The organism is Stenotrophomonas sp. YJH_SMC_135 (assembly GCF_059372355.1).
On sequence record NZ_JCAFVN010000006.1, the window covers coordinates 169,318 to 223,248 of the forward strand.

Here is a 53,931-nt window from a genome sequence, read left to right on the forward strand (position 1 = left end):
GTCGATACGCAGACCGGCGTGCGTAGCGAGGGCATCGTTGGCAACAACTTCTCGTCCTACGTGCGCGACTACGACTTCAGCGTCGTGCTGCCGGCCAGCAACGAGGGCAAGGACACCTTCGGCATTCCGGAGGGCTTTGGCGACCTGCACGGCAAGCTGTTCCAGCACTTCCTGCGCTCGGACGCCTACCGCGCCAACTTCAGCAAGGGGCCGGTGATCTGCATCAGTGTTTCCAGCAGCAGGACCTACCACCGCACCGAGAACCATCACCCGATCCTGGGCGTGGAATACCGCCAGGGTGAGTTCTCCCCCACCGACCAGTACTTCGACAAGATGGGCCTGCAGGTGCGCTATTTCATGCCACCGGGCAGCGTCGCGCCGCTGGCGTTCTACTTCCAGGGCGACCTGCTGGGCGATTACTCGAACCTGGAACTGATCGGCACCATCAGCACCATGGAAGCCTTCCAGAAGATCTACCGCCCGGAGATCTACAACGCCAATTCCGTGGCCGGCAAGGTCTACCAGCCCAGCCTGAAGCACCAGGACTACTCCTCCACCCGCATCGTCTACGACCGCGAAGAGCGCAGCCAGCTGGCGGTCAAGCAGGGCAGGTTCACCGAAGAGCACTTCATCAAGCCGTACCGCGCCGTGCTTGAGCAGTGGGCCGCCCGCTGATCCATCGATTTACCAACCGCCCCAGGACACACGACACAATGCCGACGAAGACGCTGCTCCCCACCTCCACCGCAGGCAGCCTGCCCAAACCCTCCTGGCTGGCAGAGCCCGAAACACTCTGGTCACCCTGGAAGCTGCAGGACGAAGCCCTGCTTGAAGGCAAGCAGGACGCCCTTCGTCTGTCCCTGCAGGAACAGCAGCACGCCGGCATTGATATCGTCAGCGACGGCGAGCAGACCCGGCAGCATTTCGTCACCACCTTCATCGAGCATCTCAGCGGCGTCGACTTCGAGAAGCGCGAAACCGTGCGCATCCGCAACCGCTACGACGCCAGCGTGCCGACCGTGGTTGGCGCGGTGAGCCGCCCGAAGCCGGTGTTCGTGGAGGATGCGAAGTTCCTGCGCCGCCAGACCACGCAGCCGATCAAGTGGGCGCTGCCGGGCCCGATGACGATGATCGACACGCTGTACGACGCGCACTACAGGAGCCGCGAGAAGCTGGCCTGGGAGTTCGCGAAGATCCTCAATGAGGAAGCGAAGGAACTGGAGGCCGCCGGCGTTGACATCATCCAGTTCGATGAGCCGGCCTTCAATGTGTTCTTCGACGAGGTGAACGACTGGGGCGTGGCCGCCCTGGAGCGTGCGATCGAAGGGCTGAAGTGCGAGACGGCGGTGCACATCTGCTACGGCTACGGCATCAAGGCCAACACCGACTGGAAGCAGACGCTGGGTTCGGAATGGCGCCAGTACGAGGAGTCGTTCCCGAAGCTGCAGACCTCCAGCCTCGACATCATCTCGCTGGAATGCCACAACTCCCATGTGCCGATCGACCTGATCGAGCTGGTGCGCGGCAAGAAGGTGATGGTCGGTGCCATCGACGTGGCCTCCACCACGGTGGAAACCCCGGAGGACGTGGCCAACACCCTGCGCAGGGCGCTGCAGTTCGTGGACGCCGACAAGCTCTACCCGAGCACCAACTGTGGCATGGCGCCACTGGCGCGCGACGTGGCCAGGGGCAAGCTGCGCGCACTCAGCGCGGGGGCGAGGATCGTGCGCGAAGAACTCTCGGCATAACCCTGGCTGGGGAGGAATTGCCGTTCGAATGTCGGTTTGACGGAGCCTGGCCGGGTATCGACCAGGCTCCACCCCGCCCCTGCACTTCCGGTCGGGTCTTCATCGCGGGCTGTCGCGGCGCCAGTGCCTGCTTGATCCGTACCACCTCCCCCGCCCCGGCCTCGGCCAGGCGGCGGGCCTGCTGCCGTTGTTCCCGCGAAAGCGCGGGCGACGGCGCAGCGCCTGCTTCCGGCGCTACGTCCACCAGGCGTGCCACTGCCTCGCGCAGCCGCAGCTGTGGGCAGAGCCGCGCAGCACACCAGCGCTCGGCGTAGCGCCTGGCCTGCCGCACATTCGTGGCGGCCACCACCTTGGTCTGGGACATCCTGCGTGCATCCAGGTAGACCCGGAAGCCAAGTTCGGCATGCGGCACGATGTTGGCCACCGAGCGCCCGTTCCACCACAGGTCCCAGCGCTCGCCGCTCCGCACCCAGCCGGAGGGCCGGGTGACCGTCATGAACTCTGGAAGATCGAAGGGAGAACTCATGCCGGGAAGGATACGAGCGCCCGTCGCACTGGCTGAGATCCGCACCGTGCGCTTGTTCGAGACCATGAATCGTTAAGGCGCGCTTGCTTCCGCTACGCCTGCTCCGCACCGTCGGGCTACGGGAACAAGAACTAAAGTGACGCGTCACGCTCGATGATGCTTTCGATCCAGTCGATGTAGCGGGACACGCGCACGTTGTAGACCACCTGCCCATAGAAACCCGCTTCCAGCGCATGCTCGGGTACGGCGGTGATCCAGGAACCGAGGCCCACCAGCTGCCAGGCCCCATCTTTCTCGATCACCAGCGGGCCGCCGCTGTCGCCGTTGCCGAGCACGCCTTCAAGGGGAAGGCCCTGCGGAGGCGGATCAAACCGGTACCAGAGATAGCGCGTGTTGCCGCCGGTGATCGCGTTGCAGGCCCGCCGCAGCGTCGTACGATGCGGCCCGCCGGGCACCAGGCCAGTCGCACCATTGCCGGTGGCGCCTCTCCCTATCAGGGCGGCGACCTGCGTGACCTCGTCGGCGCCCCGGTAGAGTGCGACCGGCGGCACATCGCTCACCGGTGCGGCAAGTCTGATCAACGCAATGTCATCCGATGCTGCCAGGAACGCGTGGATTTTCGACGCGCTCCCGGTTGCCATCGCTTCCTTGCCCAGCGCTTCGGGCATCCTCCGGTAGCCGGGGTGCAGGAAGACACGCTCGACGCCGTAGACGTTCCCATTGATGGTGATGGTGGCGCCCCTCCCTTCCATCGGCGCGGCATGCGCGGCGGTCAGCACCCAGCGCGGCGCGATCAGGACGCCGTGCCCCTCGCCCGGCATGTCTGCCAGTGCCGGGAACACCGATGCGTCGATCTGGTAACTGGCATCGTCAACATCATCGCGGATGACCACGGCGCCGGCGGCGAACGGGAGCGTGGCCAATGCCAGGAAAATCCAGCGGTTCATGGTTGCTTGCATCCCAGCAGTTCAATCCCAACAGCCTAGGGCATGGCCCTGCCATACGGGGAGATCGTGCGACCAATCCCCGGCGATGGCCGACGAACGCGGGGAAACGGGAGTTGAAGCCAGGCGGGCCATGCCCTACCTGCGGCCCCGATAGGGTTCGCAGCCCACGCCATCATTGTCGCGATCGAGGTGCGGGCCATAGCCCGGATCACCACGCCGTACCGGCGCCGCCCCGGCGGCGCGGGCCTCCGCGCAGTTGGCAAACACCCGGGAACTGCCCGCGGGCGCGGGGGCGAAACTGCTGCGCGGAGTGTCGACGTATCGAGGTGCCGCTGGAGCGCCTCGATGACGGTGATACTCACCCGTTTTCCGGTTGGTGTGGCACCCCTGCTTGTCGAGCCCGCCCGGATGCGCGAGCGCATTGGCGGACAGTGCCAGTGCGAGCATGCCGGATGCAGTCAATACGCTGGAAACGCGGCGTCGTGTGTCCATGCCTTCCCCCGGCACTCCTGCCAAGGAGAAAGCTAGCATGGTGTCTCGACCGCCAGGTTTGACGCTGCAGCGGCTGCCACTCAACGCAGGTAGTGCTTCAGGAACAGCCAGGTGATCAGCGTCGGCAAGATCAACAAGAAGAAGCTGCGCGTGCTGCACGACCCGGAGGCAGGCGCCGGCAGTCGCTGATCCCTGGGCGGCCACGGGCTGTGCGCCAATGCGGGGAAATCAATGCACCCGCGCTCCTGTTCCGTCGGTTCCGCCGCATACATCGTGGCTGGCGCCGATCCTCCCTCGCCCCTCGCTCCTACAGTGGATTCGCGGCGACGCACGGCCTGCACCCCCGATGGCAACGCCGCCGCCCCCACTTTTCGAGCCCACAGGAGCGAGACATGGCATGCCTTTCCCGGACTATCGCTGGCACAGCGGCAATGCGCCCAGCCCCCTCCACGCAGGTTGAACGGGGGGGTGCACCATGAACCAGGTCTACGTCGCAGTCTGGGATGGAGCCCACTATCTGGTCGTCCGCAAACGGGTGCTCAACAGCTGGTGGGGCAGCAATTCCGTGGTCGTACTTTCTGCCGAGGCGATGGCCGCTGTGCTGGCCATCCGCAACGCGTCCGGCGGTGGCACAGAGCAGGACTGGGATCTGGTGAAGAAGCTGCTTTCCGGCGCCTGGCGCGCCGCAGGGTCAGTCGCCTACCGCGGCGAACGCACGCTGCCCCGCACCATGGACGCACTGGACCGGGCGCTTGAAAGCGCCGAACGCACGCATCCGCAAACCGATGACATCGCCATGGAGACGCTGGCCGCTCTGCAGAGCCTGTTCCGCGAGGACGCAAGAACCCCTCCCACGTTCAGCGCTGCGCGTGCAACCTTGCGGGAGCTCTCCATCGCGTTGCCGCCGCCCACCCGGGGTGCGCCGAACTGGGCCGCTGCGTTGATACTGGCACAACGCCTGGTGGCGGAAGTCGGAGCGTGGTCGGATGGCCTGCCCCCGGCGCTGGTGAACCAGGCGGGGCAATGGGCCCTGCCCGGCGGCGGCCGCCTGAACAACGAACGCAAGGAGCGCGCCGCGCGCCGCGAGTTCGAGGAGGAGCTCGGCATCTGGCTTGGGCAGGGACGCGCCGCATGCGATCTGCGTGCCCGGCTGTTTCCGGATGGGGGAGGCAGCTTCTCCCTGGTTCGCTTCTGCACCACGGCCGAGGAGCTTCTGCGGATGGCGCAGGAGGCCGAGAACAACGTCCAGGCCAGTGCCAGCAGCCCTGCGCGCCCCCAGTCCTGCCTGGTGACCGACTGGGAGGTGGCGAGCATCGGACGGGTGCCGGTGACCGAACTGCGCAACATCCTGGGAGCAAGGGTGGAGGTTCCGGGCGCAGGAACACCGGAGGTTGACGAGGCCCTGGCCGGCGCCAGGCCCGGTAGCCAGGAGATCGGCTGGTACCGGGAGATCGCCGCCCTGCTGTCACCCGCCTGAGCGTCCAGCGCGAACCCATGTGATCCCCTGCAAGCCCAGCGAGGCCCACCATGAAAGAGAGCACGCCCGAGCGCGAGGCCCGGCGCCACATCAGCAAGCAGCTCACCGCGCAGATCAACAACGCGCAGGCGTATCCCGACGTCCGTTCGGTCGTGGTGAAGGCCCTGTCGGACATCAAGGACCAGCTGCGCAGCCTGTCCAGCAAGGTACGGCGCGACTACAGCCTGAAGCCTGACGAGCCGCTGATGTTCTTCTACGTCAAGGGCGGCAACGCACTGGACGCACTGCTTGAACGCCCGGCCCAGCCGCCACCGACGCTGTTCGATTTCGGCCGGTCCGACTGGGATACGCAGGTGGTGATCAATCCCTGGATTCCGATCCCGGCCCAGGACGCCCTGCACGGCGGCGTGGAGGACATCGTGATCGAGGTGATGCTCGGCGCCGGCCTCAACATCGCATTGGAGATCAGCGTCTTCCCACCCAACCAGAATCCGCTGGCCGGCCAAGTGGTGGATCTTGCACCGGTGGACATCCATGTGCCGCCCGGCCAGCAGTGCCTGGTGACCTGTGACACTCCGCAGACGTTCCGGAAGGTCTACCAGCGTGACCGCGCGGGCCTGCATCTGTTCACCAGTGAGCCATTGAAGGGCATCGGCGCGCCCGCGCCGGTGACAAGCCCGTCCGTGCTGCCCCCGCCGCAGCCGCCACTGCCCGTGCAGCCGCCACCTACCCCTCCGCCGCCACCCGGCATCATCCTCAACGACGGCATCAAGCCGTTCGTGCTGTACCGCATGGGCTACACCTGGCACGCGCGATGGGTGAAGGATCCGAAGGCGCCTGCCGGCGACGACCCGGTGACGCCGCGGCCGATCCTGATGGAACTGATCGATGTGACCACGCCGCGCCGCGATACCGTGGAGGCCGTGACAGTGTGGTCGGACATCATCCGCAACCATCTGGTGATTGCCGAGGATGCCGGCGCGGAAGAGCGCTGGCGGCTGCCCCTGCCCAGCATGGAGTACCACCTGTGGGAAGGCCTGACCATGCTGTGCGAGATCGCCGCCTATCCCGGCTGGCCGGGTGCGGACAAGCTGGAGAAGCGTCGTCGCAATGTGCAGCGCATCCACGACTGGTACCGCGACCAGCAGGGCGACCTGGCGACGTTCGGCAGGGTGATCGATGGCATCTCGGCGGCGCCGGTGTTCGCCGATGACAGGGACTGCATGCAGCAGGTCGATGCCTGCATGCGTGAGGTCAAAATGCGTATGCAGGCGTCATCTTCGGGATTCGATCACGGCGCCCTGTCGGCCACCCACACGCATCGCCTGCGGCAGGGGCGGCAGTGGGTCGCGCAGCGGGTCGCAACGCTGCTGCAACGCCTGCAGACATCTGCCGCATCCTGTGGCTACAGCGACGATCTGGCGTTGATCGGGACGCTGGCACAGAATCCCTACCTGGATGTCACCCAGGTACCGATCTCCGACGTCGACTGCGCGATGATCATCCGCACCGACCCTGCAACGCTGCGCAGGGCGACGGCGGCCAACTGCTTGAATGCGCTTGCCGAGGATCTCGGCGCGCACATGACCATCGAGGATTCCCTGCACTCGACCGTACGTGCGACGGGTATCAGTTACGAGCGAACGCTGGTGATCTTCGATGCGCCGCGTTCGCCGTCGGCGCGCGTGGCCAAGGCGATCCTGACATTCACCACGGCTGGCCCGGTCGGTTGCCCGTTCCGGGACAGCCCCGACGGTTCCGGGCAGGCCATCGCACCGTTGCTGGACATGGACAACCAGCGCAAGGTAGCAGCCTCGATCGTCCAGGGTTTCGTGCAACGGGCGAATCTGTCCGGGCAGCACGAGATGATCCGGGTGCTGTTGCCACAGGGGGAATGATCCTCCATCAGCGCAGCGCGGGCGGCGGGTTCCGATCAGGTCCGATCAGTCCCTGCCCTCCAGGATCCATGCCTCCAGCGCCTGCGTGTCCCGCATGTCCCCCGCGTAGCGGCGATCCGGCACGTAGGGCTCGTTCGAACCGCGCCCGCGACCGCGGTAGACCTTCATGGGTACCGAAATCCGGCTCAGCCCACTGGGCAATGGCTGAGGCCTGATATCCATGTAGACACTGTCGGCGGACGTCTCGACCCCCACCTGCAGAGCGCCCAGCCGCTTCCATAGATCCAGTGCATCCAGGCAGGCTGAGCCGCAGGAGGCGTCCGCCACGATCACCACCCTGCCGCTGCGATCCGGAACGGCTGCAGCGGGCGGACGCATCGGCCCAACCGGCGCGTCCGCCGGTTCGCGCCACAGCGCCTCACCGTTCGCACCGGCACGGGCCATCCCTGCGGTGACCGTTTCCAGCATGTGCAGCAGTTCGGGCGACGCGTCGTGTGCTGCCTTCAGCTTCTGCAGGAAGCCGCGCAGCTGCGCGATGTTGGCCTCCGACGTCCGCCATTCCGCCCAACTCTCGTCACGCAATGCATCCACCGCTGCAGGCCCCCAGATCAAACGGGCCAGCGCGATGCTCCAGTGCGACGCACCTCCGGTATTGCCGCGCACGTCCAGCACCACCCGCGGTGCCTGCTGCAGTGCGTCGGCCACCGGGGTGAGTTGCTGCAAAAGCTCGGTCAGCTGCTGGGCATTGCGCGTGGCTGGATCGGCATTGAAGCTGCTGGTGGTGATCCAGTAGCCGCCACCGGCCAATGTGTGCCAGCCATTGGCTGGGCGGAAGCTGCGACGGGTATCGGCCAGTCGCGCTTCGCGTGTTGCCGTATCAATCGGAAGCCATTGCAGCGTGTAGGCGCTCTGGCGCCCATCCACCCAGAAGACGCAGCTGTGCAACGTCGGCACGAACGGGTTGCCCTGTTCAAGCAGCACCTCGCCGCCCGCGTGGATACGGCTCGCCTGCAGGTTCCAGCGCCCGTTGAAGTCGCCCACGCGCCACTCAGCCAGTGCCTGTGCATCGACGCCATCACAGGACAGCAATCGCGCGCCCATGGGCGGCCGACCGGGGCGTCCATCCACGACCATCACCACCTGCGCGTCACCTTCGAAGCCCGTCAGGAACCCGGGCCATCGGGCCGGCAGCATGGGGCGCCCGCCAATGGATTGAGACTCACGTGGCCATCGTTGAACGTGGCCGCATAGCCCTTCATCGCCCACCAGTAGCCGGCGAAACTGTCGACCTGGCGCGCGCGCGACCGTGCAAGTGACAGGGCGCCGTCCATCTGGGAGACGAAGCCGGGATTGTGCGGGTCAACCACCCCGGGATGGCTGTCGCGCAGGGCGGCGTCAGCAGCCTCCAGATCCATCAACAGCGTGCTCGGCCAATCTGTGGCAGAGCCTTGGGTGCCTGCTGCCAGTACCGCGCCGACCAGCAACGATGCGAGCGCCATCGATTGACCTCTCGACTGGATTGCGCTCCAGTCTGGCAGCTTTCAGGTCTGTCGTGCCGCGCCCGCCGCAACGGGCGCGGCGCCACGTCAATGCAGGGGCACCTTCAGCACCGAAGGCGCGTTGGCCGGTGAGCTGAAGGTCACCGCACCGCCCAGCTGGCTGATGCCCGCATAGCGCAGGTCCACGGTATCGACCACCAGGGTCAGGCGGCTGCCGGCCGGGAGGTTCCAGCTGCTGGCTTCCAGGCGGAGATCGATTGTTTTCGGCTGGCCGGGCGTGGCCCCGCGCAGGGTGTAGGGCTTGTGGCTGACCAGCTGGCCGTTGCCCAGCACGTCTTCGGCATACAGGTAGGCATACAGCGTGGTATTGGCGCGGCTGGGCGTCACCGTCACCCGCACTTCCGGTGCGCCATCCAGGCGACGTGCGCTCCAGTAGATCGGGCCCTGCCAGACGCCGGCGGCGTTGCGGCCGACGAACGGTACATAGGCGCCGGGCGGCAGGTTGATCATCTGCAGTGCACCGGAGGCCATCACCACGCCGGAATTGGCAGCCGTCAGCAGCCCGCTGCCGATGCGGTAGCTCCAGCCGGTAGCGCCACCGTTCTCCGCCAGGCCGCCGGTGGGCAGCAGCAAACCGGAGGGTGCGGTCAGGCCGTAGCTGACGGCGCCCGCATTGGTGGCCTGCCAGTCCGGATAGCGGCTCCAGCTGCCCTTCTGCGACTTCAGCTGCACCGCTGCCTGGCGATCGATGCCATTGTCCACGCGCTTCAGGTAGTGGTCGAACCAGTCGCCTACGGCGACATAGACCTCATTGGGAATGCCGAACGCACCGAAGGCCTCGTTGAGGGCATGGTCGCCGTGGCGCAACTGCAGCTGCTTGGGCCCCTTCAGGCGGTTGAAGAAATCGACCAGTTGGCCCGGCGGGAACAGGCTGTCATTGAAGGCATTGGCGAGGAATACCGCCGGCTGGTTGGCGTTGATCTCTTCAAGGCTGCTGGCCGGGCTGCGCTGTGCGGCCACCGGCAGCAGCGAGTCCACCGCCCCCTGGTAATTGCCGACCAGCACATTGCGGTTGATGGTGGCCAGCTCCGCGCCGGGGCGGCCGGTGGCCAGGCCCGCCGCCACCAGCAGGGCGATGCCCTGGGCGCTGGGTGTGTCATGGCTGTACAGCGACGCCTGCAGGTCGGCCCAGCCACTGAGTGCGGCAACGGCCTTGATGCGGGGGTCGCGCGCCGCCGCCAACAGGCTGGTGCCGGCGCCATAGGAGATGCCCGAGACCCCGATCCTGGCCGGATCGGCGCGGGTGTTGTCCAGCGCCCAGTCGATCAGCGCGCTGACATCCTCGACCGTGGCGGGCCCGGCGATGTCGATGCTGCCACCCGACTCCCAGAAGCCGCGCGAGCTGTAGCTGATGACCACATAGCCGCGCTGCGCCAACGACTGTGCCACGCCCACGTACTCCACGCTGGGCACCGCCCAGCTGCTGGGCATGACCAGCAGCGGATAGCGCCCGCTGCCGGCATCCTGCGGCTCGATGACGAAGGCCCCGAGAGGCGTGCCATCCCAGCTGGGAATGGTGCGATGGGTGGTCTTGACCGTGGCGGCCCAGGCGGTGGGCGCCAGGCCGGTCAGCAGGATCAACAGCAGCAAAAGCTTGCGCATCGTCGTTTCTCCCCGTCGGTGGTGGTGCAACGGGTCGGACCGTACCAGTGCGAATGGTGGCTGGCACCTTGCGACGCAGCATGGCGCAAAGCGCACCTTGGTATGCTTCGCGGCACTGCGGTCCTCCGCAGGCTCCCATCAATGCAAGGATGCCCCCCCGATGCGCAGGACGCTCTTCGTCGGCACGCTCTTGAGCGTGGCCAGTCTGTTCGCCCCTTCAGCCGTGGCGGCCCGGGACCCCGACGTCACGGATGACTGCAGCGAAATCGCGCAGTTGATGTCCAACGACGACTTTCCGGCACTGGACGCGATGGCCGCGCGCCTCCGCACGGGCGAGCTCAACGCCGCCGGCGAATCCCGGCTGGGCCGTTTCTACCTCTGCATGTCGCGTGCAATCGGCACGGCGCGGCAGGAGGTGGAGGCCTGGAACCGCTGGTCGGCCTGGGCGGCGCGCTGGGTTCAGCATGCGCCGAAGTCGCCGGCAGCCCACCTGATGACTGCACGGATTCCGCTCAACCTGGCCTGGAGCTACCGCGGAAATGGTTACGCCAACACCGTCAATGCCGAAGACTGGGCTCAGTTCCATGAGTACAACGCGGCTTCGCAGGCCTACCTGCAATCGCATGAGGGCGTTGCCGGCGGCGACCCGTTCTGGCACGAGATGAGCGTGCTGATCGCGCTGCGCGAGGGCGCGGATGACGAAGAACTACTGAGGCTCGTCGACCGTGCAGCGAAGGCCTTCCCCGACTACGAGCCGCTGCACTTCATTGCCCTGCAGCACTTCACGCCGGCCTGGGGCGGCAGCGCACAGAAGATGGAAGCCTTCGCACGGCGCTCGATGGCCAGTATCGCGAAGAAAAAGCGGGCCATGCGCTACGCACGGCTGTACTGGTCAGCCACCGCGTATTCGGCCGATCACTTCCGCGCGGCGACACCCGATTGGCCGCTGATGCGCCAGGGGCTGGACGAAATCGCACAGCGCTACCCGACCATCGACAATCTGGAGACCATTACGCGCTACGCCTGTTGGGCGCGTGACGGCGATGCCCTGGATCGGTGGAATCGCCTGTACTTGAGCCGAAGTGGTTTCAGCGAGGCGGTCATTGCGGACTCGAGCGAGCAAAGCAGGGCCGCCTGCCTGGCGCCGGATGCTGGGCAAGAGGCTTCCTTGTAGAGCCAATCGGTGCGGAACCGGGCCGCGGAGGATGCGCGGTCCAGCATGCACTTCACACCTGCAGGGTGCTTAGCACGTACGTATGTCAGCCACGGACCGCGTGATCTGACACATCACCAGTGCTTGCACCCGGTCACAGCTTCGCGTTCTCGTCGTTGACCAAAAGACGACAGCTTGTGACGCTTGCGACACCGCGCGGCCCTCCGGGCCTCCTCATCGCGGCCTCGCTCTACTGCACTCCGCATCACCCGTATCCGCAACGCCTTCACATGACACAGGCCCGGCCTGGTCGTGGCGGGCAGCTGCGTCCTGAACTCTTTGCTGGAGAATCGCAATGCGCCTTGCAAGCTTCGTCTTTGCCTTCGTCCTCAGCGCCTTTGCCGGCGCAGCCCAGGCCCAGGTAGTCACCCTCAACAAGGGCGGCTTCGTGCTCACCTACGACTGCGGCATCCACAGCGCCACCCGTTACGAGTACACGCTCACCGCCGATACCGGTTCGGCCGCACGGCCGTCCAGCTTCTACAAGGACCCGGACCTGCCGGCCGGTTGCCTGGGCCAGACCAGCACCGCGTCCTACGCCAGCATCAAATCCGGCTATGACCGTGGCCATCTGGTGACGTCCAACCACATGGATTACGACGCGACCTACATCCGTCGCGCCAACTACATGACCAACATCGTGCCGCAGGTGTCCAGCTTCAACCAGGGCATCTGGGTGAAGGCCGAGAACGTGGCCGAGTGCTACCGCGACATCGCGCCGGTGGACGTCTACGGTGGCGTGGTCTACGGCGATGCCGCCAACGATTATTTCCTGGCCAGCCATGGCATTCCGACGCCGGAGTTCTTCTGGAAGACGATCATCACCCGCGACCCGAACACCGGAACCGCCAAGGCGATCAGCTGGATCATCCCCAACGAGGCCAACCTGGGCAGCCTGGACAACTACCTGGTGACGATTGCGGATCTGGAGGAACTGCTGGGCGCCAGCTACGTGGCGATCAACGCGCCGGCCTCGCTGAAAAACATGCTGCCGGCCACCACCTGGCCGCAGCCGGCCGGGTGTGACCTGGGCTGATCGGGGGGCAGAGGAACGTCACGATGCCTGTGCGCGCAGCCATCGTGACGCCAGCACTCTGGCCAGCAGGAACTGCACTGCGGCGCCGACGGCGGTGGCAACGACAAGCCCGCGACCTGTCGTCGGCGCCCCAGCGGACAGCGCTCGCAGAAGATAAGCCATGCTGGCCAGGATGATCAGCAGCGCCGTGGCAAGCAGGATCAGCGACACCACCATCGTGCGCGCCGTCGATGCGGGTTCCGGCGACGGCGCGCCGGCCCATAGGCCGGCAAACGTGGCCAGCGCGCAGGCCACCAGCAGGATCAGGCTCGCAATCTGCAGCTGCGCGGCGCCGTCGGCAACGGGCATGATGAACTCGCCGGGCGAGAATCCCACCGGCAGCTGCGCCACCAGGATGGGAAGCAGGCAGCTGCCGGCCACCAGCGTCACCGCGCCGGCGATGCTGGCACTGATGAGGTGATGGTGCCCGCCCTCGGCAGGGATGCGCCGCTGCATCAGCAGCGCCGGCACCAAGGCCAGCAGCGTGAGGACCAGTGCATGCGCAAGCGGCATCAGACTGATGGCTGCGACGCTGTAGACTGGAAACGGCAACTGCGCCATCGGAATGCGCATGGCGCGATCAAGCACGATCAGCAACCCGAAAAAGGCGACCGAAGCGATCACCGGATGCCGGATCCGCAGCGCGCCGCGACGCCCGAACAGCAGCATCGACACCAGTACCGCCGCTCCGGCGAAGAGACTCAGCCTGAAACCGAGCTCAGCCAGCGCGTAGCCGATTTCACGTGAGGCCTCGGGCGGGCCCAGACGGCGCCCGAATTCGACCAGGCGGAGGGCTACGGGCAGATACAGGCAGAGCACGTAAAGCTTGGCGGCCATCGCGAACTTGATGGGGTACGCACTGAAGAATGATCGCAATCGGTTCAAGGCGTATTCCCGTGCAGGCGCTGGGCGGGCTGACCTGGCAGTCTAGCGTTCCTGTGGCCCGCGTGCCCCGCTCGACCCGCTATGGGAAAATGGCGGGCACGTCGCCCCTTTGGCTGTTCCCGGAGTAGTAGATGTCCCGTTTCCCCTTCGATGCCGTGCTGTTCGACTGCGACGGCGTACTGGTCGATTCCGAGCCGCTGGTGGCCCGTGTGCTCTCGGAAATGCTGACCGCACGCGGCTGGCCGCTGACCCCGGCGCAGGCGGGCGAGGTCTTCCTCGGCCAATCCGTGGCTCATCTGGCCGGGCTGATCGCAGAGCGCACCGGCAAGCCGTTCACCGAGCAATGGCTGGAGGAATTCCGCCAGCAGCGCAACCGTGCGCTGGAGCAGGACCTAGAGGCGATCCAGGGGGCGCCCGAGGCCGTGCGTGCGATTGCCGCGGCCACCGGCGGGCGGATTGCCTGCGCCTCCGGTGCCGACCTGTTCAAGGTGAAGCTGCAGCTGGGCAAGGTCGGCATCCTTGATGCCTTCGGTGCCCATGTGTTCAGTGGCCAGGACATGCCGAACACCAAGCCTCACCCGGATGTCTATCTGGCCGCCGCCGCAGCGCTGGGCGTGGACCCGAAGCGCTGCGCGGTGATCGAAGACACCGTGACCGGCGCCACCGCCGGCGTCGCGGCAGGTGCGGCCGTGTTTGGTTTCAGCGAGGGCGGCCCGCACCACAGCACGCCGGAGGCCCTGCGCGCTGCGGGCGCGAAGGTGATCTTCCAGCGCATGGAGCAGCTGCCGGCAGTGCTGGCGGCCTACGCCGCCGACGCAGCCGCCTGAGGCGGCCTCAGCCCGCAGCGCCCAGCGCGGCGCCGCGGCGTTTCCCGGCGTAATGCAGCACGAACAGGTACAGGCCGGTGAACAGCTGCAGGAACAGTGGCGGCAGCGGCGAATAGGTGATCCACGCTGCAGGCTCGCCCTGCCCCAACCCGCGGACGACGAAGTTGGCGATCACCGCCAGGGTGAAGACGATCGAGGTCCAGCGATGTACGGGCCGCGCCCAGCCACCGCGGCTCATTGACGGTGCCTCGCTTCGGAGCGCGCTTCGATCATCTTCCAGCCATTGCCGGACGGGTCGCGGAACCCCGCATCGATGGCGCCGTAGCGTTCGACCGGCTCCTGGGTGAACTCCACGCCCTGCGCCAGCCATTGCGTGTAGCGCGCCTGGCAGTCATCCACGGCCAGCACCAGCGGCGGCATTGCGCCCTTGGCCACCAGCTGCTGCAGCGCCTGCGCGGTGGCCGCATCGTGGGTGGGCGGACCGGGCACGAACAGGCCCAGCTGGAATCCGTCCTGGCCGGGGCTGCGCACCGTCAGCCAGCGGTAGCTGCCATTGCGCACGTCGGTATGCACTTCGAAGCCGAGCGTGCCGACGTAGAACGCGAGCGCCTCATCCTGGTCGCGCACATACAGGCCGACCGTGTTCACAGTGTTTGTCATGGGACCTCCCTCAGGTGGGATCCACGTTAGCAACCGCCTCGCGGCGGCGCTTCTCCAAAACTGCGATGTTCAGGTCCGGTCGCTGCGCGGCACGTGCGTGGCATTCCGGCACGCTGGCCGGCGTCGCCTCGCCGGCGCGCTCGCGCTGGCGCACATTGCCCGGGCTGTCGCCGGTGATGTCACGAAAGATGCGCCCGAAGGTGCCCAGGCTGCTCCAGCCGGTCTGCGCGGCGATCTCGGTGACCGGCAGCTCGGTGTCACGCAGCATCGCCACGGCCCGTTCGATGCGGCGGCTGAGCAGGTAGCGGTGCGGCGGCAGGCCGAATGCCTGCTTGAACGAACGCGCGAAATGCGCAGGCGATACCGCACTGACCTCGGCCAGGCGGGCCACCGGCCAGTCCTCGTGACTGGCGTGGTCCATCCGGTCCTTGGCACGCAGCAGGCGCCGCAACAGTTCCGGGCTCTGGTTCATGGCGTCACCGCGTGTGCCAGATGATGTCGCGACGCACGCCTGGCCTGCGCGGCCTGCTCGCCCAGCCAGTCACCGAATGCGATGACCTTGGCGCTGCGGCTGCGCGCCGTCGGTGCCACGAACCAGAAACCACGCCCGTCGCTGGCCACACCGGGATGTGCCTGCACCAGGCGCCCACTGTCCAGTTCGGCCTGGAACAGGATCGGCGAGCCGATGGCGATGCCCTGCCCGGCAATGGCAGCACCGACATCCAGATGCTCCATCGCAAAGGGGGTGACGAAGCTCTCCGGGTCCGGTGGCCGAACAGCACCATGTGCGGAAAACCACAGCGCCCACCAGTCAGGCCTGCCGAGCAGTGGAACCTCCAACGCCCGCCGACCGAGCCCGTCTGCCGCCGGCAGCAGCGCTGGCGCGCACAGCGGAGTGAAAATGCTGGGGAACAGGGGCGTGGCCTGCAGCCCGGGCCACGCACCATGCCCGTTGCGGATGGCGGCATCGAAACGCCCGGCGGCCAGGTCCTGCGGCTCTGCCGACAGGTCCAGTTCCAGCACGATGCTTCGATGGCGCGCGCGGAAACTGCCCAGGCGCGGCGTCAACCAGCTGGTGCCCAGCGTCGGCAGAACGGACAGGCGCAGTCGTGCCGCATCCATGTCAGCGGCGCGCATGAAACTGGCGCGCAGCGCGTCGAAGGCCCGGGTGGCCTCCACTGCGACGCTCGCACCGGCGGCGGTCAATTCCACATGCTGGGCGTGGCGCAGGAACAGGCAGGTCCCGGTCTGGGCCTCCAGCCGGCGCACGTGGTAACTCACCGATGCCGCACTGGTATCGAGCTCCTCGGCGGCGCGGGCGAAACTGCCCAGCCGTGCCGCCGCCTCGAAGGCGCGGATGGCGACAAGCGATGGCAGCTGACGTTGGGTCACCATAAGTGTGGCTTAGCCTGAGCCCCGATTTCCGCGTGGTCAATCCCCCTCGCACGCGCAACGATGGAGGCACCTCCGGCAAGGGATCACGCACATGGATCGACGGCAGTTCCTGGCCACCCTGGCCGCCACGGCAGCGTCCACCGCCCTGCCCTCCGGGTGGGCCCTGGCCAGCCCCAGCGCAGACTGGAAATGGTTGCAGGGCAACTGGCAGGTCCGGCACCAACGCCTGAAGGAGCGCCTGGTGGGCGATACCCGCTGGGACGCCTTCACCGGCGCCAGTGCGGTCTGGCTCACCCTGGGCGGGCTCGGCACCATCGATGACAACGTCATGGCACTGCCTTCGGGCCCCTACAGGGGCCTGGGCGTGCGTGCCTTCGATCCGGTGTCTTCCACCTGGTCGATCTGGTGGATCGATGGGCGCACCCCTGCCCATATCGAAGCGCCCGTGCGCGGCGCCTTCGCAGGCGATGGCGGCAGCTTCCGTGGTCGCGATGACTTCGAGGGACGCCCCATCGAGGTCTGGTTCCGCTGGCATGACATCCACGGCGATGAGCCGTGGTGGGAGCAGGCGTTCTCCGACGATGCCGGTGCCCATTGGGAAGTGAACTGGCGCAACTGGTTCCGCCGCACTGCTGCGATCCCCACTCCGCTTCCGAAGCTGCCGGATGCACCGGGCGATTTTGATTTCCTGGTGGGCCATTGGAACGTGCGCCATCGCCGCCTGCGGGCTCGGCTGGCAGGCAGCGATGCGTGGGACGCGTTCAACGGCACCCTGCACAACTGGCCGGTACTGGGCGGATTCGGCAACGTGGGCGACAACCTGATGGACGTGCCTGGAGCACCGCTGCGCGGCATGGGCATCCGCGCCTGGAATGCGGCCGAGCGGCACTGGCTGAGCTGGTGGCTGGATGGCCGCGCGCCGACCCGGATCGGCGCGCCACTGCGTGGGGGATTCGAGGCCGGTGTCGGCCGCTTCTTCGGCGAGGACCAGCACGAGGGACGGGCGATCCAGACGCGGGTGATCTGGTCACGCATCACCCCGCGTTCGGCGCGCTGGGAACAGGCGGCCTCCGCCGATGGTGGACGCAGTTGGGAAACCAACTGGGTCAGCGACTTCGAGCGACAGGCATGAAGGCGCTTCTGGCCGTGATGCTGCTGGCATCGGCATTGCCCGTGCCCTCCCCGCCCGTGGTGCTGCGGATCATCGGCCCCGCCGAGCGGTTCGCCCCCGGCATTGCCTCCACACAGCATGACGAGATCCGGCTGACCCTGAGTCCGGACGGCAATACCGCCCTGTGGTTCAGCCGCAACCGGCCGGGGGGGGCTGGGGGCTACGACATCTGGATCTCGCACCGCGAAGGTGACCGCTGGCGGCCGGCCACGCCAGTGCCGTTCAACACGCCGGGGCGCGACTTCGATCCCGCATTTTCCGCAGATGGGCGCGTGGTGTATTTCTGCTCGGACCGCGCAGGCGGCCGGGGCGGTGACGATCTGTATCGGGTCAGCATGGGGAGCGACGGTCGATTCGGGGAGCCAGTCAATCTTGGCCCCGCAGTGAACAGCGCGGCCGATGAGTTCGCGCCGATGCTCTCGCCCGACGGTCGTACGCTGTTGTTCTCCAGCGATCGTGCGGGCGGTGCTGGCGGCCATGACCTCTACAGCGCGGCGATGATCGGCGGCGTCGCGCAGCCGGCACGGCCGCTGGCGGGAGACCTCAATACCGCAGCGCAGGAGTTCGATGCCACCTTCCTGGGCGACGGCCGAACGGTGGTATTTGCCCGCGCCCAGGACTTCGGCAGTGCACCGGTGCGCCAGTTCATTGCCTACGAACGTGGAGGCCGCTATGACGCAGGCCATGCTTTGCCATCGCCCGTGAACGCGCCCAGCGGCGACAGCTACGGCGCGATGCTGGATGGCTCGCGCCGCGACACGCTGACCTACTCGGCGCGACGCGCCGGTGGTGAGGGACTGGACCTGTACCGCGTCCGCTACCGGATGATGCCGCCCTGAAGGCAGTGGGTGTCGATTTCCCACGCGCCCGTTCGTCGAGAGGTTGAGTACCCCAGGAGAAAATGCAGATGCCTTCCCAACAGTCCCTTGCCTGCGCCTGCGGCCAGGTCCGCCTGACCACCACCGGCAGCCCCATCGCCAGCGTCGAATGCTGCTGCGACAGCTGCCGCAGGGCCGGCGCCCGGATGCAGGCGATGCCCGGCGCACCGCAGGTGCTGGGGCCTCAGGGCCAGACGCATTTCGTAATGCAGCGCAAGGATCGCGTCCGCATCGATGCCGGGCATTCCCGGCTGCACGCGTGGCGGTTGTCCAGCACGGCCGGCAGCCGCCGCGTCGTGGCGGGCTGCTGCAATACGCCGCTCTTCCTGGAGTTCAGCGGTGGCCATTGGCTGAGCCTGTATGGGCTGTTGTGGCCGGACGCGATACGCCCCGCCGTGGAGATGCGGACGATGGTCAACGATCTTCCCGACGCGTCTGTCCTTCCCGGCGATGTGCCCAACCTGAAGACCCACTCGCTGCGGTTCTATGCCCGGCTGTTGAAGGCGTGGATCTCCATGGGCTTCCGCAGCCCACGCATCGAGATCACGGGAGACAGCCATGCCTGAGCCCGAGCGGATCGAGATCGAGAGCATCACCACGCCCGGGCACATCCAGCGCGTGGATCGCGCCAAGTACATGGCCATGCGCGCGGCCCTGCTGCGTGCCTTGCCCAGGCAACCTCGCGGGATGACGGTGGCGCAGGCGAAGCAGGCGCTGTTGCCGCACCTGCCCGCATCGCTGTTTCCGCAAGGCGCCACGGCCGGTTGGTGGCTGAAAGCCGTGCAGCTGGACCTGGAGGCCAAGGGCGTGATCGAGCGTCTTCCAGGCACGCCACTGCGCCTGTTCAAGCACGTGCCGGCCGGCTGATCAGCGCTGCGCCGGCAGCTCCAGCCGATGCTTGCGGCACAGCCGATACACGGTCACCCGCGAGATCTGCATCTGCCGCGCGCACTCGGAGACGTTGTAGCCGGTCTGCCGCAGCGTCTGCAGCAGCACATCACGTTCGGCCTGGCCGCGGGCATCGTGCAGCACCGCCCCCGGCGGCGCATGCACGCGCCCTCCCAGTTCGAGGTCACGCTCGCTGATCAGCTCGCCTTCGGCCATGATCGCCGCCCGCTGCACCCGGTTCAGCAGTTCGCGCACGTTGCCGGGCCATTCGAAACGCCGCATCGCCTGCAGCGCAGCGGGTGCAAAGCCACGTGCACGCACGCTGTGGCGCAGGCGGAAGCAGCGCAGGAAATGCTCCGCCAGCAGCTGCACATCAGCGCCGCGCTCGCGCAGCGGTGGCATCAGCAGGCGCAGCACGTTGAGGCGATAGTAGAGATCGCTGCGGAACCGCACCTGCGCCACCGCGTGCTCCAGTTCCACATGGGTGGCAGCCAGTACACGCACGTCCGCCCGCAGCGGCTGGCTGCTGCCGACCCGCTCGAACGTACCTTCCTGCAGCACGCGCAACAGGCTGGTCTGCGCTTCGGCCGGCAGGTCGCCCACCTCGTCAAGGAACACGGTTCCGCCGGATGCGGCCTCGAATACGCCGATCTGGCGCTTGTCGGCACCGGTGAACGAGCCACGCTCGTGGCCGAACAGCTCCGACTGCACCAGGTTCGCAGGGATGGCACCGCAGTTGACCGCGATGAACGGCTTGCCTGCACGGCCGGACAACGCGTGCAGTGCATGTGCCGCCAACTCCTTGCCGGTGCCGGTCTCGCCGGTGACCAGCACCGGCAGATCGACCGGCGCGAACTTGTGCAGTACGGTGCGCACCGCATGCAGCACAGGACTCTCGCCGATCAATGCGCGCGGCCCCTGCCCGCCGCACACTTCGTCGGCAGGAGGATCCTCCGCGTCGAACTGCTGGCGCATCGCCGCCACCAGGTCCTGCAGGCCGAAAGGAAGCGTGAACCGCGAGATGCAACGCTGCAACAAGGGCGGCCACGCTGCAGGCGTGGGCCCTGCGCCAGGCGGCAGCACCGCCAGCCACGTCAGATGCGCGTGCTGTTCGATCCACGGCGCCAGCAATTGCAGGGCCGGCGCATCCAGATGGCGAAGATCCAGCACGGCGAGCAGCCGGTCGCGCCCGCGCAGGCCGATGGCCATCGCCGGGTCGGGATGGATGCGACGCACGTACCAGCCTGCGGCCGCCAGCGCGCTGCGCTCGTTCGCCAGCGGCTCGCCGAACCAGAGCACGCATCGTGACGCAGAAGCCTCCGGGACCGCTGCCATGCTTCCCCCAGCATCCGGACACCGTTGGCGGACTGTCAGGCAATCACCGGCGTGCCGCCCCTCCGCCGGGACCTCTACGGCCACCGCGGCGGCCTTTGTTGCGCGGATCCTAGCGCTGCGCTAAATGGCGGCGCAATGAGCGGCGCGTCAAGAAAGCACTGGCTGAAGCGGCATCGTTACAGTCCGCGGCGGCACCTGTAACACCCGTGCGACAGTCGGGCGCCCGCCTTGCCCTGCGGCGCTTGGCGCTGCGCAATCCCAACATTTTTCCCACGCTGCTGTAACGACATGGCAGCAACGCCCCACGCCTGCCAGTGCCCGCCCCCCTGGCGGCCAAGCCTTTCAGGGTTGGCACGGTTGATGCGTGGTTCCGCCGCACCCATCACGGGAGATCCGCATGGACGGCATCACCCCCATTCGCGGCCTGCTGGCAATGCTGGCCGTGGCCCTGCTGTCGGGCGCTGCGGGCGCCTCTGCCTCCGGTGCCCGCCAGGGCGTGAAGGCACAACCGGGCGAAATCGTCCTGTTGCGGGATGTGGCCGCGCGGCCGGCCTATCGCATGGCGCCCCCGGGCATGGCGCTGATCGCCGACCCGAAACCGCAGCGCGAGATTGCGACGGCGCTCGGTGCGGGTACCCCGGCAAACGCGATGGACGAGCTGAGCGATGAGGACTATGCCGGCATGGGGGCGGGGCACACGGCTGCGACCGCGACCCCCACGGGCACCACCGTCGAACGGGTCGCCCAGCAGGCCCTGGGCGGCACGCTGGGACGCAGCAGTGACGGCATGCTCGGCAGCAGCCTCGGTGGCGCACTGGGTGGCCCACTGGGCGCGGTCGGGAACAGCACCCGCGGCATCGGCGATACCGTGCGCGGCGCGCTCGCCCAGTTCCCGTTGCAGGGCCCGGCCCCGGCAGGTGGCAAGTGAAGCGGGCACGTTGGCTGCTGCTGGTCCTGTTTGCCACGCCGTTGATGGCGCAGGCCGACGACTACAGCGGCATGCTCGCCTACCTCGACGTGGCCCGCATCGACGGTCACGCCCTGGCGGGTGCAAACGGCGCCATCGCGTTGAACCAGGCGGCCGGTGACCTCAACCTGCAGGCCAACCTGCATGGCATCGCCACCGGCGAACGCGCCGACGTGTTGATCGGCAACCGGCAACTGCGGGCCGGCAACCGCGTGCTGAGCGCACCGGCGCACGCCACCTCCGTCATCGACGGCAACGCGCTGGCCGGTGCCAGCGGCATCGCATCCATCAACCAGGCCAGCGGCATCGCCAACACGACGCTCAACGTCGTCAGCGCGACGCTGGCCCGACAGGGCATACGCGAATCCGACGATACGGCCTTGGCCGCCGAAGGTTCCGCGTTGGCAGGGGGGCGGGACGACGCCGGTCGCGGCGTCGCGACCGGCACCCGCAGCGCCGGTGTCACCAGCACCGCGCTGCGGGGATTCGACGGGGTCCTGCAACTCAATCAGATCGCGGGCAGCGGCAACGACACGGCCAATGTGCTGGGCCTGGTCGTGCAGGACCGCCCGTGACAACCACCCAACCGATGCACCACCCGATGAGAGAGAGGGCACCATGAAAGCGACCGTCAAACGGACCATGCTCGCCATGGCGATTGCCACTGCCTCGACCGCCGCTGCGGCCAATGGCTGGGACAACCAGAACGCCAACGCGAACATCAACCACAACCACACCGTCAGCGAAACCCGCAACGACACCCACAACCACACCGACAACGACGTACGCAACCGCACCGTCAACGTCAATGTTCAGAAGCACAGCACCATCCAGGCCGACGAGCGCAAGGAAAAGAACAACCACGGCGTCGACGTGAACCTGGAGAAGGACCTGCGCCTCAGCACCGACGTCAATTTCTCCGGCGACCCCACCATCACCGGCGACATCGACCTCGACTCGGCGGCCATTGCGGTGATCGACAACCGCCAGTCGATCAGCAACAACGCCACCAGCAACAGCCTGGTCACCAACAGTGCGTCCATCGGTGACAGCGTGGGTGCCGGCGCCTCCGGCAACCTCGGCTTCAACGTGGTATCGGGGGACAACAACGCCCAGGACAATGCCGCGTCATTGTCCGCTGCCGATGCGTCCTTCAGCTTCGGCATGGCCGACGCCGAGGTGTTCGTCAACCAGGCCGGCTTCGGCAACGCCACCATGAACTCCGGCGTCACCAATGCCGCAGGTCTCGGTGGCAATGCCTTCGGCGGTGCGTCCGGCAACATCGGCGTCAACATCGCCTCGGGCAACAACAACGAGCAGAAGAACGCGCTCGCGGCCTCGGTCGCAACCACGGCGGTGGCGCAGTCGAGCATCAGCTCCAACCAGGTCTCCACCGGCAACACGGTCAGCAATGCCGGCTTCGTGCAGTCCTACACCGATACCGTGCAGGTCGGCCTGCATGGCGGCGTCAGCGGCCTGACGTGGGGCTATGGCGCCGGCACCTACCGCGGCACCGGCAATGCCTACCAGATGGCCAACTATTACCTGGATACGTGGAACGGCGCACTGCCGCACCCGGGTGGCAACAGTACCGGCCACATCGACCTGGACAACGAGATCCAGAACGCCACGATGAACCCCAACCGGCCGGGGGTGGGCGGCCTGGGCTTCGATACGCGTGAAAGCGGCACCAGCCAGTTCGTCGAACTGGGCGTGGCCGATCTGTACGCCAGCCTGAGCGGCACGGTCAGCACCACGCGCTGGGTGAACGTCAACGCCACCAACACGTCGGCCTTGTCCGGCAGTGCCTTCTCCGGCGCCTCCGGCAACATCGGCGTGAACGTGGCGGCGGGCACCGGCAACCTGCAGGCCAACAGCCTGGCCCTGGCCGTAGCCCAGCCCAGCACCGGCGGTGGTGGCGGCAACGGCGAGTAAGTGCACCACCCCGGCCGTCCGCCAATGGCCGGGTTCCCGGGAGCCCCTGTTCCTCCTCCCCCTTGGGGCAGGGGCTCCCTCCTGCTGCTGGAGAACGTGATGATCGGCCACCGTCTGTCGATATGCCTGCTGGCCTGGCTGCTGTTGCTGGGCGGTGCATCGGCGCGGGCGGGCGACGTCGGCTTCGCCGCCGTGCTGCCCAATGGCGCACTGCTGCAGCAGAAGGTGGAAAGCATGCAGGAACGGCGCTACCGCAACGTGGTGCGGCAGCACACCGATTACAGCTGCGGGGCGGCCGCACTGGCAACCATCCTGCGCCATGCCTATCACCTGCAGACCGACGAAGCGACCGTGATCGAAGGAATGATGGGGGTGTCCGATCCAGCGCTGGTGGCCGAGCGTGGTTTCTCGCTGCTCGACATCAAGCGCTACGTGGAATCGCTGGGCATGCGCGGGCGCGGCTATCGTATCGATGAAACACGCCTGCGCACGCTTCGCGTTCCCGGTCTTGTGCTGATGGACGTGCGCGGCTTCCGCCACTTCGTGGTGCTCAAGCAGGTGCGCGACGGTGTGGTCGAGGTGGCTGATCCCATCCTCGGCAACCGCAGCCTGGCGCTGCCTGAATTCCTCGCTGCGTGGCCATCGCGTGCCGTCTTCGTGGTGATCGGCAGCGATTTCGATCGCAACACGGTCCTGCTGCAACCCAGCGAACGGCCCAGTGCCCGCGCGCTCTACGCGCGACAGGGGCCGATCACCGATGCCGAACTGGTCGACTTCGGCTTCAGCCACGCCGACCTGTTCTGAAGGAGGTTCCGCCATGTTCCGTCACCGCCTGTTGATGGTCCTGCTGCTGGCCTGCCCCGCCCTGCCCCTGCAGGCGGCGGACGCGGCGCCCGGGCGCGGCCTGAAGGAAATCCCGGATCCAGAACTGAACCTGATGCGGGGCCGTTACACCGTGGGCGGCAATACCGTCGCCTGGTTCGGGGTGACGATGGTCTCGCAGTGGCAGGCCAGCAACGGAAGCGTGTTGCAGGGTGCGTTGACCCTGGGCATGGACTTCCGCGGCGGAGGCAGCCCGAAAATGAGCTTCCAGCCCAGCGTGCACGTCACCGCCGCAGATGCGCCGCTGCCGGACACGCAGGGTCGCCACATCGACAGAAGCGGCCTGGCCAACGCCAGCGGCGTGGTGCAGAGCGTGCAGGTGGCCGGCGATGGCAACGTCGCCCGCAATGCGACCACGCTGGTGGTACGCAATGGCGCGGTGCCGGCCCTGCCGGGTGACGGTGCCCATTCGATCAGCGCACACGCCGCAGGCGTCTCGGCCTCTGCGGTGCTCGACGGCAACCAGGCACGCCTGCTGTTGCAGGTAGATGGCCAGGGCCTGGTCCAGCAATGGATACGCAACGGCAGCGTCGGCCAGGGCATCGCCCTGGCCGGTGACGGCCAGATCGCCAGCAACCAGCTGCGGCTGGAGCTGGTGCGGGATACCGCGGGCGGCAACCTGCCGTTGAGCCAGAACGTGGCCCAGGCGATTGCGATGAACCGCGGCATGGGGCCGGGCCGGTAGTACCACGGCACGGCGTTGGGGGAAGCGTTCCACAACGCAGGACACGAACATGCACACCCTGATGAGGATCACCCCGTTGGCGCTGGCGGCGCTGGCGGGCACCGCCTTCGCCGCGCCACCCGCGGCGGATGATGGCGCCGACGTGCAGGCGCTGGCCAACCAGCTGGAGCAGCTGAAATCCAACTACGCGCAGGAAGTGCGGCGGCTGCGCGAACTGGACATGCAGGTGCAGGCGATGCAGGCGCGCCTGAGTGGGAAGGTTGGCCCGATGGCCCCGTCTACGACTGCGCCCGTCGAGCATGGCTCGACCCTACAGACGTCACCGGGCAGCGAAGGCTATGCCAGCAGTGCCGCCGAGGCGCAGCAGGCAAAGCAGGAATCGCGGCGCAGCGTGGATGATGTGAAACAGCAGCAGTCGGCGCTGTTCTCGCGCCGCTTCACCGTCGAGAACAGCCTCACCTACGCCCGCTACGACCGCAAGCAGCTCACCCTCAATGGCTTCCTGGCGCTGGATGCGATCTTCCTCGGCAACATCGCCATCGAGAACGTCGAGTCCGATTCGCTCACCTACAATCTGGCCGCGCGCTGGGGCGTCAGCCCGAACCTGACGCTCAACCTGGACGTGCCATACCTGGCGCGGCGCACCGTCTACCAGAAGGGCGGTGCCGGCGGTGCGGCGGCCGCGATCGCGCAGGAAGAAACCAATGGCAACGGCCTGGGCGATATCGGCCTGAGTGCGCATTACCGCTTGTTCGGCGAGCGCGGCTGGCGCCCGGAAGCCGTACTCACCGCCGGAGTGACCGCGCCCACCGGGCGTGCACCTTACGGCCTAGACTGGAAAGTGATCGAGCGCGATGACGATGACTACATCCGCTTCGCCGTGCCCAAGGAACAACCGACCGGCAATGGCGTGTGGCAGGCCAACGTCGGGCTGTCGATGGTCAAGACAGCCGATCCGGCGATCCTGTTCGCCAACCTCGGCTACGTGCATTCGTTCCCGCGTGGTTTCAGTGACATCGACAGCAACCCCGACACGGTCAACCCGGGTGACGTGAAGCTCGGCGGCTCGGTCTACTTCGGCGCCGGCGTGGCCTTTGCGTTCAACGAGCGCACCAGTCTCAGCCTGTCCTTCAGCGACCGCATCAGCGCCCGCGCTTCCACCCGTTTCCAGGGCGGGAAGTGGATGAAAGTGATTGGCAGCGACGCCAACGCGGCGTCACTGAATCTGGGTGTGACGTATGCGCTCAACCAGCACACCACGCTGGTGACCCTGCTGGGCATCGGGCTGACCCCGGATGCACCGGACTTCACGCTGGCGTTCAAGATCCCTTACATGCTCTGACCCGCCCGATCCGGCGACGCTGTGGCCGACAGCCCCTCGCCGCCGGATCGCGCTGCCCACGCGCAGGCCCTGTGTGTGCTCCAGGGCAACGCGCCAGCGCTGGCGACGACGGCGATGATCATCAGTTCCGCCGTATTCACGCCGCACCTTCACGGTGATCCCACCGCATTCTCCGTCGATTCCGCCAATCCGGCGGCGGCGCCATTTCCTACTCTGGCCCCACGGTGAAGCCCAGGCCGCTGCAGGCAACGCACCGTGACACTGGATACCACGCACTTCCACCCTTTCGCAGGAGCAGGACATGGCATTTCCAACCGCGGTAAACGACCAGATCACCGACTCGGTCACCCAGGCCAACACCAAGGTGCTGGGCGACGCGCCCGCCGTGGCAGTGGGCAATCTGTACCAGGCCACCGCACAGGCGCTGGCCAATGCCGCCCACAACGCCACCAACGCGCAGCAGCAGTCCTACGTCACCGCGCAGTCGGCCACCACCATGGGCGTGGCCACTCTGTACTCGATCGATACCGCCACCACGGCGGTAGCAAGCAAAGAAATCCTCAGCACCCGCGTCCGCGGCCTGGGCTCCTGATCTGTCGTTCCATCGCTGACCCGCCAACCTCAAGGAGATCGACATGGCATTCCCGACCGCTGTAAACGACCAGATCACCGATTCGGTCACCCAGGCCAACACCAAGGTGCTGGGCGACGCGCCCGCCGTGGCCATGGGCAATCTGTACCAGGCCACTGCGCAGGCGCTGGCCAACGCCGCCCACAACGCCACCAATGCGCAGCAGCAGTCCTATGTGACGGCGCAGGCGGCCACCACCATGGGCGTGGCCACGCTGTACTCGATCGACACCGCCACCACCGGCGTGGCCACCAAGCAGATCCTCGGCGCGTGATGCGCCGGCAGGCAAGGAGCTGAGCCATGGCATTTCCCACGGCCGTCAACGACCAGATCACCGACTCGGTCAGCCAGGCCAACCTGCAGGTGCTGGGCGTGGCGCCTGCCACGGCAATGGGCACGCTGTACCAGGCCACCGCGCAGGCGCTGGCCAATGCCGCCCACAACGCGACGCTTGCCCAGCAGCAGATGTATGTCACGGCGCAGGCCGCGACCACGATGGGCGTCGCGCTGCTCTACGCCGTCGATACCGGCGCCACCGGCGCCGCCACCCGGAAGATTCTCGGCTGATTCCATTGAGTGCCGGCAATCTCCGTTCCTGTAGTGCTGTCCACCCTAGGAGCTTCCACCATGGCATTTCCCACCGCCGTCAACAGCCAGATCACCGATTCGGTCTCGCAGGTCAACACCAAGGTGCTTGGTGATGCGCCGGCCATCGCAATGGGCAACCTGTTCGTGGCCACCAGCCAGGCGCTGTCCAACGCCGCGCACAACGCCACCAACAACCAGCAGCAGTCCTACGTGACCATGCAGGCGTCGACCACCCAGGGGGTGTCCACGCTGTATGCGATCGACACCGCCTCCAACGGCGTGGCCACCCGCGAAATCCTGGGCCTGCGCTGACGTGTCGGCCCGGCGTGACGCCAACCACCGCGCCCCCGCCCAGGGCGGCGTCACGTCGGGCCCCTGATCGATGGCCGCATCGCCCGCCACCGGCTACCTGCTGGCAACCACCAGCGCCGGATCCGGTGTGGCGATCGCCCTTGCCCCCTCGTTCGCGATGTCCGCCACCTACCTGGCGATGGCCGACAGCCTCGGCCTGGCAATGCAGAACGCGGTGGCCAACCAGCAACGCGGCCAGGTGACCGCCGGCGCAAGCCTGGCCCAGGTCCTGGCCCTGATCATCCAGAAGGGAGCCGTTCCGTCATGAGCAGTGAGAACACCGTCAACAGCCAGATCGTCGACAGCGTCAGCGCCGCCTCGACGTTGCTGGTGGCCCAGGGTCCGGCGCAGTCCTTCAGCATGCTGGACATGGTGATGCTGGAGACGCTGGGCACCGCCATGCACAACGCCGTCGCGCGCCAGCAGGGTGCAGGCATGGTCAGCAACGCAGCGGTGACAGCCACCTGCGCGAAGATGATCAACGCTCCCTGGCCGGTTCCGCCACCCGCTCCGGAACCCCCTCCGCCGCCACCACCGCAGGTCATCCCCCTGCCCGGCCCGGTGCCGGCGCCCCCTTCGCCTGCGGCGGTGATCGCCGCGGCCACCGCAGAAGGAAAGACCGCCATCAGCGTCCTGCAGGCACAGACCCACGGTGCCACTGCCGACGCTGCGGCCGCTACCAGCAGCCTGCATGCACTCCAAACGCTTGCAGGCAATGCGGCAGCGCCCGCGCCCGGTCCTGCGCCCGACCCCGCGTCCGGTCCGGATCCGGACGCAGGTCCCGCCCAGGATCCCGCGCCAGACTCCCCTTCCCCTTCCCCGGCGGACGACGCTGACGCCGGGGCCTGACAGACTGCAGGCCGCCTGCGGCCCCACCCGCCCATCAAGGAGCCCGTATGGACCCGAGCAACGTCAACGCCCAGATCATCGATGTGATCAACCAGGTGCAGACGGCCACCATGTCAGCGACCGTCGTGACGACCAGTGGTGCCGGCAAGGCCTACCAGTCGGTGGCCCAGTCTGCGGCGATCGCCGTACAGGATGCCGCCGACGCCCTGCGCAATGTCTCAACCATCGCGACCACAGCGGCCGGCGTGGCCATGGCCCAGTACCTGGCGACGGGGGACGAAAAGTATGCAAGGGTGCTCACGCAGGCGCAGAACATGATGCAGGGGGCCACCGCCGACTTCAACCGCGTCGGCAATGCCGCTGCGACCGTCCTCAAGGAATTTCCGGCCCAGTGAGGCCGCCAGGAGATCCACGCATGAGCATTTTCATTGCCGGTCGTTCCATCCCCCAGGCCAACCTGATCAGTCAATCCTGCAGGCATGTCCTTCAGTTCATCGACGGCGGCGAGCACTGGTTGAAGTGGGCCATGGAATCGCATGAGCACTGCTACGCCTTCTCCGACGAGGGCACGATGCTCGATGGGGTGCAACAGGGCCTGCACGGTTCGCGCATGACATGGTTGCCGCGCACCGGGTTGCAGATCGGCCCGGTCAAGCTGCTCAGCCTTGGTGCCAGCGACCTCGGTGCCCTGCGCAACATGGAGTTTGATGACGAGACACGCCTGTCGCACAACGAGGCACAGCGAGTGCTGGAAAAACACCGGCTGCTGACCAACGCCGAGCTCGGCGCCTCGCGCGCGTTCCTGGCTTCGATCGGCGCGGCCGACGCCCCCCTGCTGCAGCAGCTGGACTTTCGCGAATCGGTGGCGCTCCACCAGCTGGCCCGTGAGGTGGACATGTCCGCAGCAGGGCGCGACGACCTGGCCGCCGCTGCCGGCTTCGCGCTGCTGCACGCGCGCAGGCCCATCGAGTTTGCCGACTACTTCCGCTTCTACCAGCGGGTGAGCGCAGGGGGTGGCAGCCGCGAGCATCGGCTGACGCGTGCCACCCGTGCGTTGCAGCAGGTGCTGCCGATCCTGTTCGGCTTCCTGGACGGGCCGCAGCTGCCACAGTTGCCGTCGCCAGAGCAGGTGCGCGAGGCGATCGACGCAAGCCTGGCCGCGAACCGGCAGATCGGCTACGCCCGCATCTCGCTGGCCGCCCAGCAGATGGCGGCCTGCTTCGACGACGAACCCGAACTGCTGCAGGATGACAGCCGGTTGCGCGAGGCCGCGCGGTGGCAGCTGCGCGATGCGCAGGAATTCCTCAACGAACATCCGGTTTCCCGTGGCCGGCTCGGCCAGGACGGTGCCAGCGTGCAGTTCGCGATCGATGGTTCCAGAGCGAAGGCGCTGATACAGGTGGAGGACAATGTGATCACCCTGCAGGATTACCGCCGAACCCGCCGCTACCTGGGCGATGAAGCGCGGGTGGATTATCAGAAGGATGCAGTGTGAACCCGGCTCCGGCGCCAGATGGCGATGGCGTGCAGGCAGCAACAGAGGCCTTTGCTTCGGCAGCCGGCGCGGCCGTTGCTGCCGGACGCCTGGCGGCCCGGCAACAGGCGCAGAAGATCCTGGCCGATGCCCAGGCGGCATTGCGCCACATCCTGGGGGAGCGCAGCGACGGTGTTCCCCCCTCATCCCCAGCAGGAGCACCGACGATGACCTTCCCGACCCCGCTTCCCGGCAAGCCCACTCCCGCCCATCCGGCGGGCAGAACCCCGATGGAGATCGCCCAGGAACTGGCGGACGCCGCAATGGCTGCCAGTGAAGAAGGCATCCGCACCGCGATGAAGGTTTCGCAACGCGCGGTCGAGGCCGCCGCCGAGGCCGCGCGATGCGCGGACGAAGCGGCCGAACAGGCCGTGCAGCGCGCTGCCGAAGCCAACGCGCGCTGACGCCGCATCTGCCATCCCAACGCCCCGGGCAGGCCCGCGCCTGCACCGGGGCGTTGCTTTTACTGGTGCGGGCTTCGCCGGTAGCTGCGCGGGCTGACCCCTACCGCGCGCCGGAAGCTCTTTTCGAAGTGGCTCAGGTCACCGAAGCCGACCTGCAGTGCGACATCGGTAATGCGCAGGCGCTGCCCATCCCGCAGCAGCTGCTTGGCGTGCTCGATGCGCAGTTGCTGCAGCAGCAGCTTGAACGTCGTGCCCAGCTCGCTGCGGAACAGGAATCCCAGGTGTGACTGGCTGACGTGGGCCTGGCGAGCGAGGTCGCCCAAGGTGAGCGGCTCCGCGGCATGGTCCTTCAGGTAGGCCAGGGCGCGTTTCAGGCCGTCGTGCAGGCCTTCATGCGCTGCGCGCGGCGTATCCGGCTGCGCGGGCGAAGGACCGACGGTCTGCTCAACCGCGGGCAGCCGTTGCGGAGCGCGCCCGGCATCGCTGGCAACGTGGCCCGCAGCCAGATCCGGCGCGTGGCGTGCGAGATCCTCACGACGGATGCATCGGCCACCGGTCATCACCGCCAGCCGGACCACCACCCGCTCCATTTCCAGCAGATTGCCGGGCCAGTCGTGCGCGCACAGGGCTTCCAGCACATCGTCGCCCAGCACGCGGGGATTGAATCCATGCAGCTCCAGCGAACGCGCCGCCAGCGCGCCGATGTCCTCCACCCGTTCGCGCAGCGGCGGAATATCCACGATCAGGAACTCCAGCCCGGCCAGCAGGGCGCGCGAGAACTGCTTCTCTCTCACCCGTTGTTCCAGGTCCGCGCTGGTCGACGCGATCACCCGTATCGGGCCGGCCGCCAGCGCTTCAGCTTGAGCGGCAGGCAGCCCACGCATGCGATGTGACAGCTGCCCCTGCAGCGGCACCGGCAGTTCGTCGACTTCGTGGAAGTACAGCGTCCCGCCCTGTGCGCGCGCGAACCAGTCGCTGGCTTCGCCCAGCGGGTGAACACAGTTCACCTCCACAAACGGGCCCTGCCGGGAAGGGCCGCCACTGTGCAGGGCGGCGGCCAGCTCCATCTTCTCGGTACCAAACTCGCCGCGCAGCAGGACCGGCAACGGGCTGGCCGCCGCGCGTTCCACGAATTCATCCATCTGCTTCAGCGCCTCGCCGGCGCCGACCAGCAACAGCGGCCGGCTCAATGCCTGTTCGGCCCAGGCCTTGGCTTCGTAGCGCTTGATCAGATGCGCGCAACGCTGGGCAAACTGCTCCCCCAGCGCCAGGGCACTACCATCCAGCCGGCCCTTCTCGCCCTCCAGGTGCAGCTCACCCAACACCTCGCCGCCATAGCGGATGGGAACCCGCTGCAAGGAAACCTCTTGCCCGGACGCAGCTGGCAACCCGGCAGCTGCCCCTGCCACCGCACCACGCAACCGCACTTGGCCACCCCGCATCACCTTGTGCTGGGACAGCTCCTTCACGAACGCGCCCAGCAGCTCGGGCAATGACGGATAGGGCCGATAAGCGCGCTGCAGCATCTCACTGACTTGCCTGTGCATCGAAACTCCCCTTTGGAATGGCGACCCGATGCATCTGCAACGGGCGATCTCGCGATGCAGGCCCTCCGGCATCATCGCGGGATGCTGCGACGTCCACGCCGCATGCCGTACCCGCTGGTCGCACCGCTGGTGCCGTGCACGCTGTCCGCTCCCGCAGTGCCGGGAACTGCCATCGCTGCTGGAGGTCGGCAAGGCGGACGTCGTCCAGGCCGGGGTCGTGCGCCACAGGGCGGCACTTCCTGTGACGCGGCGCTCCCTGTGTTCCGGCCATCGCGTCCCTGGATTATGGGAAACGAGTTTCCAGAAAATAAGCATGATAATGACGTGAATATCCGCGCCGGATATTTGTCGCCCGCGTTTCCGTGCGCCGAGCACCGCAAAGCAGGTGAAGGCAAGGCGCCGGGATTCCATCCACGCTGATGATCAACCCGTCTGAGCGAACCAGGGGCGGGCACGTATTGCGCCGCCGTGACGGCTGCACCGCCTGCTCGCCCAGGCCCGCAGGCCACCGCGCCTGCCTGCCGCGCCGCCTCCCCCGATCAATGACCCATCGACCAGCAGAAGATTGCGCACCACGCACGCGTGGCATGCCTTCCGCTGCACCCGGCCTGTCGGCATACTCGCGCTCCCGACCGCAGCACGATCAAGGAGATCGACCGCATGGACCGCACCCCGCCACCCGTGCCCCCCAGGAACTACCTGATGTGGGCCATCCTGAGCATCATCGCCGGCTTCTGGCCGTTCGGCATCGTCGCCACCGTCTACGCCAACCGCAGCACGTCACTGGTCGCCAGCGGCCAGATCGGCGCGGCCACCGAGGCTTCGCGCAAGGCGCTGCGCTGGATGATCGCCTCCTTCCTCACCCTGCCACTGTGCCTGGCACTGATGATCGGCTATGCCCTGATCGCGCGCGGCATGGCCTGAAAGCCTGCCGTCGCCGTCGCGCCATGATGAATGGCAGGCGCGCGCGGCGGTGGCGGCGGCCCATCCCGCTCCTCTATAGTCAGTCCAGCTCGGCAGGCATGGTGCCTGCCCTCGAATCACAGGGAGTTGGACATGGGTCTGGTACAGGCGGTGAAGGGTGCGGTGGGTGGTGTGCTGGCCGACCAGTGGAAGGACTTCTACACCGTGCCCACGGGCCTGCCCTCGACGGCGGCCCTGTTCGCGGCGGTACCGCGCGGCACCAATGCCGGCCGCGGCTCCAATACCAGCGGCTCGTCCAACATCATCACCAACGGCTCGAAGATCATCGTGCCGGAGGGCTACGGCCTGCTGCTGTTCCAGGACGGCGCGATCACCGCGTTCGTCGCCGAACCGGGTGGCTACGAGTGGCGTTCGGATGATCTGAACTCGCAGTCGATCTTCGCCGGCGACGGCCTGGTCAGCACCTTCATCAAGCAGAGCTGGGAGCGCTTCAAGTTCGGCGGCCAGCCGGGTTCGCAGCAGGCGGCGTATTTCGTGTCGCTGAAGGAACTGCCGGACAACCGCTTCGGTACCCAGTCGGAAATCTACTGGGACGACGGCTTCCTCAATACCCAGGTCGGTGCGGTCACGCGTGGCTCGTACACGCTGAAGATCGTCGACCCGATCCTGTTCGTGAAGAACTTCGTGCCGGCCAGCTACCTGCAGCCGGGCCAGGTGTTCGACTTCACCGACCTGGACAACGCCGCCGCCAGCCAGCTGTTCAATGAAGTGGTCGGTTCGCTGGCCCCGGCCTTCAGCCTGTACACGAACGACCCGGGCAAGGGCAACCGCATCACCAAGCTGCAGCAGGATTCGCTGGGCTTTGCACAGAGCCTGTCTGCCGCCGTCGAGCAGGGCTACCAGTGGAAGTCCGACCGCGGCCTGGCCATCGTCAAGACCGCCATCGTCTCGATCGAGTACGACGCCAACACCCGCGAACTGCTGAAGACCGTGCAGCGCGCCGATGCCCTGTCGGGTTCGCGCGGCAATTCCAACCTGCAGGCCAGCGTCGCCCAGGGCATCCAGTCGGCCGGCGAGAACGGCGGAGCGGCTGGCCTGGTCGGTGTCGGCATGGCCTCGGGCATGTTCGGTGTCGGCGGCATGCAGCAGCCGGTCGCCCCGGCTGCCGACGACCCGGTGGCCAAGCTGAAGAAGGCCAAGGAAATGCTGGATCTGGGCCTGATCACCCAGGGCGACTATGACGCCCTGAAGGCCAAGGCACTGGGCCTGTAACAGCAGGACGCACAACGAACATGTCCGATCCCCGAAACGGCCCGCCGCCGCTGCCCGGATCCGTACCCGCGACGCCGCCGCCCTTGCCGGCGGCGTCGTTGGATGGGCCCGGTTCGCCGCAGGACGTCCCTCCCCTGCCCGGCAGCTTCCCGCTGGACACCTCGAAACTGCCACAGGCCATCCGTGATGAAGTGGAAGCGCCCGACCCGGTGGCCATCGATACGTCGGCCAGCGAGCTGAAGGACGGCCTCAACCGCTGCCCGAAGTGCGGTGCCACCGACATCCGGCCCAAGGCCGGCACCGACATCCTGGTCTGCCTGTACTGCCGTCACGAATGGCATGGCGCACGCGTCGAGGAAGAGTTCGGCCTGGGCGAGGCCATCGACCAGCTGCGCGGTACGGTCATTGCCTCTGGCGCACGTGACATCGACGCCGACACCTCGGCACTGATGACGTTCAAATGCACCGGGTGCGGCGCTGAAGTCACGGTCAATACCGAGAGTACGATGACGGCGCGCTGCCACTGGTGCCGCCATGTGTTCGGCGTCAACGAGCAGATCGCCAACGGCGCGGTGCCCGATGCAGTGCTGCCCTTCCATATCAGGAAGGACGATGCGGTCGCGCGCATCCGCCAGTTCGTCGACAAGCGCCGCATGTTCGCGCTGAAGGCATTCAAGGACCAGTTCACCCCGGAAAACGTGGTGGGCGTGTTCCTGCCCTACATGATCGTCGACAGCAATGTCAGCGCGGCCGTGGCCGGCAAGGGTGAGATCCAGACCCGGCAGTACACCGTGGGCAGCGAGAAGAACAAGCGCACCCTGTACGACGCCGATGTCTACCAGGTCGAGCGCCAGGTCGACTTCACGGTCGATGACCTGCCACTGGAATCCTCCGCCGAGCGCGGGAATCTCGATACCCGCGCCAACACCAACAACATCATCAACACCATCCTGCCGTTCGATACCAAGAACGCGGTGAAATGGAACGCCTCGTACCTGACCGGCTTCACCTCCGAAAAGCGCAACCTGGATGTGGAAAAGCTGCGGCCGCGGCTGGAGGACCAGCTGCTGTCGATCGCCCGCGCACAGGTGGAAGGTTCGGTGAAGCGCTACAACCGTGGCGTGCGCTGGGAACAGGAGCAGCTGGAGGTGCATGGCACCCGCTGGGTGTCGATGTACCTGCCGGTGTGGTTGTACTCCTACCACCAGCCCGGCAAGAACGGCGGCATGCTGCACTACATCGCGGTGAACGGCCGTACCGGCGAAACCATGGGCAGCGTGCCCGTGCAGCAATGGAAGATGCTGCTGGCGGCACTGGCCACCGGCACCGTCATTGAAGCCCTCGCAATTGCCTTCCTGGTGGCATCGACATGAGCGACGACAGTGGCCTCTGGCTGTTGGCGGCAGGTCCGGCCGGCGCAACCGCGCTGTACTGGGCGCTGTACCGCTATTACCGCAACACCGACAAATCGCACTCCTTCGAGCACGAGACCGCCATCGAGGCCAAGCCGGTCACCGGCTCGGACCAGCAGGTAGGCCGGGTTACCGGCACCGAGGAAAAGCGTATCCGCGGTGACAATGTGTATGAGTACCGGAAACGGGTGGTCAGGGTAAAGCCCGACCCGTAGCGCCAGGCCCTGCCTGGCTGCGGGTAGTACCGGCCGCTGGCCGGCATTCCTTCGGTTCCTGGGTGCCAAGTGGGAGCCGGCCAGCGGCCGGCACTACCCTTCGCTGGGCTGCCGCCGCGCACACCCTCACACCGTCTCCCGCCCCACCGGTTCGATACTCGCGCGGTCCACCCTTCCGAGGATGCTGCAATGGCTGCCGTGCTCGCCCGTACCTGCCTGTCCGCGCTGTGCTGGCTGGCCCTGCCCGCCCTGGCCCAGGACGCCTCGTTCGGCTTCGGCGAACAGACCACCCACACCGACCAGACCACGCAATCCAGCAGCACCCAGACCCAGAGCAGTGGCGCGGTGACCACCCAGACCACCACCAGCGGGAGCTCGCAGTCCGGGTCACGCAGCGAAAGCAAAGAGATCGACGTGGGCTTCGGTTTCCACGACGACAACGACGACTGGGGCCGCGACCGCCACCGTGGCGGCCGCGATGTGCGCGACAGCGATCTGTTCGGCAGCTGGACGCTGGGCCAGGAGAACGGCAACACCTGCTCCATCGAGCTGAAGAACATCGAGTGGTTCGGCGGCTACAGTGCCTACGTGCCCGCCGGCTGCCCGGATGGCTTCTTCTCGGCCAACCGTTGGGTACTGTCGGGCAACCAGCTGCTGCTCACCGACACCAGCAACACCGTGTACGGGCGCTTCCGCGCGTCAGGCGGTGGGCGCTGGACGGGCTACCGTGAATCGGATGGGGCGCGTTTGTACCTCAATCCCAAGGGGCACTGATCGCGCCGTGCACGCAATGGGCACGCGCTGATCGGGAAGATCAGGCGTCCGCCCCGCCCCGCCGCCGAAATGTCCGCTCCCACCGGTTCCCGTCTGGTCATCTATGCCGCCCTCGCGGGCAACCTGGCCATTGCCATCGCCAAGTTCATCGCTGCCGGCATCTCCGGCAGCTCGGCCATGCTCAGTGAGGGCGTGCATTCGCTGGTCGACACATTGAATGAACTCCTGCTGCTGTACGGGCTGCGCCGTGCCGGCAAGGCGCCAGACCCGGTACATCCATTCGGGTATGGCCGCGAGCTGTACTTCTGGAGCTTCATCGTCGCCCTGCTGGTGTTCGCCGCTGGCGCCGGCGTCTCGGCGTACGAGGGCATCCAGCACATTCGCCGGCCGGAGCCGGCTACCAACCACGCGTTGAGCTACAGCGTGCTGGGCATTTCCATCCTCTTCGAGGGGGCCTCCTGGTGGGTGGCGCTGCGCGAGTTCCGGCGTACCAAAGGCAGACTTGGCTACTTCGAAGCCTTCCGCCGCAGCAAGGATCCGTCCACCTTCACCGTACTGCTGGAAGACAGCGCTGCGTTGCTCGGGCTGGGCTTCGCGTTGATCGGCCTGGTGGCCGCGCAGGTGCTGGATATGCCGGTGCTTGATGGCGTGGCGTCGCTGTGCATCGCCGGCGTGCTGGCCGCAACCGCCTTCCTCCTGGCCCGTGAAACCAAGGGCCTGCTGGTTGGAGAGCCTGCCCATCCTGCGGTGGCCGAGCGGATCATGGCGGTGGCCGAAACCGATCCGGACCTGCGTCGCGCGAACGGCGTGACCACCATGCAGATGGGACCGGAACAGGTCGTGGCCATGCTCAGCGCCGAGTTCGAGGACGATCGGCACACCCCACAGATTGAAGCCTGCATCACCCGCATCGAAACGGCGGTAAAGCGCGAGTATCCGGAGCTGGTGGCACTGTTCATCAAGCCGCAGACGCCCGAGGTCTACGCCGCCCGGCGCGCCACGCTGGCGGCACCGCCCGCGCCGGAATGACGCTGCGTCTGCGCCCGTTTCACCAGTCCAATGCCACAGTGCCACCAACATCTGCCCGAGCCTGCCTCTACCGTGCCGGATTGGTTGCCCGCCTCTCTTCAGATCCTCCCGCGCAGCTTCTACCGGCGCCCGCCCGTCGAGGTTGCGCCCGAGCTGCTCAGCAAACTTCTGGTCCGTGACGATGGCCGAACGGGTCGCATCGTTGAAGTCGAAGCGTACGCGGGCAGCGTCGATCCGGCGGCGCACTCCTATCGCGGGCAGACGCCGCGCACGGCCAGCATGTTCGGTGAGGCCGGCCACCTGTATGTCTACTTCACCTACGGCATGCACTGGGGCAGCAACGTGGTCTGCGGAGAGGTCGGTGAAGGCGTGGCGGTGCTGCTGCGGGCCGTCGAGCCGCTGGCGGGCCTTGAGCGCATGCACGAGCTGCGCCCCGCCGCGCGCCGGGACCACGATCTGGCCAGCGGCCCCGGCAAGCTCTCGCAGGCATTCGGGCTGGACCGCAGTTTCGACGGCGCCGACCTGGTGACTGGCAGCCATGGCATCGTGATCGCAAGCGATGGGACCCCGCCTCCGTCCGACCCGGCAATTGGTCCACGCATCGGCATCACCCGCGCGGTCGATTTTCCTTGGCGCTGGCACATCCGTGACAATCGTCACGTATCGATTCAGCCACGGCGTACTCCCGCCCCTGCGAGGAAACGATGATGACCCCGCTCGACAAACCACTGCGACGCGAACTGGACATCGATGGCCGGCCCCATACCCTCACTGTGGACCCCGAAGGCCTCAAGCTGGTCGAAAAGGGGCGACGCAAGGGCATCACGCTACGCTGGCAGGACCTGGTATCCGGCGATGCCGCACTGGCCACCGCCCTGCAGGCATCGCTCCAGCAACACTGAGCGGGCGCGGCACCTCACATCGGCATCACTCCGCCATGGCGATACATAACGCGATGCGCACTAGCGTAGCGCCAGCCAGCCGCCGCAACCGCCCTCGCCACCCAGCCCTGAAAAGCGCCATGGACGAAGCCGAACGTCTGCTCGAAATCGACCGACTGCACCTGCTGGATACGCCCCCTGAGCCGGTGTTCGATGCCATCGTCGCCGCCGCCCGCGCCGCGACCGGCATGACCATGGGACTGATCACCGTGGTGGCCGAAGACCGGCAGTGGTTCAAGGCCAATATCGGGCTGGAGGGCGTCACCGGAACGGCCCGCGAGATCTCCTTCTGCACGCATGCGATCCGCCACGACGAGCTGTTCGAGATACCCGACGCGCGCCAGGACCCTCGCTTCTCGACCAATCCCCTGGTGACCGCCGGGCCGCGCATCCGGCATTACGCCGGCATCCCGCTGGGCTCGGCCCATGGTGCACGCATTGGCACGCTGTGCCTGCTCGACCCGATGCCCGGCGTGCTGTCCCCCTCCCAGCGCGAACTGATGGTGCATCTGGCGCGGGTCACCACCCAGGTGCTGGAACAGCGCAGTACCCTGATGGCGCAGGTTGGCCAGGCGAAAGCGCTGCATCGCGAGCTGAAACGCAGCGAAGACTTCCTGGAGCGGACCAACCGCGCCGCCCGGGTGGGCGGCTGGGAGATGGACCTGGTCACCAACGAAGTGCGCTGGACCCGCGAGACCAAGCAGCTGCACGGCGTGCGCAGCAACTTTGAACCGACGCTCGACACCGCGCTGTCGTTCTATCGCGAAGACAGCCGCAACATCATCCGCGCGGCAGTGCAGCGTTGCATCGACGAAGGCACGTCCTGGGAGGTGCAGCTGCCAATGACCACCGCCGACGGGCGCGCGATCTGGACCCGGGTGGTCGGCAGCCGGCAACAGGTCGACGGCCATCCGCGCCTGGTCGGGGCGATCCAGGACATCACGGACGAGCGAGCCGCGCTCGACGCGCTGGAAGCGAGCGAGACCCGCTACCGGCGGCTGTTCCACTACAGCCTGGGCCTGATCTGCACCCACACGCTGGACGGGACATTGACCTCGGTGAATCCCGCGGCGGTGCAGTCGCTGGGCTTCGAGGAAAGCCAGATGGTCGGGCGCAGCCTGTGCGACCTGATGCCACCGGAAAAACGCGAGGGCTTCAAGGCCTACCTCGCTCGGATCCAGGCGAACCACACCGACGCTGGCGTGATCGAGCTGATTGCCGCCGACGGTACGCGCCACTACTGGGCGTACCACAACGTGCTCGACAGCGAGGCCAGCCCGCCCTACGTGCTGGGGCATGCACAGGACGTCACCGCGCTGAGGATGCAGGAGCAGCAGCTGCGCGAAATGTCCTTCAAGGATCCCCTCACGCAGTGCTACAACCGGCGTTACCTGCACCGGCTGGATGAACTGATTGATGAGCGCTGGGCCTGCGTGATGTTCGATCTGGACCACTTCAAGCACATCAACGACACCCAGGGCCACCGCCGCGGCGACGCCGTCCTGGTCGAGTTCGCCACCTTCCTGCGCTCGCCACTGGGCAAGGAGGAGACGGTGGTGCGGCTGGGCGGCGACGAATTCATGGTGGTACTGGTCGCGCCCGCGGATGGCCGGTTGAGCGAACTGGAGCACTGGTACCAGGACCACGCTGCGCTGTCGCCCAGCGCTTTCTCGATGGGTGCAGCCATCAATACGGCCGGTGAGCCTGTGGCCGACACCATCCAGAAGGCGGACAGCCGCCTCTACCGGACCCGCGCGCGCGTGCGCCGCGAGCGGCGCGAAGGCCCTGCCGCGCGTTGATCACGCCGCCCGCACCGTCACCCACGTCGGCGCGTGGTCGCTGGCCTTCTCCTGCAGACGCACCCAACGGTCGACGCCAGCGTCCTTCAGTCGCTCCGCCAGTACGGGATTCAGCAGAAGATGATCGATGCGCAGCCCACGGTCGCGCTCCGCATGTTGGCGGAAATAGTCCCAGAAGGTGTAGATCGTGGCGTCGCCGTGCACCTTCCGCAGCGCATCGGTCCAGCCCTGCGCGAGCAGCCGCTCGAAGGCATCGCGAACCTCGGGCTGGAACAGCGCATCGCGCCGCCAGGCCTTGGGGTCGTAGACGTCGGCTTCGGTGGGAATCACGTTGAAATCACCCAGCAGCAGCGCCGGGTGCGGCAGCTCGACCAGGCTGCGTGCATGCCGGATCAGGCGTTCCATCCAGCGCAGCTTGTAGTCGAACCTGGGTCCGGGCTGCGGGTTGCCGTTGGGCAGGTAGAGGGCACCCACGATGACGCCGTGCACCGCCGCCTCCAGGTAGCGACTCTGCGTATCCTTGGGTTCGCCCGGCAATCGGCGGCGGCTCTCGACCGGCATGGTCCCCCGGGCCAGCAGCGCCACGCCGTTCCAGCGCGCCTCACCTTGCCAGAGCGCACCGTACCCAGCCTCCTCCAATGACGCAGCCGGAAACGCCGCGTCGGTCGCCTTCAGTTCCTGCAGGGCAACCACGTCCGGCGATTCCCTGTGCAGCCAGTCCAGCAGCTGTGGCAGGCGCGTGCCGATGCCGTTGACGTTGAACGTGGCAATACGAAGCGTCTTGCGTCGGGCCATGCAGGAAGCCTCCTCGGTGCCGGGAATGAGCATTCACTCTGCGCGCCCGGGCATGCACGAGCCGTGGATGCCACGTCATGATGCGGTGCCATTCGTTTCACGAACCGCTGCCACGCGCGACAGCAGGCTGGTCACCCGTGAACAGTGCCGGAGAAGCCCATGGCGGTGCGTCCACTGCGCGCCATCTACCAGATCGACCCCTACCTGTTCCGCGACAGCGACGGCCGCGGCTGGGGCACGCTGGATGGCATCACGGAAAAGCTGGACTACCTGCAGTGGCTTGGCATCAGCCATGTCTGGCTGCTGCCGTTCTACTGCAACGCCGGCCGCGATGGTGGCTACGATGTCACCGATCACTACCGTATCGATCCACGCCTGGGCGACGAGGCCGCGTTCCAGCGCCTGGTCGATGCCGCCGACGCACGTGGCATCGGCATCATCGTCGAACTGGTGATGCAGCACACCGCCAGCGCGCACCCGTGGTTCGTCGCCGCGCAGCAGGGTGACCCGGCCTGGCGCCGCTGGTACCTGTGGAGCGACCACATGCCTGACGACGGCCTGCAGCCGATGTTCCCGCCGATCGAGGCCTCTGTCTGGACCTGGGATGCCGAGGCCGGCGCGTTCAACCGGCACATGTTCTACCGGCACGAGCCAGACCTCGACCTGGCGCATGCGCCGGTACGCGAGGAACTGCTGCGGGTAATGACGTTCTGGCTGCAGCGCGGCGTGGCCGGCTTCCGCGTCGACGCGGTCCCGTACATGGTCGAGCGCGCCCGCCACGCGGACCCGCGCGACGACGGGCTGTGGCTGCTGGAGGCGATGCGCGCGACGGCAGACGCACAGCAGCCAGGGCTGCCGTTGATCGGCGAAGCGGATGTCCGCGCGTCCCACTACGGTGACTTCCTGTGCCACGGGCGGCGGCTTTCGCACCTGCTGGATTTCCACCTCAACAATCACTTCTTCCTGGCACTGGCACGCGGCGATGCCAGCGAAGTGGCGCGGGTCATGGCCGAGTACGGCCCGCACGCGCCGCCGGACACACGCATTGCCTGGCTGCGCAACAATGATGAACTGGACCTGGAGCAGCTGGAGCCGGATGAGCGCGAAGCGGTGATGGAACGCTTCGCTCCTGAGCGTGGCATGCGCATCTATGGCCGTGGCATCCGCCGCCGGCTGGCACCGATGCTGGAGGGCGACATCGCATGGCAGGCCATGGCCTGGGCGGCGCTGCTGTCGCTGGGCCAGGTGCCGGTGATCCGCTATGGCGAAGAGATCGGCCTCGGTGATTGCCTGGAACTGCCCGAACGCAATGCCGTGCGCATGCCGATGCACTGGCATAACGGCCCAGGGGCTGGGTTCACCGACGAACCGCGGCATGCCTGGCGCGCGCCACCGGCAGACGGCCCCTACGGTTACCGCACGGTGAACGTCGAGGCGCAACGCGCGACGCCAGGTTCACTGCTGCTGCGGGTGCGCGAGCTGCTGCAGCAGCGCAATGCACATTCCGTGCTGCAGCAGGGTCCTCACACGCTCGACCCACCCTCACCTGCGCTGCTGATGCTCCGCTACGGTGAGGCACCTCATCAGGCACTGGCACTGATCAACTTCGGCGACGAGCCGGTCGAGGTGGACGTGCCCCTGCGCGGCCCGCTGAACACGCTGGTGGGCCACGGCGCCAAACTGCAGGGTCGCCGCTGCTACCTGCAGGGCCATGGCTATACGTGGCTGGCTGCCGAGGGTGCCTGAGTGCGCAGCGCAGGCAGTACGTGTTCGGCGAAGTCGTCGATGAAGCGTTCCTGCTCGCGGTTCACGTTGTGCAGGTAGATGCGATCGAACCCCAGGGACTGCAGCTCCTGCAGCCAGGCCCGATGCTGGCCCAGGTCTGCCGAGACATGCACGTGCTCGCGCACCACCTCGGCGCTGACCGATCGGGCCTGTGCTTCGAACTGTTCGGGCTGGTCCAGGCCTTCGGCCAGTTCCGGCGGCAGCACGTTGGCGCTCCACTGCTCCATCGCGCCTTCCAGCGCCGCCTGTTCGGCGCGCGCGTAGGAGAGCTTGGCCTGCAGGTACATCGGCTTGCCCCTGCCGCCGCCGTCCTCGAACGCCGCCACCACACGCCGCAACTGCGCCAATGGCTGGCTGATGGTGATCAGGCCATCGGCCCAGCCCCCCATCCAGCGTGCGGTTTCCTCGGTGACGGCCGCACCCAGCAGCGGCAGGGGAAGCGCCGGGCGACTGTAGAGCCGTGCCTGGCGCACCCGGAAGCCACCGTCGTGGTCGACCTGCTCGCCGCCCCACAGCCGCCGCATCACCTCGGCCGCATCGCGCAATGCCTTCTGCCGCTCGCGCTTGGCTGGCCACGGCTGGCCGGTGATGCGCTCGTTCAGGGCCTCGCCGGTACCCAGCGCCAGCCAGATCCGGCCCGGCGCCAACTGCTCCAGCGTCGCCGCTGCCTGTGCCACCAATGCCGGGTGCTGGCGCAGCATCGGGCAGGTCACCATGCCCAGGGTCAATGCGCTCTGCACCGCCAGCGCGCCGGCCCATACCCAGCTGTGGCCGGACTGCCCTTGCGCGGTCGTCCACGGGTGGAAATGGTCCGAGCACATCAAAGCCTCGAATCCCGCCTGTTCGGCGCGCAGCGCCAGGCCCAGCAAGGTGGCGGGCGGGAACTGCTCATGCGATGCGTGGTAGCCGATGGTCATCACGGATTCCGTGCGGGGACTGGACACGATGGCAACACCCCTCCAGCTAAAACGGCGTCATGGAAACGAACACTTCCTGCATCGGGCATCGACGCTGGGCTATCGCCGAAGGCTACATTCCAGCCTGGAGCAACGGCCCGTCGCCGGAGATGCAGAGTCACGAGACCTGCTGCGTCCTCAATGCGGGCAACGAGGACGCGCATGTCACGCTGACCCTCTACTCCGAGGACCGCGATCCTGTCGGTCCCTACCGGATCACCGTGCCAGCACGACGCACCTGCCACCTGCGCTTCAACGACCTGCAGGATCCGGCGCCGGTACCACGCGGCACCGGCTTCGCCACCCTCATCGAATCCGACCAGCCGATCATCGTGCAGCACACGCGGCTGGATTCACGGCAGCCGGCCAACAGCATCATGACCACGATCGCCCATCCGTTGTGAAGCACCGTGCGCAGTCGTCCACGCTGCCACGACACCGCGCCCTCCGGCCGTTTACCCGCTCCGAGCGAGACTGCCGCCAGGTTCCCTTTCGGAGAGTGACGATGGCCCTGCCCGACTACCCACGTCCGCCCTTCCCGGCGCAGCAGCAATCCTTCCCCGGCAAGACCGCGCAGATGCAGCCGCGGCCGGACCACGGCGAGGACAGCTACCGCGGCCATGGCCTGCTGCAGGGCAAGAAGGCACTGATCACCGGCGGTGACAGCGGCATCGGCGCAGCGGTGGCCATCGCTTTCGCGCGCGAGGGTGCCGACGTCGCCATCGCCTTTCTTGATGGCGAGCAGGACGACGCCCGCCATGTGCAGCAGCAGATCGAACAGGCCGGGCGCAAGGCCGTGCTGGTACCCTGTGACATCAGCGACCCGGCGCAGGCGCGCTCGCTCGTCGACCGCGTGGCCAGCGAGCTGGACGGTCTCGACATCCTGGTCAACAACGCGGCCTACCAGCGCTACTACGAGCACTTCGACGACATCACCCTGGATGACTGGAAGCGGACGTTCGATACCAATGTCCATGCCGTGTTCAATCTGACGCGGTTGTGCGTGCCACACCTGCGCGGTGGCGGCGCGATCATCAACACCGCATCGGTCAATTCGAAGCGACCGACCCCGAACATCCTTCCGTACTCTGCGACCAAGGGCGCCGTCGCCAACCTGACGCTGGGGCTGGCGGGCCTGCTGGCCGAGCACCAGATACGCGTCAACGCCGTGCTGCCCGGCCCGATCTGGACACCGTTCATTCCGGCAGGCATGGCCGCCGAAGAGGTCGAGCAATTCGGCTCGCAGACGCCGTTCGGCCGACCCGGGCAGCCCGCGGAACTGGCCTCGGCCTACGTGATGCTGGCTTCGGACAGCGCCAGTTATACCTCCGGTGCCTTGCTGACCATCTCCGGCGGCGCGGCAACGCTGTGACCGCCCATGGCCGGACTGCCTGCCTGGATCGCGGATTGGCTGCTGGTGGTGGTACCGGTGGCCGAGGTGCTGGTCATTCTCGGGGTGGCCTGGCTGATGGTGCGTGCACTGGCGTGGCTGCTCGTGCAGGCCCGGCAGCGCGGCAGGCTGGCTCCAGAGCTTCATGTGGGCCTGCGCCGCGGCGGTGCATTGCTGCTGTATCTGGCGGCCGCGCTGCTGATACTGGAGCGGCTGGGCGTTTCGCGCTCGGTGCTGTGGACCGCGCTGACCGGGTTCATGGCGGTCGGTGCGGTGGCGTTCTTTGCCGCGTGGAGCGTGTTGTCCAACCTGTTCTGCTCGTTCCTGATCGTGGCTACGCGCCCGTTCCGCATCAACGACACGATCGAAGTGCTGGAAAGCGTGGACAAGCCGGGCCTGTGCGGCCAGGTGGTGGACATCAACCTGATCTACACCACGCTGAGTGACCGTGGCGAAGGCGCGCGCGGTTGCCTGCTGCGCGTGCCGAACTCGTTGTTCTTCCAGCGCATCACCCGGCACTGGGGTGACAGCGGCTATTCGCAGCTGCCGGGCAGCCTGCCGATAAAGGGCAAGGTGCGCTGAGCAGCTGTAGAGCCGAGCCCATGCTCGGCTCGCTGCGCGCAGCGCAGGGTGCGTCGCGGCCGAACGGAGCGCAGCCGAGCGTGGGCTCGGCTCAACAGGTGCCACAGCGGGCGACCCTACTCCGCTGCCAATGCCTGGATCGGGTCCAACTGTGCGGCATTGCGTGCCGGGAAGTAGCCGAAACCGAGCCCGATCGCAGACGAACATGCCAGCGCGGCGAGCACCGGCCCTGGCGTGAACAGGAAGGGCACCCCCAGCGACAGCAGGCTGGACAGCGCACCCACGGCGAAGGCCAGCAGTACGCCCAGCACGCCACCGGACAGGCAGATCAGCACCGCCTCGATCAGGAACTGGCGCAGGATGTCGCCCTGCCTCGCCCCCACCGCCAGCCGCACGCCGATCTCGCGCACGCGCTCCTTCACCGACACCAGCATGATGTTCATCACGCCCACGCCGCCAACCACCAGCGCCACCGCCGCGATCGCCGAAACCAGCGCCGCCATGGTCTGGCTGGATTTCATCACCGCCTTGCGGATCTGGTCCGAGTTGTAGATGAAGAAATCGCGACGACCGTGCAGGCGCTCCAGCTCGGCGCCCAGCGAGGCCTCGGCGGCATTGGTGGGTACGTTGTCGCGTACGCGCACGGTGATGCTCTCCAGGCGCTGGCTGCCCAGCAGCCGGGAGGCAGCCGACGTATAGGGAACGTAGACGGTTGGCGTGGCCCCACCGGCGAATGCATTGGCACCCACCACGCCGATCACCTCGACCGGCATGCCGCCCAGCAGCACCGTGCTGCCGATAGGGTTGCCAGCGAACAGTGCCTTCGCTGCCTTCTGGTCGACCACGCCCACTGCCCGATGCGCCTCCACCTCGGCATCGGTGAAGAACCGGCCGGCCCTCAGGCGCAGCCCGCGCACGCGCGGCAGATCGGCACCGGCGCCCAGTACCTGCGTATTGGCTCGTCGGCCGCCCTGCAGTGCTGCTACCGAACCGCTGAGGTTGGGGCTGACACTGTCCACGTAACTCAGGGCGGCCAGGTGATCGGCATCGCCTACCACCAGCGTCTCGATCTCCGCCGAGCGCGGGTCACCGAAATCGGCGCCCGGGAAGATCTCCAGCGTGCTGGCGCCCAGCTCGTTTATCTGCGCCTCGACCTGCGCCTGCGCGCCTTTGCCCAGCGCAACCACGGTCACCACCGCGGCCACGCCGATGATGATGCCGAGCATGGTCAGCAGGGTGCGCAGGCGATGGGCCAGCATCGAACGCACTGCCATGCGCGTCGCCTCGCGCACGGCATCGATGCGGGCGCGCCGCTCGGTAGCCGCCGTGGATGTGCGCGCCGGTGCGTCCGAACGCTGCCGCACCGAAGGGCCTCGCTCCTGGCGATCCGCCACCACACGCCCATCGGCGATCTCGATCACCCGTGACGCGTGGGCAGCAATCGCCGCATCATGGGTGACCAGGATCACGGTATGGCCCTGCGCATGCAGGCGCTTGAGCTCGGCCATCACCTGCCTGCCACTGGCATGATCCAGCGCGCCGGTCGGCTCATCGGCCAGCACGATCGCGCCGCCGTTCATCAGCGAGCGTGCGATGGAGACGCGCTGCTGCTGGCCGCCGGACAACTGGCTGGGCCGGTTCGCGGTCCGCTCGCCCAGGCCGAGCGTTTCCAGCAGCAGGCGGGCACGCGTGGTGCGCGCATCGGCCTCCACCCCGGCATAGACGGCGGGCAAGGCCACGTTCTCGGTGGCACTGAGGTTCTCCATCAGGTTGTAGCGCTGGAAGATGAAGCCGAAGTGCTCGCGGCGCAGGCGCGCCAGCTGGTCAGGCGACATCTGCTCGGTCGCAGCCCCCTCCACGCGGTAGCTGCCTTCGGTCGGCCGATCCAGGCAGCCCAGGATGTTCATCAGCGTGGACTTGCCCGAACCCGAGGGGCCGATGATGGCGATGAACTCGCCGGCATCGATGCGCAGCGAGACCTCCTTCAGCACCACCACCTCGCCGGCGGCCGAGCGATAGGCGCGGGATACGCCCTTCAATTCCAGCAGTGCGTCGGCCATGCTCACATCCCCAGCAGGCTGGTGGGTTCAGCATCGCCACCGCTGGGCGCCTGGCCGACCACCACGTTCTCGCCCGCTTCCAGGCCAGAGAGGATCTGCACGGCGGTGGCGGTGCGCAGGCCGGTAGTCACAGCGCGCTCGTGGGCGCGGCCTTTCGCATCGACTACCCGCACGGTTGCGCCGTTGCCGTTCTTGTCGTCGGACTCGCCCAGGGCGGTCAGCGGCACCTGCAGTGCATTGGCCACGCTTGCCAGCTGGATCGTCACCTTCACCGTCATCGAGGGCTTCAGCATCAAGCCCGGATTGGCCACGTCGAACAGCCCCGCGTAGTACACCGCTTTCGGCGTCTGCGCCGATCCGCCGCTGTTGCCGCTGGTCGCGTCGGCAATCGACGACGGCGCTGGCTCAAGCTGCTGCAGGTGCGATTCATAGCGGCGCCCGCTCGGCCCCAGCGTCGAGAACCACAACGGTTGGCCGGGTGCGATCAGTTCCACGTCAGCCTCGGCGATCTCGGCGCGCACCGTCATCGTGTCCATCTGTGCCAGCATCACGATGGTCGGCGTGGTCTGCATCGAGTTCAGCGTCTGCCCCGCCTTGGTGACGATGGCCACGATGTAGCCCGCGGACGGCGACACGATACGGGTGTAGCCCAGGTTGATGCGGGCGGTTTCCACCTGGGTCACCGCCTGGTCGATCTGCGCCTGCAATGCAGCGGCATCCGCGCGCGCCGCATCGCGCGCCACACGTGCCGCTTCGAAGCCTTCCTGCGAGACCAGCCGCGACGCCACCAGCTGCGACTGGCGATCGTACGTGCGAAGGGCCTGGCGGTAGCGCGCCTGGCTGGCCGCATGTTGCGCACGCAGCGCGTTGGCGGCGGCTTCGGCACTGCGCAGGGCAATGCGCTGCGGTTGTGAATCCACTTCGGCAATCAGGTCGCCGGCCTGCACGTGCTGGCCCAGCACCACATGCAGGCGCGTGACCTGCCCGGAGACCTGCGCGCCCACGGCCACCAGTTCTTTCGGATTGACCCGGCCGACCGCCTGCACGGTCTTTTCCAGACGGGCGACCCTTGCCGGTGCGGTGATCAACGCGGCATCCTCGCCATCGGCAAACGCCCACCAGCAACCGCCGCCGGCAAGAACGGCCAGCGTTGCGGCAATGATCCAGGTCCTGCGGTTGTTCATCGAAACTTCCGGGGGTGCGTGCAGTCGCCCGGTGCGACCGCCAGGGCCGCAGTCTGGAAGCCCCAGGTGGATGTTTCTTGGAGCCGCTGTGGAGATTGGATGGAGACGCGACCGCCGTTCAGGGACCGCGTCGGCCGCTGAATCCATGGCGCGGCTCCACGCAATCTCGACACAATCTCGACCAAGTCTCCATCAACGGTCGCTAGCCTCGGCGGCCTCGCCGACTGCCAGCCTGCCGTGCCCCTTTCCTACCCGGACCTGCCACCCCTCGATGTGCGCCGTGCCTACTTGGCGTGGTGTGCGCCTTCGCCGTGGTTGATCGCACTGGTGCTGGCATCGACCAGCACATGGATGTGGGTCGCACCGTATCCGCTACTGCCGTTGCTGGCCGGCTTCGGGGCCGGCGCCCTGCTGGGGTTCCGCAGTGACGGGCCCGGACGCACCCGCCGCTCCGGGTCGCTCGCATCGCTGGCCTTGATCGGCCTGGCGTTCTGGTCGGCAACACCTCCGGCCGCCAACGTCAACCTGCATCTGCTGCTTGCGCCCGCCACCGCCGTGGTCGCCGCCCTGCTGGCAGTGCGCCTGCGCGCCATCGTGGGCATGGCCTCGCGGCTGCAGGCCCGGGTGAACGCCCCCCCCATGGCCTCGCGCTGGAACGCGCTGCCTGCCGCGGTGTCTACCCTGACGCTGCAGCAGCTGCGCGGCGCGGGTTCGGTGGACCCCAGCCTGCAGCGCTCGCTGGTGCTGGCCACGCTGGCCTGGGCGGCCAACGAAGAGGCGCAGGCCAGGGAACGCCGACGATGACCCCGTCCCTGTCCCGCCCTGCCCGCCCTTGGCCTCGAACCTGCCGCTCGCAATGAAACACCAACTCCGTAACCGACAGCCGCCCTTGGTGCTGATTGCCGAAGATGAGGGCGAGATCGCCGACATCCTCGGTGCCTACCTGGCCCGTTCGGGCCTGCGCAGCGCACGCGCCGCCGACGGTGAGGCGGCGCTTGCCAGCCACCGCCAGCTGCGCCCGGACCTGGTACTGCTGGATGTGCAGATGCCCAAGCTGGATGGCTGGCAGGTGCTGAGCGAACTGCGGCGTCGCGGCAACACGCCGGTGATCATGCTCACCGCGCTCGACCAGGACGTGGACAAGCTGACCGGCCTGCGCGTGGGCGCTGACGACTACGTGGCCAAACCATTCAATCCCGCTGAGATCGTTCCGCGCATCCAGGCCGTGCTGCGCCGCAGTGCCCGCAGCGTGGCTGAAGAACCCACCGGGCTGATCCGCCAGGGCCCATTCGAGATCGACCTGCGCAGCCACGAAGTGACGGTCCGCAACGGCGAGCAGGCGCACGCACTGAACTTCACCCTCACCGAATTCCGGCTGTTGGTGCACATGGCGCGCGCGCCGCGCCAGGTGCATGCGCGGGTGGACCTGCTGCACGCCTGCCTGCCCGAGGGCGATGCGCAGGAGCGCACCGTCGACAGCCATGTCAGCAAGCTGCGGCGCAAGCTCGAGGATGTCGGCGTGATCGGCATTCCCGCCACCATCCGTGGCGTCGGCTACCGCTTCCTGGACTGAATGATGACTGCGAAAGGCAAGAGCATCGGCCGCCAGATCAGCCTGTCGATCACCGTGGCCTCGCTGTGTTCGACGGTGCTGTCGATCAGCGGCTTCTACCTGTTCTACTACCTGCTGGAGGTGTTCTATCCGCGCTGGTATGACGAGCCGAAGTCCATGATGCCCTCCGGGCTGGAGTGGCTGTGGATCGGCCTGACCGCCACCGTGGTGGTGGCGTTGGCCACCCTGATCGCGTCTCGCCTGACCCGGCGCATCATCACCCCGTTGAATTCGGTGGCCGCAAGCCTGCGTCGCGTGGCCAGCGGTGACCTGGAGGCGCGCGCACGCGGCGGCGACACCTCGATGGCCGAGGCCGCCACGCTGGTCAACGACTTCAATTCCATGGCCGAGCGGCTCAGCCGGATGTCCGAGAACCGCGTGTTCTGGAACGCGGCCATCGCACACGAACTGCGCACGCCGATGACCATCCTGCGTGGCCGCCTGCAAGGCATCGCCGAAGGTGTATTCGAGCCGGGCCCCGAGCAGTTCAACAGCATGCTCACCCAGCTGGAGGGACTGACCCGCATCATCGAGGACCTGCGCGTGGTCAGCCTGGCCGAGAGTGGCCACCTGGATCTGCGCCTGCAACGCAGCGACGTCAGCGTGCAGGTGGCGGCGGTGGTGGAGGCGATGTCCGAGGCGCTGACCGAAAGTGGCTTCTCGGTGAGCCTGGACGCGCGGCCGTCGCTGGCGGACTGCGATCCGGCCCGCATCCGCCAGGCGGTGCTGGCATTGCTGGAGAACGCCCGTCGCCATGCCATCCCCTGCCCGCTGCGGGTGCGCGTCACCCTCGCTGAGGGGCACTGCGCGGTGGCCGTGGAAGATGGTGGCCCCGGCGTGCCGGACGACCTGCGCGACAGCATTTTCGAAGCCTTCCAGCGCACCGATGTGTCGCGCTCACGGCAGAGTGGGGGCTCAGGCCTCGGCCTGGCGGTCGTGCGTGCGATTGCCGTGGCCCATCACGGAACGGCGCAGTGCCGAGCTACCGAGCGTGGCGGCAGTTCGTTCGAGATCCGCTGGCCGGTGCACGTGCGCCGTTGAGGCCGTAGACGCTGCCCTGGTAGCGGCCCACCTTGGTGGGCACCACGCGCGTGGCTGAACGCCGCCGATTTCTCCACGCAATCTCCATCATCCCTCCATGCCCGCTCCAAAGGGCTGCAGATACTGGGCGCTACCCGGCAGATGGCAGGCATCCGTCCCCTGCCCTGTCCCCGAACCCCCCAGGCATCCCATGCAGCACCCCCACGATCCAGCGGCCGCCGCCGGCAGCATCGGCCAGCAGAATGCGGCCGCCACGCTCAAGGCGATCCTGCGCACCTACCCCTGGCAGCTCACCGGCACGTTCTCGCTGGTGGCGCTGGAGAACACCCTGCTGCTGGCCTATCCGTTGTTCGCCGGCTTCGCGGTAGACGCGATCATCAGCGGCAACATCGGCCATGCCATCTCCTATGCCGGCGTGGTACTGCTGTTCTGGCTGGTGGGTGCCGCCCGTCGGGCGGTGGATACGCGCACCTTCACCCGCATCTATGCCGATCTGGCAGTGAGCGTGGTGCAGGCGCAGCGCCGGTTGGGCCAGGCGACGTCCACTTCGGCGGCACGCGTGGTGCTGGCCCGCGAGTTCGTCGACTTCTTTGAAAAGCACGTGCCGATCATCGCCACCGCGCTGGCATCGATGTTCGGTGCGGTGGCCATGCTGCTGGCGATCGAGCCGATGGTCGGTGCCGCTGGCCTGGCCACCCTGCTCGGCGCCCTGCTGGTGCTGCCCTCGTTCGCACGCCGCAACGAGCAGTTGCACGGCCGACTGAACAACCGCCTGGAACACGAAATCCGGCTGGTCGACCGGGTCAGCCCCTCGGTGCTGCGCCGCCACTACACCACGCTGTCGCGCCTGCGCATCCTGCTGTCCGACCGCGAGGCCGGCGCCTATGTGGTGATCGGCCTGGCTGCCGCGGCATTGTTCGCGCTGACCATCGGTCGCCTTGCCACCAGTGAAGGCGTTACACCGGGCCACGTCTACGCGGTGATGACCTACCTGTGGACCTTCGTCGGCAGCCTGGACGATGCGCCGTCAATGGTGGATCAGCTTGCGCGGCTGAAGGATATCGGCCGCCGCGTCAGCCCCGGCATGGACGATGCGGAGCACAAGGGCGCCGCTTGACCGGTCGCTGCCCACCTTGGTGGGCACCGACGAGAGCAGCGCCAACCAAGGTTGGCGGCTACCGGGCCTGAGCGGTGTTGCTCTGGTAGCTGCCCACCTTGGTGGGTACCGACGGAAGCCAGCGCCAACCAAGATGGGCGGCTACCAGGCCTGAGCGGTGTTGCTCTGGTAGTTGCCCACCTTGGTGGGCACCGACGGGAGCCAGCGCCAACCAAGGTTGGCGGCTACCGGGCCTGAGCGGTGTTGCTCTGGTAGCTGCCCACCTTGGTGGGCACCGATGAAAGCCAGCGCCAACCCAGGTTGGCGGCTGCCGGGCCTGAGCGGCGTTGCTCTGGTAGCTGCCCACCCTGGTGGGCACCGACGGAAGCCAGCGCCAACCACGGTTGGCGGCTACCAGGCCTGAGCGGTGTTGCTCTGGTAGTTGCCCACCTTGGTGGGCACCGACGGGAGCCAGCGCCAACCCAGGTTGGCCGCTACCAGGCCTGAGCGGTATTGCTCTGGTAGTTGCCCACCTTGGTGGGCACCGACGGGAGCCAGCGCCAACCCAGGTTGGCCGCTACCAGGCCTGAGCGGTGTTGCTCTGGTAGCTGCCCACCTTGGTGGGCACCGATGGAAGCCAGCGCCAACCCAGGTGGGCGGCTACCGGGCCTGAGCAGCGTTGCTCTGGTAGCTGCCCACCTTGGTGGGCACCGATGGAAGCCAGCGCCCACCAAGGTTGGCGGCTACCAGGCCTGAGCGGTGTTGCTCTGGTA

The 53,931-nt window shown here is 67.4% G+C and carries 58 protein-coding genes and 1 pseudogene (1 of these 59 only partly in view); 43 read left to right on the forward strand and 16 right to left on the reverse strand.

The window, feature by feature from the left end:
* Both AC5P98_RS18650 and AC5P98_RS18655 read left to right on the forward strand, forming a co-directional pair.
* A protein-coding gene (locus AC5P98_RS18650; RefSeq protein WP_049406286.1) for a DUF1852 domain-containing protein crosses the window boundary here: on the forward strand, positions 1-675 show its 3' portion. Its footprint begins 303 nt before the window's first position; only the last 675 of its 978 coding nucleotides appear in the window; its start codon lies beyond the left edge, outside the window; its stop codon occupies positions 673-675.
* 38 nt (positions 676-713) lie between these two features.
* Positions 714-1,748, forward strand: coding sequence for a methionine synthase (locus AC5P98_RS18655; RefSeq protein ID WP_014647229.1), 1,035 nt, complete (start codon positions 714-716; stop codon positions 1,746-1,748).
* Here AC5P98_RS18655 and AC5P98_RS18660 read toward each other — a convergent pair.
* The 3 genes from AC5P98_RS18660 to AC5P98_RS18670 all read right to left on the reverse strand — a co-directional run bounded on the left by AC5P98_RS18660 (position 1,705) and on the right by AC5P98_RS18670 (position 3,752).
* A complete protein-coding gene (locus AC5P98_RS18660; RefSeq protein WP_080354521.1) occupies positions 1,705-2,340 on the reverse strand; it encodes a hypothetical protein in 636 nt (211 codons plus the stop codon). The genes AC5P98_RS18655 and AC5P98_RS18660 overlap by 44 nt on opposite strands.
* Positions 2,341-2,405: 65 nt before the next feature.
* Positions 2,406-3,221, reverse strand: coding sequence for a S1 family peptidase (locus AC5P98_RS18665; RefSeq protein ID WP_049406302.1), 816 nt, complete (start codon positions 3,219-3,221; stop codon positions 2,406-2,408).
* A gap of 135 nt (positions 3,222-3,356) precedes the next feature.
* Positions 3,357-3,752 carry an excalibur calcium-binding domain-containing protein gene (locus AC5P98_RS18670; protein WP_087786528.1) on the reverse strand — a complete coding sequence of 132 codons (396 nt, stop codon included), beginning with the start codon at positions 3,750-3,752 and terminating at the stop codon, positions 3,357-3,359.
* Positions 3,753-4,188: 436 nt separating this feature from the next.
* On the opposite strand from AC5P98_RS18670, the gene AC5P98_RS18675 reads away from it, so the two are divergent.
* Both AC5P98_RS18675 and AC5P98_RS18680 read left to right on the forward strand, forming a co-directional pair.
* Positions 4,189-5,190 carry an NUDIX hydrolase gene (locus AC5P98_RS18675; protein WP_049406292.1) on the forward strand — a complete coding sequence of 334 codons (1,002 nt, stop codon included), beginning with the start codon at positions 4,189-4,191 and terminating at the stop codon, positions 5,188-5,190.
* Positions 5,191-5,240: 50 nt separating this feature from the next.
* Entirely contained in the window at positions 5,241-7,088 is a 1,848-nt protein-coding gene (locus AC5P98_RS18680) for a hypothetical protein (protein WP_262085282.1), read from the forward strand.
* Positions 7,089-7,133: 45 nt separating this feature from the next.
* Here the strand turns inward: AC5P98_RS18680 and AC5P98_RS18685 are convergent.
* Both AC5P98_RS18685 and AC5P98_RS18690 read right to left on the reverse strand, forming a co-directional pair.
* Positions 7,134-8,587 (reverse strand): annotated as a pseudogene (locus tag AC5P98_RS18685) (S41 family peptidase).
* 87 nt (positions 8,588-8,674) lie between these two features.
* Positions 8,675-10,249 carry a S15 peptidase family protein gene (locus AC5P98_RS18690; protein ID WP_049406581.1) on the reverse strand — a complete coding sequence of 525 codons (1,575 nt, stop codon included), beginning with the start codon at positions 10,247-10,249 and terminating at the stop codon, positions 8,675-8,677.
* 160 nt (positions 10,250-10,409) lie between these two features.
* Between AC5P98_RS18690 and AC5P98_RS18695 the strand changes: the two genes are divergently transcribed.
* Positions 10,410-11,423, forward strand: a complete 1,014-nt coding sequence (locus tag AC5P98_RS18695; protein ID WP_049406583.1) for a DUF4034 domain-containing protein — start codon at positions 10,410-10,412, stop codon at positions 11,421-11,423.
* A gap of 334 nt (positions 11,424-11,757) precedes the next feature.
* Positions 11,758-12,498 carry a DNA/RNA non-specific endonuclease gene (locus AC5P98_RS18700; RefSeq protein WP_032957559.1) on the forward strand — a complete coding sequence of 247 codons (741 nt, stop codon included), beginning with the start codon at positions 11,758-11,760 and terminating at the stop codon, positions 12,496-12,498.
* 18 nt (positions 12,499-12,516) lie between these two features.
* Here the strand turns inward: AC5P98_RS18700 and AC5P98_RS18705 are convergent, their stop codons facing one another.
* A complete protein-coding gene (locus tag AC5P98_RS18705; protein ID WP_234413157.1) occupies positions 12,517-13,374 on the reverse strand; it encodes a hypothetical protein in 858 nt (285 codons plus the stop codon).
* Between the two features lie 179 nt (positions 13,375-13,553).
* Between AC5P98_RS18705 and AC5P98_RS18710 the strand changes: the two genes are divergently transcribed.
* Positions 13,554-14,249, forward strand: a complete 696-nt coding sequence (locus AC5P98_RS18710) for an HAD family hydrolase (RefSeq protein ID WP_495230146.1) — start codon at positions 13,554-13,556, stop codon at positions 14,247-14,249.
* 7 nt (positions 14,250-14,256) lie between these two features.
* Here the strand turns inward: AC5P98_RS18710 and AC5P98_RS18715 are convergent, their stop codons facing one another.
* Genes AC5P98_RS18715 through AC5P98_RS18730 form a run of 4 tightly spaced genes read right to left on the reverse strand, consistent with a single transcriptional unit; the run spans position 14,257 to position 16,304 of the window.
* Entirely contained in the window at positions 14,257-14,487 is a 231-nt protein-coding gene (locus tag AC5P98_RS18715; protein ID WP_032957563.1) for a hypothetical protein, read from the reverse strand.
* Entirely contained in the window at positions 14,484-14,909 is a 426-nt protein-coding gene (locus tag AC5P98_RS18720; RefSeq protein ID WP_049403934.1) for a VOC family protein, read from the reverse strand. Before AC5P98_RS18720 ends, AC5P98_RS18715 begins: the two co-directional genes overlap by 4 nt.
* Positions 14,910-14,919: 10 nt before the next feature.
* Complete coding sequence (locus tag AC5P98_RS18725; RefSeq protein WP_014647242.1) at positions 14,920-15,381, reverse strand: helix-turn-helix domain-containing protein; 462 nt, start codon at positions 15,379-15,381, stop codon at positions 14,920-14,922.
* Entirely contained in the window at positions 15,378-16,304 is a 927-nt protein-coding gene (locus tag AC5P98_RS18730) for a LysR substrate-binding domain-containing protein (protein WP_032957569.1), read from the reverse strand. Before AC5P98_RS18730 ends, AC5P98_RS18725 begins: the two co-directional genes overlap by 4 nt.
* A gap of 91 nt (positions 16,305-16,395) precedes the next feature.
* Between AC5P98_RS18730 and AC5P98_RS18735 the strand changes: the two genes are divergently transcribed.
* From AC5P98_RS18735 to AC5P98_RS18750, 4 genes are all read left to right on the forward strand, one after another.
* Entirely contained in the window at positions 16,396-17,436 is a 1,041-nt protein-coding gene (locus AC5P98_RS18735; RefSeq protein WP_049403930.1) for a hypothetical protein, read from the forward strand.
* Positions 17,433-18,314, forward strand: coding sequence for a TolB family protein (locus tag AC5P98_RS18740; RefSeq protein WP_049403928.1), 882 nt, complete (start codon positions 17,433-17,435; stop codon positions 18,312-18,314). Before AC5P98_RS18735 ends, AC5P98_RS18740 begins: the two co-directional genes overlap by 4 nt.
* 62 nt (positions 18,315-18,376) lie before the next feature.
* Entirely contained in the window at positions 18,377-18,919 is a 543-nt protein-coding gene (locus AC5P98_RS18745; RefSeq protein WP_049403927.1) for a GFA family protein, read from the forward strand.
* Positions 18,912-19,220, forward strand: a complete 309-nt coding sequence (locus AC5P98_RS18750) for a DUF6958 family protein (RefSeq protein ID WP_046430794.1) — start codon at positions 18,912-18,914, stop codon at positions 19,218-19,220. Before AC5P98_RS18745 ends, AC5P98_RS18750 begins: the two co-directional genes overlap by 8 nt.
* Here the strand turns inward: AC5P98_RS18750 and AC5P98_RS18755 are convergent, their stop codons facing one another.
* On the reverse strand, positions 19,221-20,576 hold the full coding sequence (locus tag AC5P98_RS18755) for a sigma-54 interaction domain-containing protein (protein WP_495230147.1): 1,356 nt from the start codon (positions 20,574-20,576) through the stop codon (positions 19,221-19,223). It lies immediately after the preceding gene.
* A 397-nt stretch (positions 20,577-20,973) separates the two neighbouring features.
* Between AC5P98_RS18755 and AC5P98_RS18760 the strand changes: the two genes are divergently transcribed.
* From AC5P98_RS18760 to AC5P98_RS18830, 15 genes are all read left to right on the forward strand, one after another.
* Complete coding sequence (locus AC5P98_RS18760) at positions 20,974-21,504, forward strand: FapA family amyloid fibril periplasmic chaperone (protein ID WP_032957577.1); 531 nt, start codon at positions 20,974-20,976, stop codon at positions 21,502-21,504.
* A 44-nt stretch (positions 21,505-21,548) separates the two neighbouring features.
* A complete protein-coding gene (locus AC5P98_RS18765; RefSeq protein ID WP_049403937.1) occupies positions 21,549-22,118 on the forward strand; it encodes a FapB/FapC family functional amyloid domain-containing protein in 570 nt (189 codons plus the stop codon).
* 43 nt (positions 22,119-22,161) lie between these two features.
* A complete protein-coding gene (locus tag AC5P98_RS18770; protein ID WP_046430796.1) occupies positions 22,162-23,478 on the forward strand; it encodes a FapB/FapC family functional amyloid domain-containing protein in 1,317 nt (438 codons plus the stop codon).
* Positions 23,479-23,577: 99 nt separating this feature from the next.
* Positions 23,578-24,282 (forward strand): C39 family peptidase, encoded by a 705-nt coding sequence (locus tag AC5P98_RS18775; protein WP_049403920.1) that lies wholly within the window; start codon positions 23,578-23,580, stop codon positions 24,280-24,282.
* 13 nt (positions 24,283-24,295) lie between these two features.
* Positions 24,296-25,045, forward strand: coding sequence for a hypothetical protein (locus AC5P98_RS18780; protein ID WP_049403918.1), 750 nt, complete (start codon positions 24,296-24,298; stop codon positions 25,043-25,045).
* A gap of 49 nt (positions 25,046-25,094) precedes the next feature.
* Positions 25,095-26,387, forward strand: coding sequence for a transporter (locus AC5P98_RS18785; RefSeq protein WP_049403916.1), 1,293 nt, complete (start codon positions 25,095-25,097; stop codon positions 26,385-26,387).
* A 301-nt stretch (positions 26,388-26,688) separates the two neighbouring features.
* Entirely contained in the window at positions 26,689-26,979 is a 291-nt protein-coding gene (locus AC5P98_RS18790; protein WP_005416648.1) for a RebB family R body protein, read from the forward strand.
* A gap of 43 nt (positions 26,980-27,022) precedes the next feature.
* A complete protein-coding gene (locus AC5P98_RS18795) occupies positions 27,023-27,292 on the forward strand; it encodes a RebB family R body protein (RefSeq protein WP_005416649.1) in 270 nt (89 codons plus the stop codon).
* A gap of 26 nt (positions 27,293-27,318) precedes the next feature.
* Positions 27,319-27,585 (forward strand): RebB family R body protein, encoded by a 267-nt coding sequence (locus AC5P98_RS18800; protein WP_006446865.1) that lies wholly within the window; start codon positions 27,319-27,321, stop codon positions 27,583-27,585.
* Positions 27,586-27,645: 60 nt separating this feature from the next.
* Positions 27,646-27,918, forward strand: a complete 273-nt coding sequence (locus AC5P98_RS18805; protein WP_005416651.1) for a RebB family R body protein — start codon at positions 27,646-27,648, stop codon at positions 27,916-27,918.
* A gap of 70 nt (positions 27,919-27,988) precedes the next feature.
* The gene (locus tag AC5P98_RS18810; protein ID WP_032957589.1) at positions 27,989-28,225 is read left to right on the forward strand and encodes a RebB family R body protein; all 237 of its coding nucleotides are present in this window, start codon (positions 27,989-27,991) and stop codon (positions 28,223-28,225) included.
* The gene (locus tag AC5P98_RS18815) at positions 28,222-28,806 is read left to right on the forward strand and encodes a RebB family R body protein (protein ID WP_049406879.1); all 585 of its coding nucleotides are present in this window, start codon (positions 28,222-28,224) and stop codon (positions 28,804-28,806) included. Before AC5P98_RS18810 ends, AC5P98_RS18815 begins: the two co-directional genes overlap by 4 nt.
* A 47-nt stretch (positions 28,807-28,853) precedes the next feature.
* On the forward strand, positions 28,854-29,201 hold the full coding sequence (locus AC5P98_RS18820; protein ID WP_046430815.1) for a hypothetical protein: 348 nt from the start codon (positions 28,854-28,856) through the stop codon (positions 29,199-29,201).
* Positions 29,202-29,221: 20 nt separating this feature from the next.
* On the forward strand, positions 29,222-30,301 hold the full coding sequence (locus tag AC5P98_RS18825; protein ID WP_049406877.1) for a hypothetical protein: 1,080 nt from the start codon (positions 29,222-29,224) through the stop codon (positions 30,299-30,301).
* A complete protein-coding gene (locus AC5P98_RS18830) occupies positions 30,298-30,744 on the forward strand; it encodes a hypothetical protein (protein WP_014647259.1) in 447 nt (148 codons plus the stop codon). The genes AC5P98_RS18825 and AC5P98_RS18830 overlap by 4 nt, the downstream gene beginning before the upstream one ends.
* A 59-nt stretch (positions 30,745-30,803) precedes the next feature.
* Here AC5P98_RS18830 and AC5P98_RS18835 read toward each other — a convergent pair whose 3' ends face one another.
* Entirely contained in the window at positions 30,804-32,291 is a 1,488-nt protein-coding gene (locus AC5P98_RS18835) for an AraC family transcriptional regulator (protein ID WP_049406874.1), read from the reverse strand.
* 660 nt (positions 32,292-32,951) lie between these two features.
* Here AC5P98_RS18835 and AC5P98_RS18840 point away from each other — a divergent pair.
* The 9 genes from AC5P98_RS18840 (at position 32,952) to AC5P98_RS18880 (ending at position 40,657) form a co-directional block, all read left to right on the forward strand.
* Positions 32,952-33,215, forward strand: a complete 264-nt coding sequence (locus AC5P98_RS18840) for a CD225/dispanin family protein (protein WP_041863485.1) — start codon at positions 32,952-32,954, stop codon at positions 33,213-33,215.
* Positions 33,216-33,347: 132 nt separating this feature from the next.
* Complete coding sequence (locus AC5P98_RS18845) at positions 33,348-34,487, forward strand: SPFH domain-containing protein (protein WP_014647262.1); 1,140 nt, start codon at positions 33,348-33,350, stop codon at positions 34,485-34,487.
* 20 nt (positions 34,488-34,507) lie between these two features.
* A complete protein-coding gene (locus tag AC5P98_RS18850; RefSeq protein WP_049406871.1) occupies positions 34,508-35,860 on the forward strand; it encodes a membrane protein in 1,353 nt (450 codons plus the stop codon).
* Positions 35,857-36,114 carry a hypothetical protein gene (locus AC5P98_RS18855; protein WP_014647264.1) on the forward strand — a complete coding sequence of 86 codons (258 nt, stop codon included), beginning with the start codon at positions 35,857-35,859 and terminating at the stop codon, positions 36,112-36,114. The genes AC5P98_RS18850 and AC5P98_RS18855 overlap by 4 nt, the downstream gene beginning before the upstream one ends.
* 189 nt (positions 36,115-36,303) lie before the next feature.
* Entirely contained in the window at positions 36,304-36,888 is a 585-nt protein-coding gene (locus tag AC5P98_RS18860; protein WP_049406868.1) for an AprI/Inh family metalloprotease inhibitor, read from the forward strand.
* A gap of 69 nt (positions 36,889-36,957) precedes the next feature.
* Positions 36,958-37,917, forward strand: a complete 960-nt coding sequence (locus tag AC5P98_RS18865; RefSeq protein WP_049406865.1) for a cation diffusion facilitator family transporter — start codon at positions 36,958-36,960, stop codon at positions 37,915-37,917.
* Positions 37,918-37,989: 72 nt separating this feature from the next.
* Positions 37,990-38,625 carry a DNA-3-methyladenine glycosylase gene (locus AC5P98_RS18870; protein ID WP_049406897.1) on the forward strand — a complete coding sequence of 212 codons (636 nt, stop codon included), beginning with the start codon at positions 37,990-37,992 and terminating at the stop codon, positions 38,623-38,625.
* Positions 38,625-38,819 (forward strand): hypothetical protein, encoded by a 195-nt coding sequence (locus AC5P98_RS18875; RefSeq protein WP_014647268.1) that lies wholly within the window; start codon positions 38,625-38,627, stop codon positions 38,817-38,819. The genes AC5P98_RS18870 and AC5P98_RS18875 overlap by 1 nt, the downstream gene beginning before the upstream one ends.
* Positions 38,820-38,938: 119 nt before the next feature.
* The gene (locus AC5P98_RS18880) at positions 38,939-40,657 is read left to right on the forward strand and encodes a sensor domain-containing diguanylate cyclase (RefSeq protein ID WP_049406861.1); all 1,719 of its coding nucleotides are present in this window, start codon (positions 38,939-38,941) and stop codon (positions 40,655-40,657) included.
* Here the strand turns inward: AC5P98_RS18880 and xth are convergent, their stop codons facing one another.
* A complete protein-coding gene (xth, locus tag AC5P98_RS18885; RefSeq protein ID WP_049406857.1) occupies positions 40,658-41,452 on the reverse strand; it encodes an exodeoxyribonuclease III in 795 nt (264 codons plus the stop codon).
* A gap of 159 nt (positions 41,453-41,611) precedes the next feature.
* Here xth and AC5P98_RS18890 point away from each other — a divergent pair, with 159 nt between their 5' ends.
* Complete coding sequence (locus tag AC5P98_RS18890) at positions 41,612-43,198, forward strand: alpha-amylase family protein (RefSeq protein ID WP_049406855.1); 1,587 nt, start codon at positions 41,612-41,614, stop codon at positions 43,196-43,198.
* Here the strand turns inward: AC5P98_RS18890 and AC5P98_RS18895 are convergent.
* Complete coding sequence (locus AC5P98_RS18895) at positions 43,168-44,154, reverse strand: TIGR03885 family FMN-dependent LLM class oxidoreductase (protein WP_049406852.1); 987 nt, start codon at positions 44,152-44,154, stop codon at positions 43,168-43,170. The genes AC5P98_RS18890 and AC5P98_RS18895 overlap by 31 nt on opposite strands.
* A 59-nt stretch (positions 44,155-44,213) precedes the next feature.
* On the opposite strand from AC5P98_RS18895, the gene AC5P98_RS18900 reads away from it, so the two are divergent.
* From AC5P98_RS18900 to AC5P98_RS18910, 3 genes are all read left to right on the forward strand, one after another.
* A complete protein-coding gene (locus AC5P98_RS18900) occupies positions 44,214-44,597 on the forward strand; it encodes a sensory rhodopsin transducer (protein WP_495230148.1) in 384 nt (127 codons plus the stop codon).
* Between the two features lie 101 nt (positions 44,598-44,698).
* Positions 44,699-45,565 carry a glucose 1-dehydrogenase gene (locus tag AC5P98_RS18905; protein ID WP_012480369.1) on the forward strand — a complete coding sequence of 289 codons (867 nt, stop codon included), beginning with the start codon at positions 44,699-44,701 and terminating at the stop codon, positions 45,563-45,565.
* A 6-nt stretch (positions 45,566-45,571) separates the two neighbouring features.
* Positions 45,572-46,165, forward strand: coding sequence for a mechanosensitive ion channel domain-containing protein (locus tag AC5P98_RS18910; protein WP_014647275.1), 594 nt, complete (start codon positions 45,572-45,574; stop codon positions 46,163-46,165).
* Between the two features lie 116 nt (positions 46,166-46,281).
* On the opposite strand, the gene AC5P98_RS18915 is transcribed toward AC5P98_RS18910, so the two are convergent.
* Positions 46,282-48,225, reverse strand: coding sequence for a MacB family efflux pump subunit (locus AC5P98_RS18915; protein ID WP_049406844.1), 1,944 nt, complete (start codon positions 48,223-48,225; stop codon positions 46,282-46,284).
* Positions 48,226-48,227: 2 nt separating this feature from the next.
* Positions 48,228-49,409, reverse strand: a complete 1,182-nt coding sequence (locus tag AC5P98_RS18920) for an efflux RND transporter periplasmic adaptor subunit (RefSeq protein ID WP_049406841.1) — start codon at positions 49,407-49,409, stop codon at positions 48,228-48,230.
* Between the two features lie 237 nt (positions 49,410-49,646).
* On the opposite strand from AC5P98_RS18920, the gene AC5P98_RS18925 reads away from it, so the two are divergent.
* The 4 genes from AC5P98_RS18925 to AC5P98_RS18940 all read left to right on the forward strand — a co-directional run bounded on the left by AC5P98_RS18925 (position 49,647) and on the right by AC5P98_RS18940 (position 53,179).
* Positions 49,647-50,213, forward strand: a complete 567-nt coding sequence (locus AC5P98_RS18925; RefSeq protein ID WP_495230149.1) for a hypothetical protein — start codon at positions 49,647-49,649, stop codon at positions 50,211-50,213.
* Positions 50,214-50,265: 52 nt separating this feature from the next.
* Complete coding sequence (locus AC5P98_RS18930; protein ID WP_049406836.1) at positions 50,266-50,982, forward strand: response regulator; 717 nt, start codon at positions 50,266-50,268, stop codon at positions 50,980-50,982.
* A 3-nt stretch (positions 50,983-50,985) separates the two neighbouring features.
* Positions 50,986-52,062, forward strand: coding sequence for an ATP-binding protein (locus AC5P98_RS18935; protein ID WP_049406889.1), 1,077 nt, complete (start codon positions 50,986-50,988; stop codon positions 52,060-52,062).
* A gap of 190 nt (positions 52,063-52,252) precedes the next feature.
* Entirely contained in the window at positions 52,253-53,179 is a 927-nt protein-coding gene (locus AC5P98_RS18940) for an ABC transporter six-transmembrane domain-containing protein (RefSeq protein ID WP_049406833.1), read from the forward strand.
* Positions 53,180-53,931 lie beyond the last annotated feature (752 nt).

Excerpts from the sequence above, each read along its gene's own strand:
- AC5P98_RS18760 (WP_032957577.1), top strand. The coding sequence starts at position 20,974 with ATGGACGGCATCACCCCCATTCGCGGCCTGCTGGCAATGCTGGCCGTG.
- AC5P98_RS18655 (WP_014647229.1), top strand. The coding sequence starts at position 714 with ATGCCGACGAAGACGCTGCTCCCCACCTCCACCGCAGGCAGCCTGCCC.
- AC5P98_RS18920 (WP_049406841.1), bottom strand. The coding sequence starts at position 49,409 with ATGAACAACCGCAGGACCTGGATCATTGCCGCAACGCTGGCCGTTCTT.
- AC5P98_RS18715 (WP_032957563.1), bottom strand. The coding sequence starts at position 14,487 with ATGAGCCGCGGTGGCTGGGCGCGGCCCGTACATCGCTGGACCTCGATC.
- AC5P98_RS18705 (WP_234413157.1), bottom strand. The coding sequence starts at position 13,374 with ATGGCCGCCAAGCTTTACGTGCTCTGCCTGTATCTGCCCGTAGCCCTC.
- AC5P98_RS18675 (WP_049406292.1), top strand. The coding sequence starts at position 4,189 with ATGAACCAGGTCTACGTCGCAGTCTGGGATGGAGCCCACTATCTGGTC.
- AC5P98_RS18800 (WP_006446865.1), top strand. The coding sequence starts at position 27,319 with ATGGCATTTCCCACGGCCGTCAACGACCAGATCACCGACTCGGTCAGC.
- xth (WP_049406857.1), bottom strand. The coding sequence starts at position 41,452 with ATGGCCCGACGCAAGACGCTTCGTATTGCCACGTTCAACGTCAACGGC.
- AC5P98_RS18930 (WP_049406836.1), top strand. The coding sequence starts at position 50,266 with ATGAAACACCAACTCCGTAACCGACAGCCGCCCTTGGTGCTGATTGCC.
- AC5P98_RS18660 (WP_080354521.1), bottom strand. The coding sequence starts at position 2,340 with ATGGTCTCGAACAAGCGCACGGTGCGGATCTCAGCCAGTGCGACGGGC.
- AC5P98_RS18820 (WP_046430815.1), top strand. The coding sequence starts at position 28,854 with ATGGACCCGAGCAACGTCAACGCCCAGATCATCGATGTGATCAACCAG.
- AC5P98_RS18865 (WP_049406865.1), top strand. The coding sequence starts at position 36,958 with ATGTCCGCTCCCACCGGTTCCCGTCTGGTCATCTATGCCGCCCTCGCG.
- AC5P98_RS18835 (WP_049406874.1), bottom strand. The coding sequence starts at position 32,291 with ATGCACAGGCAAGTCAGTGAGATGCTGCAGCGCGCTTATCGGCCCTAT.
- AC5P98_RS18730 (WP_032957569.1), bottom strand. The coding sequence starts at position 16,304 with ATGGTGACCCAACGTCAGCTGCCATCGCTTGTCGCCATCCGCGCCTTC.
- AC5P98_RS18795 (WP_005416649.1), top strand. The coding sequence starts at position 27,023 with ATGGCATTCCCGACCGCTGTAAACGACCAGATCACCGATTCGGTCACC.
- AC5P98_RS18720 (WP_049403934.1), bottom strand. The coding sequence starts at position 14,909 with ATGACAAACACTGTGAACACGGTCGGCCTGTATGTGCGCGACCAGGAT.
- AC5P98_RS18695 (WP_049406583.1), top strand. The coding sequence starts at position 10,410 with ATGCGCAGGACGCTCTTCGTCGGCACGCTCTTGAGCGTGGCCAGTCTG.
- AC5P98_RS18880 (WP_049406861.1), top strand. The coding sequence starts at position 38,939 with ATGGACGAAGCCGAACGTCTGCTCGAAATCGACCGACTGCACCTGCTG.
- AC5P98_RS18940 (WP_049406833.1), top strand. The coding sequence starts at position 52,253 with ATGCAGCACCCCCACGATCCAGCGGCCGCCGCCGGCAGCATCGGCCAG.
- AC5P98_RS18775 (WP_049403920.1), top strand. The coding sequence starts at position 23,578 with ATGATCGGCCACCGTCTGTCGATATGCCTGCTGGCCTGGCTGCTGTTG.
- AC5P98_RS18700 (WP_032957559.1), top strand. The coding sequence starts at position 11,758 with ATGCGCCTTGCAAGCTTCGTCTTTGCCTTCGTCCTCAGCGCCTTTGCC.
- AC5P98_RS18895 (WP_049406852.1), bottom strand. The coding sequence starts at position 44,154 with ATGACCATCGGCTACCACGCATCGCATGAGCAGTTCCCGCCCGCCACC.
- AC5P98_RS18900 (WP_495230148.1), top strand. The coding sequence starts at position 44,214 with ATGGAAACGAACACTTCCTGCATCGGGCATCGACGCTGGGCTATCGCC.
- AC5P98_RS18890 (WP_049406855.1), top strand. The coding sequence starts at position 41,612 with ATGGCGGTGCGTCCACTGCGCGCCATCTACCAGATCGACCCCTACCTG.
- AC5P98_RS18780 (WP_049403918.1), top strand. The coding sequence starts at position 24,296 with ATGTTCCGTCACCGCCTGTTGATGGTCCTGCTGCTGGCCTGCCCCGCC.
- AC5P98_RS18770 (WP_046430796.1), top strand. The coding sequence starts at position 22,162 with ATGAAAGCGACCGTCAAACGGACCATGCTCGCCATGGCGATTGCCACT.
- AC5P98_RS18910 (WP_014647275.1), top strand. The coding sequence starts at position 45,572 with ATGGCCGGACTGCCTGCCTGGATCGCGGATTGGCTGCTGGTGGTGGTA.
- AC5P98_RS18815 (WP_049406879.1), top strand. The coding sequence starts at position 28,222 with ATGAGCAGTGAGAACACCGTCAACAGCCAGATCGTCGACAGCGTCAGC.
- AC5P98_RS18665 (WP_049406302.1), bottom strand. The coding sequence starts at position 3,221 with ATGAACCGCTGGATTTTCCTGGCATTGGCCACGCTCCCGTTCGCCGCC.
- AC5P98_RS18935 (WP_049406889.1), top strand. The coding sequence starts at position 50,986 with ATGACTGCGAAAGGCAAGAGCATCGGCCGCCAGATCAGCCTGTCGATC.
- AC5P98_RS18710 (WP_495230146.1), top strand. The coding sequence starts at position 13,554 with ATGTCCCGTTTCCCCTTCGATGCCGTGCTGTTCGACTGCGACGGCGTA.
- AC5P98_RS18855 (WP_014647264.1), top strand. The coding sequence starts at position 35,857 with ATGAGCGACGACAGTGGCCTCTGGCTGTTGGCGGCAGGTCCGGCCGGC.
- AC5P98_RS18915 (WP_049406844.1), bottom strand. The coding sequence starts at position 48,225 with ATGGCCGACGCACTGCTGGAATTGAAGGGCGTATCCCGCGCCTATCGC.
- AC5P98_RS18785 (WP_049403916.1), top strand. The coding sequence starts at position 25,095 with ATGCACACCCTGATGAGGATCACCCCGTTGGCGCTGGCGGCGCTGGCG.
- AC5P98_RS18905 (WP_012480369.1), top strand. The coding sequence starts at position 44,699 with ATGGCCCTGCCCGACTACCCACGTCCGCCCTTCCCGGCGCAGCAGCAA.
- AC5P98_RS18810 (WP_032957589.1), top strand. The coding sequence starts at position 27,989 with ATGGCCGCATCGCCCGCCACCGGCTACCTGCTGGCAACCACCAGCGCC.
- AC5P98_RS18680 (WP_262085282.1), top strand. The coding sequence starts at position 5,241 with ATGAAAGAGAGCACGCCCGAGCGCGAGGCCCGGCGCCACATCAGCAAG.
- AC5P98_RS18735 (WP_049403930.1), top strand. The coding sequence starts at position 16,396 with ATGGATCGACGGCAGTTCCTGGCCACCCTGGCCGCCACGGCAGCGTCC.
- AC5P98_RS18740 (WP_049403928.1), top strand. The coding sequence starts at position 17,433 with ATGAAGGCGCTTCTGGCCGTGATGCTGCTGGCATCGGCATTGCCCGTG.
- AC5P98_RS18745 (WP_049403927.1), top strand. The coding sequence starts at position 18,377 with ATGCAGATGCCTTCCCAACAGTCCCTTGCCTGCGCCTGCGGCCAGGTC.
- AC5P98_RS18765 (WP_049403937.1), top strand. The coding sequence starts at position 21,549 with ATGGCGCAGGCCGACGACTACAGCGGCATGCTCGCCTACCTCGACGTG.
- AC5P98_RS18690 (WP_049406581.1), bottom strand. The coding sequence starts at position 10,249 with ATGCGCAAGCTTTTGCTGCTGTTGATCCTGCTGACCGGCCTGGCGCCC.
- AC5P98_RS18755 (WP_495230147.1), bottom strand. The coding sequence starts at position 20,576 with ATGGCAGCGGTCCCGGAGGCTTCTGCGTCACGATGCGTGCTCTGGTTC.
- AC5P98_RS18840 (WP_041863485.1), top strand. The coding sequence starts at position 32,952 with ATGGACCGCACCCCGCCACCCGTGCCCCCCAGGAACTACCTGATGTGG.
- AC5P98_RS18670 (WP_087786528.1), bottom strand. The coding sequence starts at position 3,752 with ATGCTAGCTTTCTCCTTGGCAGGAGTGCCGGGGGAAGGCATGGACACA.
- AC5P98_RS18725 (WP_014647242.1), bottom strand. The coding sequence starts at position 15,381 with ATGAACCAGAGCCCGGAACTGTTGCGGCGCCTGCTGCGTGCCAAGGAC.
- AC5P98_RS18790 (WP_005416648.1), top strand. The coding sequence starts at position 26,689 with ATGGCATTTCCAACCGCGGTAAACGACCAGATCACCGACTCGGTCACC.
- AC5P98_RS18850 (WP_049406871.1), top strand. The coding sequence starts at position 34,508 with ATGTCCGATCCCCGAAACGGCCCGCCGCCGCTGCCCGGATCCGTACCC.
- AC5P98_RS18825 (WP_049406877.1), top strand. The coding sequence starts at position 29,222 with ATGAGCATTTTCATTGCCGGTCGTTCCATCCCCCAGGCCAACCTGATC.
- AC5P98_RS18860 (WP_049406868.1), top strand. The coding sequence starts at position 36,304 with ATGGCTGCCGTGCTCGCCCGTACCTGCCTGTCCGCGCTGTGCTGGCTG.
- AC5P98_RS18875 (WP_014647268.1), top strand. The coding sequence starts at position 38,625 with ATGACCCCGCTCGACAAACCACTGCGACGCGAACTGGACATCGATGGC.
- AC5P98_RS18805 (WP_005416651.1), top strand. The coding sequence starts at position 27,646 with ATGGCATTTCCCACCGCCGTCAACAGCCAGATCACCGATTCGGTCTCG.
- AC5P98_RS18845 (WP_014647262.1), top strand. The coding sequence starts at position 33,348 with ATGGGTCTGGTACAGGCGGTGAAGGGTGCGGTGGGTGGTGTGCTGGCC.
- AC5P98_RS18750 (WP_046430794.1), top strand. The coding sequence starts at position 18,912 with ATGCCTGAGCCCGAGCGGATCGAGATCGAGAGCATCACCACGCCCGGG.